This is a genomic window from Streptomyces sp. NPDC006923 (assembly GCF_040635655.1).
Classification (GTDB): domain Bacteria; phylum Actinomycetota; class Actinomycetes; order Streptomycetales; family Streptomycetaceae; genus Streptomyces.
In genome coordinates, this window is record NZ_JBEYIF010000009.1 from 227455 (window position 1) to 285125 (window position 57671).

Sequence of the window (57671 nt, forward strand, 5' to 3'; positions counted from 1 at the left end):
GCTCGGCGCACACGTCGGGGACCTGGTGCTGTTCAAGGCCGGCGAGCGGAACGACGTCGTCCGCGACGACCGGCAGCGCCGTCTCTTCGCGTTCTACCAGCGGTCGCCGTACAACAGCCTGGACACCCTCCTGCCCGCCGAGAAGATCGCGACACACCTCCTTCGAGGCGAGACCCACCACTCATGGGTACGCAACGAACGCCTGGTCACCGAGGTGTGCGAGCGCGTCTCCAAGTCACGCGAGAGAGGCTGACGAGACGTCGGCCAACCGCCCGGAAAGACAGAGACCACGGAGGGCCTCATGCCCGTTCTGATGCCGTCAGCAGACGTTCCCACGATCGACATCTCGCCGTTGTTCGGCGGCGACCCGAACGAGAAGACGCGTGTCGCACAGGAGATCAACAAGGCGTGCCGGGGGTCCGGGTTCTTCTACGCCTCCGGTCACGGCATCGACGTCCAGTTGCTCCAGGACGTGGTCAACGAATTCCACCGGACCATGACCGAGGAGGAGAAGTACGAGCTGGCGATCAACGCGTACAACAAGGACAACCCGCGCCTGCGCAACGGCTATTACATGGCCGTCAAGGGCAAGAAGGCGGTCGAGTCCTGGTGTTACCTGAACCCCTCGTTCAACGAGGACCACCCGATGATCAGGGCGGGAGCCCCGATGCACGAGGTGAACATCTGGCCGGACCAGAGGCGGCACGCGCGGTTCCGGCCCTTCTGCGAGCAGTACTACCGAGACATGTTCCGGCTCTCCAAGGTGCTGATGAGCGGCATCGCACTGGCACTGGGCAAGCCCGAGGACTTCTTCGACGCCGAGCTCTCGGAGGCCGACACGCTGTCCGCGGTGTCGCTGATCCGCTACCCCCGCCTGGAGGACTATCCGCCGGTCAAAACGGGCCCGGACGGCACGAAGCTGAGCTTCGAGGACCATCTCGATGTGTCCATGATCACCGTCCTCTTCCAGACCGAGGTACAGAACCTGCAGGTCGAGACGGTCGACGGCTGGCACGACCTGCCGACGTCCGGGGAGGACTTCCTGGTGAACTGCGGCACCTACATGGGGTACCTGACGAACGACTACTTCCCGGCGCCGAACCACCGCGTGAAGTTCATCAACGCGGAGCGGCTGTCTCTGCCGTTCTTCCTGCACGCCGGGCAGACCAGCGTGATGGAGCCGTTCGCCCCGGAGGCCACCGGCGCGAAGGAGCTGAACCCGCCGATCGAGTACGGCGACTACCTTCAGCGCGGTTTCCACGCCCTGATCGCCAAGAACGGCCAGACCTGAGGGCCGGACGCGGCCGTTCAGGGCGCTCCCGAGGCGGGCGGGCCGACCGTCCGCCTCGGGCTGTGAACAGGCCCTGGGGCGTGTTTCGAATTTCGAAAGTCCCGCCCGGCCTGCGGCGTCCGGCACGCACCAGACGCCGCGAGCCCCGCCCCAGGGGGCGGACGGCGCTACTTTCGCAACACGCCCTGGGCGGACCGGCGGGCGAAGGCCGCGGCCTGCCGGCGTCGCTGGAGGGCGAAGGCGTCGACGGTGCCCGCGCCCTCGTTGCCGGGGCCCTCCCGCCATCCGCGAATCGTGCGGGCCACGCCCGTCACCTTCGGGTGGCCGGGCTGGTACGCGATCTCGAAGTGGGACTCCTTCGGCGTGCCGAAGTCACCGCCCCAGGCGACCGCCCCGTTCAGTTCGGCGAGGATGTCTCTTATGACGACCAGCTCCCGTGGGTACAGACCGCCCTTGACGCCGACGGGGTAGGCATGCGGCCGGATCGCCAGGGCGGTGCCCGACAGGTGGTTGGACTCGTACTCCTGGGCGACCGAGCGGTTCGTGGAGTGGCCCCTGACGTCGCCGGGGCGGAGCGGGTCCAGTTCGTAGTGGAACCGGCGGGCCACATGCAGCAGGATCACGGCCGCGTCACCGTCGGCGAGGCGCACGGACTGGCCGGATCCCTCGATCCGGAACAGCCTCGCCTCCTCCAGCACGGGCCAGCCGTTCGCCGAGTCCCCGCCGGACCACTGGCTGCCCCCGGGCGGGACACTCCCGGCCGCGTACGCGGTGCCGGGTACGGCGGTCAGGGCGGCGGTGGCGCCGAGGGCGGCGCCGGCCGCGAGGAGGGCACGCCGGTCGATCTCGTGTCTCACGCTTCTTCCTTCCGTTGACCGCTGCCGCGACGGCCCCGGCGGCACAGCCGACGAGCCGCACGGCGACAGCGACGAGGTGCGATCACCTGCGGGCGGCGCGGGCCCTGGCGGCCTTCAGGTACTTCTCGTGGTTCGCCTCGTAGGTGGCCCGCAGGCGCCGTTCGCTTCCGGTGCGGGCCAGCAGCACGTCGACGAAGCCCTGCTCGAACGGCTCCAGCTCGTCGTAACCGAGCATGGCGGGGAGCGTCTTGATACCCCCGCGGATCGTCACCAGCCCGACCTGGGCGAGCAGGACCTCTTTGTCGTCGGCGGCGGTCAGAATATTGTGCGCGAGGAATTTGGCGTCCTCGGCGTTGCCGTTGAAGCGTCCGGCCCAGTAGGTGTTGAACCGCCGAAGACCGCCGCCGCCGTTGTACAGATCCCGGACGGCCTGGGCGATGTTCTTGCCGTCGCGGACCGCCTTGGCCAGCAGCCACGCGTCGGTGTCCTCGACGAGGTCGTTGAAGCCGAAGCTGGAGGCGACCCCCACCTTGGCCATCTTCAACTGGACGAAGTCGCGGCCGTCGGGGTACTGGTCCGCCGCACGCCGCCAGTCGACATAGAGGGTGAGCAGGTCGCCGCCCCAGCCCGCGACGTCACCCTCGTCCACCGAACGCGGATTGGACGGCATCCAGTGCGCGAAGTGCCCGTTGGCGGAGGCCATGAGGTGCTCGGCGCCCAGCTCATAAGCGGTGTAGGGGTCCGTGAAGTCGGTCATCACCGACATGCCGTTGCTGTTGGCGTAGCCGACGAACCCTTTGTCGTAGTCACCGATCAGGAAGTCCCAGTCGCCGCCGCCGTACGACCGGTGCCGGATGTACTCCATCACCAGCTGGGACTTGTTCCGGTTGCTGCCGGTGTAGGTGAGCGCGAGGTCGTACAGGCGCTGGACGTAGTTGATGAAGTCATCGGCCGGTCCGGACGGCCTGTTGACGCTGCTCTGACCGGGGTCGGCCCCGGAGACCACGTCGCGGTCGAGGTCGAATGTGTCCGACCCGTTGATGACCTTGAACTCCTTGATCTGGTTGAAGGACCAGTTGGCCGGGATCGGGAAGCCGAGGTTGCCGGAGAAGCCCCACGACATGCCCGAGACGAACGAGTAGCGTGCGCCGGTCTGCCGGCTGACGACCGTGCACACGTTCCGCGACCCGTACACACCGTGCACGTAGCGCTTGCCCCGGTAGGCGAGTCCGGCGGCCACACCGTGGAAGTAGGGCACGATCGCCGCGTCGATCTCTTCGCGGGTGGCGTCGTAGTCCACGGCGAAGTAGAGCACGGTGCCGCGGTTGAAGCCGTAGCCCGAGGCCAGCTCGTGCGCGTTGAGTGCGTGCTGGTAGCCCTGGGCGTAGGTGAAGTCGGCGAGTTCGCGGGCGTTGTCCTGGTAGATCGGGAACACCTTCAGCCCGTTGCTGAAGATGGTCTCCAGCTCGCCCGGCTTGATCTCCTTGTCCAGCGTGGAGCCCGGCGGGTCGTAGAGGTAGCGGCCCACGACCTCGTAGAGGTTGGCGCGCAGCCACCGGGCCCGGGACGCGGTGATCTCGAACCGGGTGTCCGAGCCGCCGGCGGGCCGGTCCGGGTCGCCCGTCGAGACCAGGAGCTGTGCCCAGGTCTGGTAGTCGGAGCGGCCGGTGTCGTTCAGTTTGCTGAACTGCTGGAAGATCTGCACCCATTCCTTGAGCGTGGCGTCGTAGGTGGCGCGCCAGGTGGTGGGCGTACCGGTGTCGCTGGTCCCGGTGGGGACCGGGGAGTTGAACACGCAGGCGGCGGAGAAGAGCTCGACCCAGAGGCCGGACGCACCCTCGCCGAGGTCCTTGGTCCGCAGACCGGCCTGGGTGGCGGGGCCGAAGTTGCCGTTGGGATCGGCGATCCCCAGCTCGTACTGGATGGCGATCATCAGGGCCTTCTGCACGTCACGGGAGTAGATCCCGTCGCAGGGGCCGATGCCGTAGGCGGACCTGGTCCAGTAGCGGCCGTTCAGCCACCGCTGGATCGCGCGCACCTCGTCCGTGCCGCCGGCGACCGTGACGTACGCGTCCATGTTCATGATGCACTTGAAGATCTTCGGTGTGGTGGCACCGCCGGTGGTGCCCGTCCCGCCGTCGGGCAGGCCCATGTCGACGCGGAGTTCCTTGACCGCCTCGGTGGTGACCGCACCGTACTCGCCGTAGCCGTTGGCTCCCCAGTAACCCTTGCAGAACAGTCCGTGCTGGATGATGCGGACGATGTTCGCGTTCTTGTTCCAGCCGAAGCCGATGTCACCGAGGGCCTCCAGCCTGGCCATGGTGGTGGGGCCGAAGCTGGCGACCACCGGGCTGATGCCCAACTCGTGCTGGAGCCCCATCGTCAGAGCGAGCATGGTGGCCCAGCCGGTACTGCCGTTCTCGGGGCAGCGCACATACCCGGAGACATTGCCGTAGGTTGCGTTGACCCACTTCTGGGCGTCGAGGACCTTCTCGTCCAACGTCGATCCCTTCTCGAAAAGTGACACGGCATCAGGCCGGCACGGCGATACCGCGGGGGATCGTGGTCCGCCGACGACCTGATGCCGTGAGGCGTGACGCTACGGCCCGGAAGTCTCCGCTCCGTCTTCCGTCGGTCAGCGGGAGTCCGACGCGGGCTCGGCCCGCAGGGCGGCAAGCGCCCGCTGCCGCTCCGCGAACAGCTCACCGGCGCGCTTGTGGAAGCCGGCCGACTCGTTGATGTGCGGGAACTCCTCGTCGGGCACCGGCACGTCCAGGAAGTCGCAGAGCGGCCCCCACCCCTCGCTCACCTGGAAGACCAGCAGCCGCTCGGCCGGCACGGTGGCCTTCACCTCGGCGATGTGCCGGTTGAAGACCTCGACGGCTTCGTGCTCGTCCAACTCGTTCAACGGCCTGTCACCGCCCACGTCGAGCAGACGCGGCCGCAATTGCCCGGACATGAAACGGCCGAACGCCGCGGCGTCCGGGTCGGTGTCCTGCGGCTGCGGCATGTGCCGGGAGAAAATGGTCTTCCTGGCGCTCGCGTACCACCGGTGCGGGTCCCGCACCGTCAGGACAACCTTGGCCTCGGGCCACGCTTCCATCAGCTCGCGCCAGAAGACGCAGCCGGGAAAGTCCACCGTCGCCCGATACCCCTCGAACACCCGCCGCACATCCACCGGGTCACTGGCGAGGGCCTCCTGCCACAACGGCATCTGCCGTGCGTTCGTTATCACTTCTGTCATGTGATGACAGGGGTCGAACCCGAGCCTCTGAAGCGCCGCCCGCATCGACAGCGTGCCCGTACGGCCATATCCGGCGCCTATCACGTCCATGCTGATTCTCCCCATCCGCACGCGGCCCTTCCCCGTGCATCGCGGGACACTACGCCGGGGAAGACCGAGCTGAGAAGACCGTCCGGCCTTTTCTCCCTGCCCATGCGAAATTTCCGCCAAACACCTTTCCGAGCCTTACCGCTATTTCACGGAGAGCCCCCCGAGAGATCCGGGAGAGAAAGCCAAGAGTAGTGCGGGTTAGCATCGCCAGGTCGAAATGCGGGGCAAACTCAGGGGAGAGCGCATTGAACGACTATTCTCGCGAGAAATTCCTGGATCTGAACGCATTCCGAGGGCTGGGCGACGACCCGGTCTACCGTCCCCCCGTGCTGACGGACCGGCCGCGGGACTGGCCGCTCGACCGCTGGGCGGAAGCGCCGCGCGATCTGGGCTATCCGGACTTCTCCCGCTACCAGTGGCGGGGTCTGCGCCTGCTCAAGGACCCGGAGGCGCAGGCCGCCCTGCACGACCTGCTGTGGGAGTTCCGTCCCCGCACCATCATCGAACTCGGGGTGTACAGCGGTGGTTCCCTGGTCTGGTTCCGCGACCTGACCAGGCTCATGGGCATCGACTGCCAGGTCATCGGGATCGACAAGGACACCTCCCGCTGCCAGATCCCCCCGGCCGAGATGTCGGACATCGCTCTCCACGAAGCGGACTGCACCGATCTGGAGACGCTGGAGAAGCTCCTCGGCGAGGTGGCCCACCCGCTGTTGCTCATCGACGACGCGCACGCCGACACGTTCAACGTCATGCGGTGGGCAGTCGACCATCTGCTCCACGAGGGCGACTACTTCGTCATCGAGGACATGATCCCGTACTGGCACCGGTACAGCCCGGCGCTGCTGGAGAAGTACCTGGCGTCCTTCCACGGCGTGCTCACCATGGACATGGTGTACGCCAACGCCGGCCCGCAGTTGGACCGCGGCGTCTTCCGCCGCTCGGCAGCGAAGGGTTAGCCGCCACCGTGTCCGCCGTATCGACCGTCCTGCACTACGCCGCACCGCTGACGCCCGGCTCCCCGGACGACGACTGGTGCGTCGACGCCCTGTCCCGGCCGCCGGAGGTGATCCTCAACTTCCGTATGGTTCCGCACGAGACCACCGTCGAGGACCTGCGCGACAGCGCCGAGCGGCCCACCCTCGACACCATGGGATTCGAGCGGGTCACGGCTCCCACGACGGCCGACCAGCGCGGCCTGGCGGAGAACTCCGCGCCGGCCCTCGAACGGTACCGGGGGGAGACCGCCGAGCTGCTGACGTCCGTCACCGGCGCCGACGCGGTGGAGTTCTTCGACGCCACCCTGCGACGCCAGGACGCCGCCCCCTCCGGTGCGACGCCCCACCAGGCGCCGCACCTGCGTGTCCACGTCGACCAGAGCCCGAACAGCGCCCGGGAACGCGCCGCCCGGCACGGCGGGAAGGACCGCCGCTTCGGCAGGTTCCAGATCGTCAACATCTGGCGGCCCCTCATGGAACCCGTCCGCAACTACCCCCTGGCCCTGTGCGACTACCGGTCACTGGACCCCTCGTCCGACCTCGTGGCGACCCGGCTCAAGTTCCCGGAGTGGCTCAAGGACCGCGAGAGCTACTCCGTGAAGCACAACCCCCGCCACCGCTGGCACTACTGGCGGTCGCTCTCACCCGACGAGGTCGTCCTCTTCAAGTGCTACGACAGCGCGAGCCGCAGTCTGGCACTCGCCGCGGACGGAGCCGACGGCGCCGGCGGTACGGGGCGTCCGGAGTCGGCCGACGTGGCCGGCCTCTGCCCGCACACGGCGTTCTACGACGCGAAAGGGCCGAGCCTCGGACATTTGCGCACGTCCCTGGAAATGCGCGCCGTACTTTTCTACGACTGATCCGGAAGGAGCGGGCCACCCATGGCAGACACGACGGTGCCCCGAGTGCCCCTTTTCAGCCTCACCGCGCTGAAGCAGGGCCTTGACCAGGAAGAGTTCCGCAGGTGCGTCACCGAGGCAGGTGTCTTCTACCTCACCGACTGCGGAGTACGGGAACAGGACCACAAGCTCGCCACCGACACGGCGATGGACTTCTTCCAGCACGGCACGCCCGAGGAGAAGGCGGCCATGACGACGGACATCCCGACCTTGCGCCGCGGCTACTCCGCGCTGGAGGCCGAGAGCACGGCCCAGGTGACCAAAACGGGCACCTACACGGACTACTCGATGACGTTCTCGATGGGGATTTCCGGCAATCTCTTCCCCTCGCCGCGCTTCGAGGGCGTCTGGACGGACTACTTCGGCGGCCTCCACACCGCCGCCCGGGAAACCGCCCGGGTCGTCCTGGAGGCGACCGGCACGTACGACGGTTCGGACGGGAGGGACATCGACACGCTGCTCGACTGCGACCCCGTGCTGCGGCTGCGCTACTTCCCCGAGGTCCCCGAGCACCGCGCCGCCGAGCACGAACCGCGGCGCATGGCACCGCACTACGACCTGTCCATCATCACCCTGATCCACCAGACCCCGTGCGCCAACGGGTTCGTCAGCCTGCAGGCCGAGATCGGCGGCGAACTGGTGGACCTGCCGCACATCCCGGAGTCCGTGATCGTGCTGTGCGGCGCCATCGCGCCCCTCGTCACCCGGGGCGCCGTCCCCGCACCCCGGCACCACGTCAGGTCCCCGGAGGCCGGCCTGCGCGAGGGCAGCGACCGCACGTCGAGCGTCTTCTTCCTGCGCCCCTCGACCGACTTCTCCTTCTCGGTCCCCAAGGCCCGTACGTACGGTCTCGAAGTCGACACCCTCGACGGCGAGAGCGCGACGTTCGGGGACTGGATCGGGACCAACTACGTCACGATGCACGCGGCCCCCACACCGTAGCCCCGCAGCGGCGACGCGGTCCGGCGCCTCGGGAGCGACCGGAGCAGCCGACCAGCGGTTTCCGCCGACGCACGTGCCGGACACTCCCTCACACGCCGAGAGAAGAAGCCATGGAACACAGGTCCGACGCCGTCTTCAAGAAGCCTTCGATCTTCCGGGAGGGAATCCGGGAGTACGCGGAGCGTTCCTCCACACCCGTCTCGGCCGAACTGCGGCACATCGCCGAGGAAACCGCACGGTCCACTCCCGAATGGGCGGACATCTCGACCGCGCACGTCCAGACGTCCTTCCTCCAGATGCTGATCACCACCGGCGGTATGAGCCGTGTGCTGGAGGTGGGCACCTTCACCGGCCACGGCGCCGTCGCCATGGCCGCGGCCCTGCCGGAGGACGGCGAGGTCGTCACCATCGACAACTATGTCGCGGACAAGAGGGCCCAGGACGTGGCCACGCGGGCCTTCGAGCGCAGTCCGCACGGTCACAAGATCAAGCCCGTGCTGGATGAGGCCCATTCCGTCCTCCAGCACGTCGACGGCGACTTCGACCTCATCTTCCTGGACGCGGACAAGCCGAACTACATCACCTACTTCGAGACCATCCTCGCCCGCGGCCTCCTGAGGCCCCGCGGCCTCCTGGTCGTCGACAACACCATGTGGGGCGGCGAGGTCATCAACCCGCGCTCCCTGCCGCCCGCCGACGAGACATGTACGGGCGAGGAATGGGTGGAGCGGTTGTTCGCCAACTGGGCGCACGACGTGGTCAAGTTCAACAAGCACGTCGTGGAGGACACCCGGGTGCGCGCCGCGCTGCTCACCGTGCATGACGGCATGACCCTCGTCCAACTCGCATCATGACCGTGCAGGGCGGCATCGGGCTCTCGGTGGGCATGCTCCTGCGGCGGGCGGCCACCGTGTCACCCGCCAAGGAGATACGTGAGGTCGACCTCGCGGGGCAGCACCGGGGGACGTCCTGGGCGGCGTGCCAGGAACGCGTCCGACGGCTGACCGACGCCCTCCGGCGTCTCGGCGTCGAACAGGGCGCCGCGGTGGCGACCTTCGCCTGGAACAGCGCACGGCACCTGGAGTGGTTCTTCGGTGTCCCGATGGCGGGCGCCGTCCTGGTTCCGGTCAACGTACGGTTCTCCGACGAGCAGATCGAATGGGTCGTGGCGCACGCGAAGGCCCGGGTGATGGTGGTCGACGCCTCCCTCACCGGGCAACTGGCACGGCTGCTGCCCCGGCTCCGGTCGGTGCGCCGGTTCGTCGTCATCTCCGACGGGGGCGAGGTGGACCCCGCGTTCACCGACGCGCTCTCCTACGAGCGGATGCTGGCAGAAGCCGAGCCGGTCGCCCCGCGTGACGTGGCGGAGAACCGCACCGCCTGCCTGTGCTACACGGGCGGCACCACAGGCCGTCCCAAAGCCGTGGCCCACTCGCACCGCTCCCTCGTCCTCCACTCCCTCGCGATGTGTGCGGCCGACGCCTTCGCGGTCCGCGAACGGGATGTGATCTTCCCGCTGACGCCGCTGTTCCACGCCACCGCCTGGGGGCTGCCGTACGCGGCCGCTCTGGCGGGGGCGGGCCTGGTGTTCACCGGGCCGCATCTGAAACCCGAGTCCATCGCGGAGACCCTGGAGCGGGAGCAGGTCACCCTCTCCGCCGGCGTGCCGACCTTCTGGCTCGCCCTGGACGAGATGGACCCTCCGAAGGAGGTGTTCGCGTCCGTGGAACGCATCGTCTGCGGTGGCTCAGCGATCCCGTCGGGCCTGGTCCACCGGTACGCCGACCGTGGCGTGACCATGCAGCAGGGGCTCGGCATGACGGAGAACATGGCGACGGTCGCCCTGACGAACATCCGCAGCGGCCTCGCGTCCCTGCCTCCGGAGAAGCAGACGGAACTGCACCACACGCAGGGCCTGGCCGTGCCGGGCGTCGAGTTGCGGCTGGTCGACGACTCGGACCGGGTGCTCCCGCACGACGGGGTGACCCAGGGAGAGCTGGAGGTCAGATCGCTCTGGGGAGCGACGCGCTACGAGAATCCGGGCGAAGAAGCCGACACCACCAGGTTCCACGACGGCTGGCTGCGCAGCGGGGACATCGCGACCATCGACCCGGACGGCTATATCCGCATCACGGACCGCAGCAAGGACCTGATCAAGTCGGGCGGCGAGTGGATCAGCTCCATAGCGGTCGAGTCCGCGCTCATGGACCACCCCGGCGTCCTGGAGGCAGCCGTCGTGGCCGTACCGGACGTGCGGTGGCAGGAACGGCCGCTGGCCGTGGTGGTGCCACGTTCCGCCGCCACGGTGACGGCTGACGGACTGCGGGCCTTCCTGCGTGACCGGCTCCCGAAATGGTGGGTGCCGGACCGTTTCGAGTTTGTCCCCGAGATCCCGAAGACGGCCACCAACAAGTTCGACAAGAAGATGCTGCGCAGCCGTTACGCCGACCACTGACCGCGCACACCCCAGGCCCCGTCACGGAGGGAACGCGCATGCGACTGAGGAACACCGGAGCGTGGCAGCCCGGCGACGCCCCGGGGAACCGGCGGTTCGTCACCACCCACTCGGCCGAGGCACCGCTGGCGCTGATCTCCGGACGGTCCCTGGGGCCGGTGACCATGTCGTACGAGGCCTGGGGCACCCCCAACGCCGACCGGAGCAACGCGGTGCTGATTCTGCCGCCGCTGAGCATGACCAGCCACGCGGCGGGACCCGCCGGGCCGGGTCACCGCGCGGACGGCTGGTGGGACACCCTGATAGGGCCCGGCGGACCGGTCGACACCGACCGCTACCACGTGATCGTCGCCAACAATCTCGGCGGCTGCGACGGAAGCACCGGCCCCGCGAGCCTCGACCCGCGGGGAAACCCCTGGGCGTCACGGTTCCCCGCGCTCGATGTGGTCGACCAGGTCAACGCCGAGGCCGCGCTGGCCGACGCGCTGGGCATCGAGCGCTGGCACACCGTCATCGGCATGTCCATAGGCGGAGCGCGGGCTCTGGAATGGGCGGTCTCCCGCCCCGACCGGGTGGGCCGGCTCCTCCTCATCGCCGTGGGGGCGGCCACCCGGGTCGAACAGGCCGGCCACACGCATCTGGAACTGGAGCTGATCCGGCGGGATCCGCATTTCCACGGAGGCGATTTCTACCACCTGCCCGAGGGGTGCGGCCCCCGCACCGGCGTCTCCCTCGCCCGGAGCTTCGCGCACCTCCGCTACGGCACCGAAAGCTACTGGCAGGACCGGTTCGGCGGCCAGACGTGGTACCACGACTCGGACGGCTGTCACGAGAAGTTCCGCGCATACGTGCTGGCGCAGGGCGACAAGGTGTGGGAACGCTTCGACGCGAACTGCTGCCTGGTCCTCTCCGAGACGGCCTCGCGAGCCACCGTGGCGCGGGGCAGGGGAGACATCGACGACGCGCTCGCCCGGATCACCTCCCCCACGGACGTCGTCGGCTTCTCCACCGACCGCGCCTATCCCCCCGAGACACAGCGCGAGCTGGCGGCGGGCATCCGGGGCGCCCGGGTGCACATCATGGAGTCAGAACTCGGCCACTACGGTTTCATGCTCGCGCCCCATCTGCTCGAACACCACCTGCGCCTGGCCCTGCGGCAGGGCTGAACCCGTGCTCGCGATACTGCTCGTGGGCGCCTTCATGCCCACCCTGGACTTCTTCATCGTCAACGTGGCGGTGCCGTCCATCACCGAGGACCTGCGCGCGACCAGCGGCGAGGTCCAACTCGTCGTGGCCGCCTACGCCATCGTGTACGCGTGCCTGCTGGTGCTCGGCGGCAGGCTGGGCGACCACTGGGGCCCCAAGAAGGCGTTCGTGGTCGGGACGGCCCTGTTCACCGCGACGTCGGCGATGTGCGGCTTCGCACCGGACGTGTGGTGGCTGATCTGCGGGCGAGCGCTTCAGGGCGGTGCCTCCGTCGTACTGTTCCCTCAGGTGCTGGCGCTGATCAGGCTCCACTACCCCCCGGCGGAGCGGCCCCGGGTGATGCGCTTCTACGGCCTGGCGACAGGCGGCGCGATGGCCGTGGGACAGCTCCTCGGCGGACTGCTGATCAGTCTGGACTGGCTCGGCCTGTCCTGGCGGTGGGCCTTCCTCGTCAACCTTCCCGTCGGGGTGGTGACGCTGCTCCTCGCCCCACGGCTGCTGCCGGCGACCCGCCGGCTGGGCAGCCTGCGGATCGACCGCACCGGGATCCTGCTGTTCGCCGTGGCCATGGTGCTGCTTGTGGTGCCCCTGACGGTCGGCCGCTCCGCCGGCTGGCCCGGGTGGACCCTGCTCATGCTCGTGGGCGCGTCGGTGTCGCTGCCGGGATTCTGGCTCTGGGAACGCCGGGTCGAGTCCCGGGGGCGCGACCCGCTGCTTCCCCCCAGCCTGCTGCGCGCGGGCACGCTGCGCATGGGGTTGCTGACCGTCTGCACCTTCTACGCTTCGATGTCCTCGTCCCTCTACGTCCTGGCCCTGCTGCTCCAGCAGGGCCGCGGTCTCACCCCGCTCCAGTCCGGGCTGGTGTCCAGCCCGCTGATGATCGGCTTCTGTGCCGCGAGCCTGGCCTCGTCGTCCCTGACCGAACGATGGGGTCCCAGGGCTCTCATGGCCACGATGGGTATCCGGATCATCGGTTTCGCGGGACAGTTCCTGCTGCTGCTCGCCCAGCCCCGCGACGTGAACATCCCCGCGCTGGCCGCACTGCTCGCCGTCAACGGGGCCTGCACCGGAGCCGTGATGGCCCCACTGCTGGGAATCGTCCTGGACGGACTGAAGCCCGCGCAGGCAGGCGCCGCCAGCGGTCTGCTGGCCACGACCCAGCAGGTGGCCGGCTCCGTCGGGCTGGCGGTCATCGGCATCGTGTTCCACGGTGCCGCACGCCGGGCTGCACCGGATCCGGAACAGATCGCCACCGGCTACCGGCACGGCCTCGTCTTCCTGGTCCTGACGTCGGCGGCCGCCCTGGCCGGGCTGTTCCTGCTGACCCGCGTACGGACCGGCCGCGGGACCGCCGGCACATCGGCCGGCGGCGTCCCGCCCGTACCCTCCAAGAGCTGAGGCCCACCCCCTCGTACGGACACGCGTTCCCTGCTTCGGCGTGTCGCCGGACCGGTTGCCGCACAGGTGCGCGAGCCGGTGACACGACTGGCCGGTCGAGTTGGACTCTGCCGACCCGGGCGCGTAGAACAGCGACGAGCCCCCCTCATGCGCCGGCCCGGCACGTACCGTCCGGCTTCCGAAAGCAGGTACCACCGCATGTCCTCAGAGCAGTCCGGCCTGTCCCGCCGTGCCTTACTCACCGCGGCGGCCCTGCTGCCTCTGACGGGGTGCGGACACACACCGGACCGCTCGGCCACCTTGGCGTCCCGGGCATCGGCACGTCCCTCCGGTGCGCCTTCCGCCTCCGCGACACCCCTGGACCCGGCCCCGCTCCGGGCGCTGGAACGCAAGTACGACGCCCGGCTCGGTGTGTACGCCCTGGCCACCGGCACGGGCACGACGCTCGCTCACCGGGCGGACGAGCGCTTCGCGTTCTGCTCCACGTTCAAGCCCCTCGCCGTCGCGGCCGTCCTCCACGGCAACCCGCTCAGCCACCTGGACGAGAAGGTCACCTACACCGGGGACGACATCAACTCCATCTCGCCCGTCACCCAGCGGAACGTCGCCCAGGGCATGACGATCGGTCAGTTGTGCGACGCCGCCATCCGCCACAGTGACGGCACGGCCGCCAACCTCCTGCTGCGCGACCTCGGCGGTCCCGACCGGCTGACCGCCTACATGCGGGGGCTCGGCGACACCGTCAGCCGGCTCGACCACTACGAGCCCGAGCTGAACCGGGCCCGCCCGGGGGACCCGCACGACACGACCACACCCCGGGCGATCGCCGCCGACTACCGCGTGCTCGTCCTGGGAGACGCGCTCGCCGGCCGCCCGCGCGCCCTGCTCACTGACCTGCTCGTACGCAACACCACCGGTGACAAACGCATCCGGGCCGGGCTCCCCAGGGGATGGCGGGTCGCCGACAAGACCGGAACGGCCAACTACGGCCGGGCCAACGACATCGCCGTCGTGTGGCCGCCCCGCTCCGCACCCCTGGTGATGGCCATCATGTCCGAGCGCTCCGAACACGGGGCACGCCCCAGCGAACCCCTGATCGCCGAAGCCGCCGAACACATCGCCGCCGCGCTGACCTGACCCGGGCCGGCCAGCTCCGACACCGACACGGACACGGCGGAAGCCGGGCACGAACGCACAGCTCTCTTACCGCCGGGCCTGGATCAGGGCGTGGGTGCCGCTGGTGCGCCAGGCGTGGCCCGATCGTTCGAGGCCGGTCAGCGTCTGCGGGGAAAGGCCGACGACAACATCGGACTTCAGCGTGCGCAGTGCCGCGACGGGGCCCGGGAAGTGTGCTGTGAGGTCCCCGAACGGCCTTGTCGCGTCCCACCGGCGATCGCCCACCAGGCGGCGGTAGTTGAGGTCGCCCTTGAGGATCGTCAGCCCGGCGGTGGCGAAGTCGGCCCTCAGGTCCTCGGGCATCTCCTCGTACGGGAACGGGGCGCAGAAGAACGGGTGGGCGCGCACCTCCAGCCGGCCGGCTCCCATGGCCGCCCAGAGGCGCTCGCCGGTCCGGCCCGCCGTGCCGGGGGCGCGCAGAAGGCGGCGCAGGCAGTCGACGACATCGGCCGTCGTCGCGTCGGAGACGAAGTAAGGGCCGGGTTTGACGTGGAGGACGACCCGGGCGGCGCGGCCGTGTTCGAGCAGGTGGTCGATGAGGATCAGGTCGGGGATCAGCTCCCGTCCCGCGTTGTCCGCCACCACGGCGACGGTGGCCGGCGTCCCCTCGGGCAGGAGCGACCACAGCGTGGCGCTGTCGTCGGCGACCAGGCCGGGATCGGCGTCACCGAGGTCCGCGTCGCCCGCCGAGACACGGAAGCCGAGGTCGGCACGGTTTCCCCAGAGGGAGGCGTGCAGCAGGGCCGTCGCCCGCTGGCCGGCGGGCAGCTCGGCGAGTGTGTCCAGTGCCCGGAGCTCCTCCTCCACCGCCGTGCCGCTCAGTTCGGCCTGTTTGAAGGGCGCGAAGGGATCGACGCCCCGCCAGGGCCCCGCACCGAAGTATCCGACGGCCCCGAGGAGTTTGCGGTAGAAGTAGCTCTCGGCCCAGAGGAACGGGACGTCGGACCACGGCCGTCCGAAGTGTTCCCGCCCCCAGGCCGACCACTGGTCGTGGTCCTGCTCCGCGGCGTCGAGCGGTTCCACCACGCCGTTGGTGATCTCGTCCAGCAGGATGTCGAGCGCGCGGTGCTGCCGGGGGCCGTAGGGGAAAGCGTCGCGTACCTGCCGGATCAGCGCCGGGTGGCGCTCGTACAGGACGCCCCGGGCGAAGGTGCCTGGCCGTGAACCCGAGATCACCGGTGCGCCGTCGGCCGGGCCCGGGCTCCGGCCTGCCGGGCGGTCCGAGGCGTGGGGGATCTTCGCGTTCATGGTGTCCGAGCCCTTCGCTGGTCGCTGATCTGTCCTGACAAACGGACATCCCCGGGCCGGTCTCCGGAGCCCGGCCCCGCAGGTCCGGTGCCGGGCCGGTGCCGGCCGGCGAATGCCGGTCGCCCCCGCCATCATCCTTGTCTCCTCGCGTCCACTCGCCGGCCCCCTCGAAGGCGTCTGCCGTCCCGATGATGGTCGGCGCCGGGCGGGAGGCTCCGGGGTGTGCCGGCTCCGGTGGCCGGGTTCCCGCCCGCTCCCGGAACTGCCTCCGTGGATGCCGCGGGCGCTGGTTACGATGTGGACCGGCTCACCGCATTGGCCGGCCTTTTGACGAGGAGAGGAATTCCGCATATGCCGACCGAGACCTTCGAGTTTCAGGTGGAAGCACGTCAGCTCTTGCAGATGATGATCCACTCGATCTACTCGAACAAGGATGTATTCCTGCGCGAGCTGATTTCCAACGCCTCTGACGCGTTGGACAAGTTGCGGCTGGAAGTCCTCCGCGACGAAGAGGCACAGGAAGACGTGTCCGATCTCCATATCGAGATCGAGGTCGACAAGAAGCAGCGCACTCTTACCGTACGCGACAACGGCATCGGCATGTCGCACGACGATGTGGTGCAGCTCATCGGGACGATCGCGAATTCCGGCACGGCGAAGTTCCTTCAGGAATTGAAGGAAGCAAAGGACGCGGCGGCCTCCGAGGAGCTCATCGGGCAGTTCGGCGTCGGCTTCTACTCCAGCTTCATGGTGGCCGACGAGGTCACGCTGGTGACCCGGCGGGCCGGAGAGAGCCGGGGCACGCGCTGGGAGTCCAGCGGCGAGGGCACCTATACGGTCGAGCCGGTCGAGGACGCGCCGCGCGGCACCGCGGTCACGCTGCGGCTCAAGCCGGAGGACACCGAGGACCAGCTCTTCGACTACACGTCCGCCTGGAAGATCAAGGAAATCGTCAAGCGGTACTCGGACTTCATCACCTGGCCCATCAGGATGGCCGCCGAGTCCACGTCCGAGGACGACGGCGAGGCCCGCGAAATCGAGACGGTCAACTCGATGAAGGCGCTGTGGGCGCGGTCCAGGAGCGAGGTGACCGACGAGGAGTACAACGAGCTGTACAAGCACGTCAGCCACGACTGGACGGATCCGCTGGAGACCATCCGCATGCAGGCGGAGGGCACCTTCGAATACCAGGCGCTGCTGTTCATCCCGTCCCACGCCCCCCAGGACCTGTTCGCGCAGGGCCACAAGCGCGGCGTGCAGCTCTACGTCAAGCGCGTGTTCATCATGGACGACTGCGAAGCGCTGATGCCGGAATACCTGCGCTTCGTCAAGGGCGTGGTCGACGCGCAGGATCTGTCCCTCAATGTGTCACGGGAGATTCTCCAGCAGGACCGTCAGATCCAGTTGATGCACCGTCGTCTGGTGAAGAAGGTCCTGTCGACATTGAAGGACATGATGTCCGAGAATCCGGACCGCTATGCGACGTTCTGGAGAGAGTTCGGCCGGGTCCTCAAGGAAGGGCTTCTCAGCGACTTCGAGAACCGCGACGCGATCCTTGGTGTGTCCTCCTTCGCCTCGACCCAGGACGCGGAGAAGCCGACCACCCTCCGGGACTATGTGGAACGTATGAAGGAGGGCCAGCAGCACATCTTCTACATGACGGGCGAGTCGCGCTCCGCCATCGAGAGTTCGCCGCATATGGAGGCGCTCAAGGCCAAGGGCTTCGAGGTGCTGCTGCTGACCGACCCCGTGGACGAGGTATGGGTCGAGTCCGTCCCGGAGTTCGACGGCAAGCCCCTCCAGTCGATCGCGAAGGGCGAGGTCGACCTCGACACCGAGGAGGAGAAGAAGGAGGTCGAGGCCGAGCGTGAGAAGCAGCAGCAGGACTTCGCCGGCCTGCTGAGCTGGATGACGACGCGGCTGAGCGAGGACGTGAAGGAGGTACGGCTCTCGTCCCGGCTCACCGTCTCCCCGGCCTGCATCGTCGGTGACACGCACGACGCGACTCCGGCGCTGGCGAACATGTACCGCGCCATGGGCCAGGAGGTGCCTCACATCAAGCGCATCCTCGAACTCAACCCCACGCACCCGCTGGTCACCGGGTTGAAGAAGGCGCATGCCGAGCAGGAGGCCGACACGGGACTGGCCGAGGCCGCGGAGCTCCTCTACGGGATGGCCCTGCTCGCGGACGGCGGCGAGCTGAGCGATCCCGCGCGCTTCATCAGGCTGATGGCGGACCGGCTGGAACGCACCCTGTGAGCCGGTGGGAACACCCCCACGACGCCCCCTGAGCAGGCCGGCCCGCGTCCGGTGAGCGGGCCGGCCCGGGAGGCGGGCCGTCGGTCGGCCCGCCTCCCGGCCCGTGACCCGAGCCACTGTGACGGCCACCACGTCCGTACGGGCCGCCGTCCGGTGCGGCATACCGCGAACCGCGCCGCACCATCCCGCGCCCGGCGGCCAGGGCGTGTTTCGAAAGGAGCGCCGTCCGCCCCCCCCGACGGCCATACCCGGCGAAAGCCCCTTTCCGTAAAGTTGCTACATTGCGCAACTGGACAACCATGGGGTGAGCCGAAGGGTTGAGGGCGCGTATATGGCAGGCAGCAGCCGAGACACGGCATCCGCCGGCGGCCGGCGGCGAGGGCGCGGCCGGCTGCGGCTCACCCTGGCGATAGCCGTGTCCCTTCTCGTCCTCGTCTCGGCGGGCGCCGGCTGGGTCTATCTCAAGCTCAACCGGAACATCGACACCTTCAGCGCCAATGGAATCTCCGAGAGCCGCCCTCCCAGCTCGTCCAAGGGACAGAACGTCCTGGTCATCGGCTCGGACGCGCGGACCGACGGCAACAGCGCGCTGGGCGGTGGCAGCGAGGACGACATCGGCCGCTCCGACACCGCGTTCCTGCTGCACGTCTACGCCGATCACAAGCACTCCGTCGCCGTGTCCGTCCCGCGCGACACCCTTCTCGACATACCGCCCTGCAAGCTGCCCGACGGGCACTGGACCAAGCCGCAGAAGGACACCATGTTCAACTCGGCGTTCTCCGTGGGTGAGACCGCGAAGGGCAATCCGGCCTGCACCCAGAACACCGTCGAGAAACTCACCGGGCTGCGCGTCGACCACACCGTCGTCGTCGACTTCAAGGGCTTCGCGAGACTGACCGAGATCGTCGGCGGTGTGGAGGTGTGCCTGCCGCAGAACATCTATCAGCGGGACCTCGATCCCAACCGGGCCGACCGCGGCAAGCGCCTCTTCGCCAAGGGCGACCAGACCCTCGCGGGCCGGAAGGCGCTGGACTACGTACGGATCCGGCACGGCATCGGCGACGGCTCCGACATCGGCCGCATCAAGCGCCAGCAGGCCTTTGTCGCCGGTCTGATCAAAAAGGTGAAGAGCGACGGGCTCACCCCCACCAAGCTGTTGCCGCTCGCGGACGCCGCGACACAGTCCATGACCGTCGATCCCGGGCTCGGCTCCGCCGACAAACTGCTGAGCTTCGCGATGTCGCTCAAGGACATCGATCTGCACAACACCAAGTTCGTCACCGTGCCCTGGCGTTACGAGGGGTCCCGGGTGGCGGTCGTCGAACCGGACGCGGACGCCCTCTGGGCGGCGCTGAAGGCCGACCGTACGATCGACGGCACCGACGCCAGCGGCAGGAAGGCGACCGGGGGGACGGGCACCGCCTCCCCCACACCCGGCCCGAGCACCGCGCCGCCCGTGTCCGGCGCCGGTGTCTCCGTCGCCGTGTACAACGGCACCACGGTCGGCGGACTGGCCGCCCGCGCGGCCCGCGGTCTCACGGAACACGACTTCACCGTCACGGGCACCGCCAACGCGAGCACCCAGGACCACCGCACCACGGTGATCGAGTACGGCCCGGGAGAGTACGACGGCGGACGCACCGTGGCCCGCCTCTTTCCGGGTGCGCGGCTCCAGTCGGTGTCCGGGGCGGGCATAGCGGTCGTCCTGGGCACCTCGTACGCGGAGGATCCCCCGGCCGGGCCCACTGACGGCCCCTCGGCGGCGCCCACCACGCTGCCGACGGCCATAGCGGCCGGGGCCCGTTCGGCCGACGACGACCCCTGCTCCAACCTCTCCTACGGCTGAGCGGGGCGTTCTCCGCGACGGCCGGACCGGTCAGCGCCAGGGCGACGGCAGCGGCTCAGACACGCCACGCGGTGGCCGGCGCGGTGCGGGCGGTGAGCTGTCCGACCATCAGCCGGACCACGGTCACCACATCGGGATCGTCGACGAAATAGACCTGCCGGCGGCCCTCGCGGCGCGACCGGACAAGACCGGCGAGCTTCAGCTTGGTCAGATGCTGGCTCACGGCGGGCAGTGCGCCGCCGACCCGCTCAGAAAGCCCCGTCACATCGCATTCGCCCTGCGCGAGCACCCATACGATGTGCAGCCGCGCCGACGACGCCAGCAGTCCGAACGCGGCAGCGGCCTCCGCCAGCACCTCGGCGGGAGGATCCTCGGACTCGCCGACGGCTGACGTCACGATCGCTCCCCTCCCGCGCGGGCACCGGACCCGGGCGTCCGGACTCGGACAACCGGCCGCCGGCGGCTCAGTCTAAGGGCCCTGGCCGTCGTCACGAGCCCGCCGGGGATCACGGGACAGCCCTGGGGGCCTCACACCGGCGCCGGGTGCCGTTCCGACAGCGGCCGGCCCGTCACGAGTCGTCCCCGAGCGCCCTTTTGATCGAGCGGTACCGCACCAGCAGCACCGGCCGCGTCCAGCGCGTCACCCGGGGCAGACTGCGCATCAGAAGGTCATGTCCCGGGACCCGGTCCGGATCTTCCATCAGACCGAACACCAGGTGCAGGCCCGAGCGCGAGGCGCCTCGGACGATCGTCTTCCGCAGCCGCACCACCTCCCGGTCCGGCACCTTCGGGAAGAGTTCCCGCAGGACGGGCTCCTCGTCGGTGAAGTGCCTGACCAGGATCTCCTGGACCCGCTGCGCCGCGGGCAGCCCGGACACCGCCGCCTGGCCGACGATCTCCAGAGCACGGGTGCGCTCCACCGTGGACTCGGGCGCGGCGATGGCGTCGACCGCCCTGGCGAGGGCGTGCAGCTCGGCTTCGAGCGCCTGGTGCTCGATGGTGATCTGGTTGAGTTCGCGGACGGCTGCCGGAAAGAGATCCATGAGTACCGGCCAGAAGAGCACGTCCTCACTGGAGTGGTAGCGGTGGACGAACGCGATCAGCCAGCGGGTGGTGCCGACCAGCGCCTTGACGTCGACGGGCGCCCCGCTGACAAGACGCTGATACGACGTACAGACGAGGGCGGCACCTCGGCGCATAACAGCCTGCGCACCGATCATCTCTTCGTACATGCGCACACCTTCGGCACGAAGCGTAGGTGAAGCAGCCATCTCGGTCCCTCAAATTCGGGTAACACCATGAGCAATGAAAACGAGTTTACAGCATCGAATGCTTACCATAAAATGCGAACATGCCCGAACCGCGTCCCTACAACTCGCCCCGCCGCGCACTGACCGCGGCCGCGACCCGGCGCGACATCCTGGACGCGGCCCGGCGGCTGTTCCTGAAGCGCGGATACGCCCAGGTGACCATCGCCGACATCGCCCGCGAGGCCGGGACCGCGGTCAAGACGGTGTACGCCAGCGCGGGCAGCAGGGTCGAGATCCTCCGGGAGACCGTCCACCGCGCGTTCACGAACTCGGACGAGCGGGACATCGTGACCCAGGTGCGGCGCACCACGGACGCCGCCGACGCCATCGCGCTCCTGGCGCACCTCACGCGGCTCAGCAACGAGGAGCACTACGACGCCATCGCCATCCTCTACAGCGCGCTCGCCGTGCACGAAAGCGCCGAGGCCCTCTGGACGGAAGGCACCTCCGCGTACCACTCCGCGCTCCGCGAGATCGCGAAACACCTCGAACACCTCGGCACGCTCAAGCCGGGCATGACCGTCGCCCGGTGCTCCGACGTGCTGTGGTTCTGCTTCGGACTGGGCGCCTGGCGCACCCTGATCGACGAGTGCGGCTGGACCTGGGACCAGGCCGAGGAGGAGCTGGCCTCCGTGGCCACGAGGATGCTGCTGGAATAGCCCCTGCCCGGATATTGGTGACTTATTCCGTTCTGCTGAGATTTGATCGATCCGGCCCGCGAGCTGCCCCGATCACGTTGTCCACAGGCTGTGTCCACAAGCTGAGCGGGACGAGGACGAGATGTCGGGGGCCGGGCGCAGAATAGGGGTCATGACTCAGATCACCGGTTCGACGCCGGAATCAATGCCGGCGTGGGAGAAGCGATTCCGGGCGCCGCGGGTTTCGCTGCCCGACTGGGCGGAGGACGCGCCCGAGCGGGCGCTGTTCGTCTCCAACGCGACGGGGACGTACGAGCTGTACGCGTGGGATCGCGCGACCGGCGCGCAGCGGCAGGCGACGGACCGGCCGAACGGGACGACGGACGGCGTGCTCTCGCTCGACGGCGAGTGGATCTGGTGGTTCTCGGACACCGACGGAGACGAGTTCGGCGTCTGGATGCGGCAGCCCTTCCTCTCCGGCCTCTCCGGTCCGGACAACGGCGGCGACGAACCAGCGACACCCGGGCTCGCTCCCTCCTATCCGGCCGGTCTGGCGCTCGGGCGGGACGGCACGGCGGTCGTCGGCCGGTCGACCGACGAGGACGGATCGACCCTGCATGTCGTACGCCCCGGGCAGGCGCCCGTGGAGATCTACCGCCACCGCGAGTCGGCCGGTGTCGGGGATCTGTCGCACGACGGCGGGCTGATCGCCATGGAGCACACGGAGCACGGGGACGCGATGCACTCCGCGGTGCGGGTGCTGCGGCTGGACGGCTCGGTGGTGGCCGAGCTGGACGACACCGAGGGCGGGACGCGCGAGCTGGGCCTGGAGGTGCTGGGCTTCGCGCCGCTGGCCGGGGACAGCCGGCTGCTCATCGGCCATCAGCGGCGGGGCCGCTGGGAGCCGGTCGTCTGGAATCCGCTGACCGGCGAGGAGACGGGCCTGGCGGTCGACCTGCCCGGAGACCTCAACGCCGAGTGGTATCCGGACGGGTCCGGGCTGCTGCTTTCGCACAGCTTCGAGGCGCGCAGCGAGCTGTGGCGGTACGACTTCGCCAAGGGCGCGCTGATCCCGGTGGAGACCCCGGCGGGGACGGTGTCGGGAGCGACGGCCCGGCCGGACGGAAGCGTGGAGTACCTGTGGTCGTCCGCGGCCCGGCCGCCGGTGGTCCGCTCCACCGCGGGCGGGGTGGTGCTCGATCCGCCGGGGCTGACGGCGCCCGCCTCGGTGCCGGTGGAGGACGCCTGGGTCGAGGGCCCCGGCGGCCGGGTGCACGCGCTGGTGCAGCGGCCGGCCGGGCAGGGCCCCTTCCCGACGGTCTTCGAGATCCACGGCGGTCCGACCTGGCACGACAGCGACGCGTTCGCCGCGGGACCGGCCGCCTGGGTCGACCACGGATACGCCGTCGTACGGGTCAACTACCGCGGCTCCACCGGATACGGACGGGAGTGGACGGACGCGCTCAAGCACCGGGTCGGGCTGATCGAGCTGGAGGACATCGCGGCGGTCCGTGAATGGGCGGTGGCCTCCGGCCTGGCCGACCCCTCGAAGCTGGTCCTGTCGGGCGGCTCCTGGGGCGGCTATCTGACCCTGCTCGGCCTCGGCACCCAGCCGGAGTCCTGGGCGCTGGGGCTCGCGGCGGTGCCGGTCGCCGACTACGTCACGGCGTACCACGACGAGATGGAAGCCCTCAAGGCGATGGACCGCACGCTGCTGGGCGGCACCCCCGAGGAGGTGCCCGAACGTTTCGCCGCGTCGTCTCCCCTGACCTATGTGGACGCGGTGCGGGCGCCGGTCTACATCTCGGCGGGTGTGAACGACCCGCGTTGCCCCATCCGCCAGGTGGAGAACTACGTCGACCGGCTGGCGGCGCGGGGCGCGGTCCACGAGGTGTACAGATACGACGCGGGCCACGGCTCGCTGGTGGTGGAGGAGCGGATCAAGCAGGTCCGGCTGGAGCTGGACTTCGCCGCGCGGCACCTGGGCTGAGCGGTGCCCCGAGGTCCCGGGGCGGCCCGGCCGCCGGCCCGGGACCGGCCCGCCCGGGAGCTCCGGAGCGGGCCCCGGGACCGAGCCGCGGGGCGGCGTTCCGTACGGTGGAGGGGTGTACCGGTTCCTGGTGACTCCGCGCTGGTGGGGGATCAACGTCTTCGTCGTGCTGGCGATCCCTTTCTGTGTCTTCATGGGGACCTGGCAGCTCGGCCGTTTCGAGGACCGTGTCCAGTCGCACCAGGCCGCCGAGGAGCGGCCCGATCCGGCGAAGCGGGCCGCCGTGGCGGTGGACACCCTGCTCCCCGTCGACCAGGAGACATCCGGGCGGCACGTCTCGGCGAGCGGGCGGTACGGCGAGCAGTTCCTGGTGCCGGGCCGGGAGCTGGACGGCAGGACCGGCTCCTATGTGCTGACCATGCTCCGCACCGACGGCGGCAAGGCGCTGCCCGTGGTGCGCGGATGGCTGGCCCAGGGGGCGAAGGCCCCGGCGCCGCCCACCGGCGAGGTCACCGTGACCGGTTCGCTCCAGGCGTCCGAGTCCACCGGGTCGGAGGGCGTACGGACCGGCGGGGCGCTGCCGGCGGGACAGCTCGGCATGATCAGCGCCGCGTCCTTGGTCAACCTCGTCCCGTACGACGTGTACGACGCCTGGATCACCGTCACCCGGGCGTCCGACGGACTGCGGGCCGTGCCCGCGGCCGCGCCGCAGAACACCGGACTGGACCTCAAGGCGTTCCAGAACCTCGGCTACACCGGTGAGTGGTTCGTCTTCGCCGGCTTTGTGCTCTTCATGTGGTTCCGGCTGCTCCGCCGCGAGGCGGAGGCCGCCAAGGACCGGGTGCTGGGGCTGGAGACCGCCGCCTGAGCGCGCCGCACGGCCCACTGGTCGCACGGGGCGCCCTGGTCGCGCTGACGCCACTGCCCCAGCGGTCCGGCGGCCGGCCCGCTGTCCGGCCGGCCCGCTGTCGGGAGTCGCGCACGTCTCGCGCTACGGCGCGTCGAGGACGCCCGTCCGGTAGATCGTGCCGGCGCAGGCGTTGGGGATCGTCGCCTGTGCGACGGGCGCGCCCGGCTCCGCGGTGTGGGACACCGAGACACTGCCGTCCGCCGTGCCGCCGTTCACAAGCTGAGGCTCCGTGTTGGCCCCGTCCGTGCCGGAACCGGCCCCGGCGCCCGCGGTGGATCCGCCGGTCACACCCGAGCCGTCGTCCGAGGGCGTGGGATCGGGTGAGGCACCCGAGGTCGGGCAGGTGTCCGTGGGCACCCAGGCGAACTTGACCTCGTACGCGCTGCTCGGCGCCAGCACCAGCGCCGACACCTCGGCGGACGGATCGGGCAGCCCCGTCGCCGCGTCGCCCGGCGTATGGGCGACGACACTGATCCTGGCCGCGTCGGCCGCGCCCGCGGGCTGGAAGCTGATCGAACCGGCGCCGGTGACCGAGCAGTCGGTACCCGAGACATTGGCGACGCGGAAGACCCCGTACACCTTGCCGTCGGCGCCGGGCGCGCTCGCCTCGGCGGTGGTGACCCCGAGCTGGTTCGCGGCGCACCTGGGCTTGGAAGCGGTGTACTCGTCGTCCGGCTCGGACGGAACACCGGTGCCGCCGTCCGACGAGTTCGACGCCTCGCCGTCCGGCTTGTCCTTCTCGCCGGTGTCGTCCTTGGCCGTGGATTGCGCGCCGGAGGGGACTCCTGCCCCCTTCTCTCCGGCGCCGGTCTCCTTGTCCGCGCCCGTGCCGCCCTGCGCCTGCTCGCCATGACCGGCGTTCACGGGGTGCGTGTCGGACGCGCCGCCGGAGTTGGCGACATGGACGAAGGCGGGGACCGCCGTGCCGAGCAGGATCGCGGCGGCCGCCACACCGACGACGGCCTGCCGCTTTCTGGCCCGCCGGGCCGGTACCGCCTTGCGCAGCCGGTCAAGGGCTCCGTCGGACGGCTCCAGGTCCTCGACGGCGCTCTGGAACAGCCGCCGCAGATCCGGCTCCTCGCCGCCGAGGTCTTCCCCGAGGATCCCGCCGAAGCCCCGCCCGGGGCTCCCGCCCGCACCACTGCCACTGTCGCGGCCGGCACCCGTGTCACCGAGGCCGCCCAGCTCGTTCTCCGGCCCGTTGTTCACAATTCCGTTCCCAGTCAGGTCGTTCAACGGTGCGTCCGGCCCGGCCTGCCCGTCCTCACGGCCGCCTCCAGGGCCGAATCCGCGCCGGTCCTTCCGCCCACTCATGCCGTGGCCTCCATCGCGACGCGCAGCGCCGCGATGCCCCGCGAGCCGTACGCCTTCACCGAGCCCAGCGATATGCCCAGGGTCTCGGCGACCTGCGCCTCGGTCATGTCCGCGAAGTACCGCAGCACCAGCACCTCGCGCTGCCGGCGCTGCAACCCCTTCATCGCCTTGATCAGCGCGTCCCGCTCAAGCTGGTCGTACGCGCCCTCCTCGGCACTCGCCATGTCGGGCATCGGCTTCGAGAGCAGCTTGAGGCCGAGGATGCGCCGGCGCAGCGCGGACCGGGAGAGGTTCACCACAGTCTGCCGCAGATACGCGAGCGTCTTCTCCGGCTCCCGGACGCGGTTGCGTGCCGAGTGCACCCGGATGAACGCCTCCTGCACGACGTCCTCGCAGGAGGCCGTGTCGTCGAGCAGGAGGGCGGCGAGCCCGAGCAGCGACCGGTAGTGCGCGCGATAGGTCTCGGTGAGGTGATCGACAGTGGTGCCTGCTGCCATCGCGCCGTCAGCGCCGTCGCGGGGCGACGCCAGGTGCGTGGGACGCGCGGCGGGCATGGGGGCGATCACCGGCATACCGCCGGGTGTGCGGGGCCGCCGGCGCGGGCGCACCGCCGCGCCGCGAACCGGGACAATCGATGTGATGTCGAGAACCTCTGCCACGCCTGTTGGACACGCTTCCCCCCGTCAGGGTTGTACGCGCGCGTCATCGCATGTGACGCTGCAACAATTACCCTCATGCGTACCTGATCTCCCCCAATGCCCCAATTTTCTGCGGTTCCGCACAGGGGCGACCGCATAGACGCTTCACGGCCGACCGGCGGTTGCAGTGCTCGCGCAGAAGGACGGATACGCATCGTCGAACAAGACCGCGCCCCAGCTCAAGTGGTGCAGACCATCGACTTGCTCACAGGACGTTCACGGATTCTACAAAGATTTAAGAGTCCGTCGCCTCCGCATTTCCGCCGAATGCCGCTGCTCGCGCGGGAGTTGAGGGAGGGCGCGAGACCGGGCGACAACGCCTGAAGGGCGAATGAACGCGATACGACGGCACCCGGCGCGGCGCGCCGGACCGCCGCCCCGCCTCAGCGCTTCGACAGTTCCACGGCGAGGGCCTCGGCGATCTGGACCGTGTTCAGCGCGGCTCCCTTACGGAGGTTGTCGCCGCAGACGAACAGCTCCAGCGCGCGGGGATCGTCCAGCGACCGCCGGACACGCCCCACCCAGGTCGGATCCGTGCCCACCACATCGGCGGGCGTGGGGAAGTCGCCGGTCGCCGGATTGTCGAAGAGCACCACACCGGGCGAGGTCGCCAGGATCTCGTGCGCGCGGTCGACCGTGATCTCCTGCTCGAAGCGCGCGTGCACCGCCAGCGAGTGGGTGGTGATCACGGGAACATGGACACAGGTCGCCGCCACCCGCAGATCGGGCAGGGACAGGATCTTCCGTGTCTCCTCGCGGATCGCCATCTCCTCCGACGACCAGCCGCCCTCCCGGACCGACCCGGCCCAGGGGACGACATTGAGCGCCAGCGGCGCGGAGAAGGGCCCGGCGGCGTCGCCGAGCGCCCGGCGCACATCGCCCGGGTGCGTGCCCAGCTCCGTACCGGCGACCAGGGAGAGCTGATCGCGCAGCGCGCTGATGCCGTCCTGGCCTGCCGCACTGACCGCCTGGTACGAGGAGACCACCAGCTCGCGCACACCGAACTCGGCGTGCAGCGCGCCCACCGCGACGATCATCGACAGGGTGGCGCAGCCCGGGCTCGCGACGATGCCGCGCGGCCGGGACCGCACGGCGTGCGGATTGAGCTCGGGCACGACCAGCGGCACACCGGGATCCATCCGGAAGGCCGCCGAATTGTCCACGACGACCGCGCCCTTGGCCGCGGCGACCGGCGCCCAGCGGAGGGACACCTCGTCCGGCACGAGGAACAGCGCCACGTCGACGCCTTCGAGAGCCTCCTCGGAGAGCCCGAGGACCTCGGTCTCCTGTCCGCGTACGGACAGCTTGCGGCCGTCCGTACGCGGCGAGGCGATCAGCCGGATGTCGCCCCAGACATCGGCGTGCTGCGACAGGATCTGGAGCATCACGGCGCCGACAGCCCCGGTCGCACCCACGACCGCGAGCGTCGGCCCGCCGTTCATCGCGCGGCGCTCCCGCTTCTGTCCCCGGCGCCCGTGTGTGTACGGGTACGGGCGGTGCGGATGCGGATCATCGTCCGGTGCCTCCGTAGACCACGGCCTCGTCCGAGTCGCTGTCGAGACCGAAGGCGCTGTGCACGGCGCGCACGGCCTCGGTGACCTCGTCGGCGCGAGTGACCACCGAGATACGGATCTCGCTGGTCGAGATCAGTTCGATGTTCACGCCCGCGTCCGACAGCGCCTCGAAGAAGCCCGCGGTGACCCCCGGATTGGTCTTCATACCGGCGCCGACGAGGGAGATCTTGGCGATCTGGTCGTCGTAGCGCAGCGACTCGAAGCCGATCGTGGACTTTGTCTTCTCCAGTGCGTCGATGGCCTTGCGGCCCTCGGTCTTCGGCAGCGTGAAGGAGATGTCGGTCAGACCGGTCGACGCCGCGGAGACGTTCTGCACGACCATGTCGATGTTGATCTGGTTGTCCGCGATGGCGCGGAAGATCGTCGCGGCCTCGCCGGGCTTGTCGGGGACGCCGACAACCGTGATCTTCGCCTCGGAGGTGTCGTGGGCGACACCGGAGATGATGGCCTGCTCCACCGTGCGGTCCCCTTGTGGCTCGTTGCTGACCCATGTGCCCTGGAGCCCCGAGAACGAGGAACGGACATGGATCGGGATGTTGTAGCGGCGTGCGTACTCCACACAGCGGTGCAGCAGCACCTTGGAGCCGGAGCTGGCGAGCTCCAGCATGTCCTCGAACGAGATCCAGTCGATCTTCTGGGCCTTCGTCACGACCCTCGGGTCGGCGGTGAAGACACCGTCCACATCGGTGTAGATCTCGCACACCTCGGCGTCCAGCGCCGCCGCCAGTGCGACGGCGGTGGTGTCCGAGCCGCCACGCCCCAGCGTAGTGATGTCCTTCTTGTCCTGGGACACGCCCTGGAAACCGGCGACGATGGCGATGTTGCCCTCGTCCAGCGCCGTACGGATCCGGCCCGGCGTGACATCGATGATCCGCGCTTTGTTGTGGACCGAGTCGGTGATGACGCCCGCCTGGCTGCCGGTGAACGACTGGGCCTCGTGGCCCAGGTTTTTGATCGCCATCGCCAGCAGGGCCATGGAGATCCGCTCTCCGGCGGTCAGCAGCATGTCGAACTCACGTCCGGCAGGGATCGGGGATACCTGCTCGGCGAGATCGATCAACTCGTCCGTCGTGTCGCCCATCGCCGACACCACGACGACCACCTGATGGCCGTTCTTCTTGGCATCGACGATTCGCTTGGCGACCCGCTTGATGCCCTCGGCATCGGCTACGGAGGAGCCTCCGTACTTCTGCACGACAAGGCCCACGTGCGCTCCTCGCTCAGTCCATTACTACTGTCGGCTCAGTTTAGCGAGCGGCAGCACGACACCCCGGCTATATCACATCGTGAGATGTGCTGCCCATCCCATGCTTACCAGGTGCCGGGCGCGGCCGCTCGGTGAGGATGCTGCCCACGACGGCAGGGGACACGCCGAACGTGGGACGCGTCACAGCCCGGAAGTCCCGGACCGGACCGGACCGGCCGGCGCCTGCGCGGCGCCGAACACTGCCTAGTCGACCACGGCGACTTTGGTGCCCACGGTGCCGAATTTCCAGAGGGCACCGCCGTCCGCGGAACGGACGCGTATTCCCCCGGTCTGAAGTCCGGCCGCCGGCTCGGGGGATGCTCCGTCCACGGCATTCGAGAAGGCGATGGATATCCCGGATTCAACGGCGAAGTACACGACATTCTCTATCTGGACCCCGTCGGAACCAGTGCCGTCGGCCTTCCGGAAAGTAACGCCGTAAGAACCCTTCACCGGACTCACCGTCCCGGGCCACACGGTGAATGAGCCGACCGGCTTGTCCGACACGTCGACCAGCCATACCCGCCGCTGCCGGAGTGAATAGACAATGCGCCTGCCCTCACCCGATCCGGCGGGTATCACGGACTCCGGACGCGGCGAAGGCGACGCCTTCGCACTCGGAGAGGCGGACGGCCGCCCCGCTCCGGCCTGTGCGCGGTGCGGGGCGGCGCGGTCGGCCCCCAGGGCGACCGCGCCAACGATGGCGAGCGCTCCGGCGGTCAGAACGGTAAGCCAGGCCCACGAGGGCAGCCGACGGCGTGGCACAGGCGCGGGTCTCCTCAAGTCTTCCACTTAATAGCGGCAATGTAGCCGCTGCCCCGCGCCGCCTTTCCGCCGCCCTCAGGTGACCGTACGCAGGCCCAGCGGGCCGCCGATCTCCTCGGCCATCACCCTGCCGGCCTCTTCGGCCAGCGCGTCCTCGCCCAGGTCCTGGTCCGTGTCGAGGCCGTCCAGCGCCGGCAGCGGCTGGTCCAGACGGACATGCGCGACCAGGGACTGGAGAGCGCGGAGCGTCGCGGACGCGGTGGAACCCCAATTGGAGAAGTACGAGAACTGCCACCACCACAGCGCCTCCGTCGTCCGGCCCGCGCGGTAGTGCGCGAGGCCGTGGCGGAGATCGGCGACCACATTGGCGATGTCGTCGGAGATACGGGACGCCACGGGCGCCTTGCGGGGCTCGTACGGGTCGAAGACCTCGGAGTAGACATCGATCGGCTCAAGGATCACGGCGAAGCGCTCGCGCAGATCGTCGACATCGGGCTCGGGGCCGAGATCGGGCTCGTACCGCTCGTCGGGAAGAATGTCCTCGTGGGCGCCCAGCCGGCCGCCGGCCAGCATGAGCTGGGAGAACTCCAGCAGCAGAAAGGGCACAGCGCTGTCGGGCTCATCACCTTTCGCCACTTCCGTGACGGCGACGATAAAGCTCTCGATCTGGTCGGCGATCTGGACCGCGAAGTCGTTCGGGTCCTGATTGACGGCGTGCAGGGTTGCGTCAGACATCGAGAAGTCGTCTCCCCTCGAAGGCACGCCCCAGCGTGACCTCGTCGGCATATTCCAGGTCGCCCCCCACGGGCAGACCGCTGGCCAGGCGTGTGACTTTCAGGCCCATTGGCTTGATCATGCGAGCGAGGTACGTGGCCGTGGCCTCGCCCTCCAGATTGGGGTCGGTCGCCAGGATCAGTTCGGTGACCGCGCCGTCGGCGAGCCGGGTCAGCAGCTCACGGATCCGCAGATCGTCGGGGCCGACGCCCTCGATGGGGCTGATCGCGCCGCCGAGCACGTGGTACGTGCCCCGGAACTCACGGGTGCGCTCGATGGCGACGACATCCTTCGGCTCCTCCACCACGCAGATCACCGCCGGGTCCCGGCGCGCGTCACGGCAGATCCCGCAGCGCTCCTCCTGGGCGATGTTGCCGCACACCACGCAGAACCGGACCTTGTCCTTGACCTCAAGGAGGGAGTGCGCGAGGCGGCGGACATCGGTCGGCTCCGCCTGGAGGATGTGGAAAGCGATCCGCTGCGCGCTCTTGGGACCGACGCCGGGCAGCCTGCCCAGTTCGTCGATGAGGTCCTGGACCACGCCTTCGTACAACGGATTGCCTTCCTTGCTGCTGCGGTGCCGCCGGTGCTGTGCTGTGCCCTACGGCTGGTACGTACGCTAGTTGCTACCGGGAGGTCTTAGAAGGGCAGGCCCGGCATACCGCCGAGGCCCTGGGCGAGCGGGCCCAGCTTCTCCTGCTGGAGCTGCCGCGCGTTCTCGTTCGCCGCGTGCACGGCGGCGACGACGAGATCCGCGAGGGTCTCGGTGTCGTCCGGGTCGACGGCCTTCGGGTCGATCACCAGGGCGCGCAGCTCGCCGGAGCCGTTGACCGTGGCCTTCACGAGGCCACCGCCCGCCTGACCCTCGACCTCGGTCGACGCCAGCTCCTCCTGCGCCCGGGCGAGATCCTGCTGCATCTGCTGGGCCTGCTGGAGAAGCTGCTGCATATTGGGCTGGCCACCACCGGGAATCACGGTCACTCCAGGCATGTCGACGACGTTCTGTCTGTAAGGCGAGCCTACGTGGTCACCGAGCGGCCCGCCCTGGGGCCTCTCGTTCGGATCTCGCCGGGCTCGTGTGCCCCGGCAGATCCCCACGAAAGACCCTGCCCGGCCGGAACTCTTTCGGGTGAGGGCCTCCCGAGTCCTTTACCTGATCAACGCGCACGCTTGGGGGTAAATACCGGGGTTTCGGACGCAGAGCCCACCATTCGGCGGTAGGAATGCATCCGCGTCACCACGCACGTCCCGCGCACCGGCCTGTCCGTGCGCACCCCGTCCGTCACACGGAGTCACAGCAGATCGCAGAGGAGTACCCCGGTGAGCCAGCCGGACATGCAGTCGGGAGGCCACGCCCGGGAGGAGAGCGCCGTGTCCGGTGCCGCCTACGGCGAGGGAGACAGCGGCCCGCCGCCCGCCGATCTGACCGGAGGGCCGTTCCCGCTCGGGGACTGGGCGGAACCGGCGGAGCGGCTCGACGAGCTGTTCCGCTGGGTCGAGACGGGAGCGCTGCGCACGGTCGACTGGTATCTCTGCGCCCGTCTGCGCAAACGCCGTGTCGCACGCGTCCTGCGGGCCGCCACGGTCCTCGGGGTGACGGCGGGCGCCGCGCTGCCGCTGCTGGACCTCACCGGCGCTCTGGTGGGCGCGGCGGGCTGGGGATATCTCTCGCTGCTGCTGGGTGCGGCGTGCCTCGGCTGCGACCGGCACTTCGGGCTCACCTCGGGGTGGATGCGGGCGGTCGCCACCGCGCAGGCGGTGCAGCGCAGGCTCCAGACGCTCCAGTTCGACTGGGCGTCGGAGTGTGTACGGGAGGTGCTGGGCCCCGCCGAGGGCACGGCGAGCGAGGCGGCGGAGCGCTGTCTGGCGGTGCTGCGGAGATTCGCGGAGGACGTGACGGAGCTGGTGCGGGCGGAGACGGCGGACTGGATGGTCGAGTTCCGCTCGGGGCCCGCGCCGCTGGTGATGCAGTCGCTGCCGATGGGCGGGGCGCGGGACGGCTCCGTACCGGCGCCGGGCCGCTTCCCGCTTCCGCCGGGCGCCCGCCCGAACATGCCGAGGCAGCGGCCGCCGGAACCACGGTGACCTCCGGCGGCCGGGGCCGGCGCGGATCCCCGCCGGCGCCGGCCCCCGGAGACGGACGCGGCCCCCGTACCCGGACAACTGCCACGGCCCCGTACCCGGCCGCTCGCACGGCCGCCGGCCGCCGTCAGCTAAAGATGATCATTGAGCCCTGGGCCAGGCTTCTGGTGGCCGCCGCGTGCAGGCCGAGCCAGACATGGCGTTCGCGGGCGAAGGGACTGTCGTCGTAGGGGGTCGAGGTCGCCGGTTCCTCCAAGGACGTGGGGCGTTCCGGCGGAGTGGGGGCGGGCGGAGGGTTGGCCGCGTCGATGCCGATCGACGCGGCGACGAATTCAAGCTCGCGCAGCAGGCCCTGGGTGGAGCCCAGCGGGCCGCCGCCCGCGAGCAGTTCGTCGTTCGAGAGCGGCCCGGCGAAGTCCACCGGGACATACGCGCCCGCGTGGTCGTAGTGCCAGACCAGATGGGACTGCTGGGCCGTCGACTCGAACATCTCCAGGAGCTGCTCGTAGTCACCGCCCAGCTCACCGACCGGTGTCACCGCGAGGCCGCAGAGCTGGAGCAGATACGCGCGCCGCAGGAAGTGCAGCGCGTCGTAGTCGAAGCCGGCGACCGGGGCGACATCTCCGGAGAGGCCCGGCATATAGGCGAAGACGGGGACGGGCGGCAGCCCGGCGTCGCCGAGCGCCTTGTCGTAGATGGCGATCTCTTCGGCGAAGGGATTGTCGGGGCTGTGGCACAGCACATCGACGAGGGGGACCAACCACAGGTCACAGGCCAAGGGAGGCTCGCTCTCCAACGGGTTCGTACGCGTGCGCGCGATGGTCGGGACAGCGTAGTGCGACAGGCACGTTCAGCGAAGGGTCCCGGTCGGACGGCACCGGCGAGCCCCGGCCGTCCCGTCCGCGCGCGCCCCGGCGGAAGGCACCCGCGCGCCCCGGCGCCCGGCGTCGGCGCGCCCCCTCGGACGGCACCGGCGCGACCCGGCCGGCGGACGGCGCGGGGCAGCGTCCGGGCCTCAGCGGGCCCCGGCCGCCCCGCCGGGCGGCAGGTCCCAGATCCATACGCCTCCGATCCGCTGTCCCGGCCGGCCGAGGAGCTTCTCCAGCGTCTCGTACAGCGCCGCGTCATTGGGCTGCGGCGCGAGCACCACCACACCGGCCCGCCAGAAGGCGAGGTCGTAGCGGGCCTGCGCCTGCCAGTCGGGGCCGATCGCCGGGATCTGGCCGCCGTAGCGGACATCGCGCAGCAGATTCGAGGTGTAGCGGGCCGGCGCGCCGTAGATGCCTCTGCGGTCCTCGCCCCAGGGCCCGTTGAAATAACCGCCGGGCACGGAGAAGCCGAGGCCGGTCGCGGACTGCCAGTGCAGCGCCTCGGCGCTGCCGGGATCGGGCAGCGGCACGGGGACGACGCTCTCACCCGCGGAGACGTACGAGCGGTACGTCCCCCGGGCGATGAACGGCGGCACGTCAGGACGGTCCCGCACCGGCAGCGGCGTCGGCAGGATCGGCAGCAGCGCCGCGGCGATCGCCGCCAGTCCGACGATCCGGTGCGCGCGCGGTGGTACGGCGGAGCCCTCGCGCCGGTCCGTGAGCCGGTCCGCGGCCAGCGCGAGCAGCGCGCCCAGCGCCGGCGCGCAGATCATCGCGACCCGTGACTCGATGACCGACTCGAAGAGCGGCTGATGCGCGAGCACCCGCCAGGGACCCGGCAGCACCACGTCCGTGAACGGGATCCGGAACTTCGGCCCCAGCGACAGGAAGGCCGCCGCGACCGCCGTGAACGCCAGCGCCTTGACCACGGCCGACCGCCACAGCCACACCACGATCCCGAAGGCGAGGGCGATCAGCGGCCAGCCGTAGAAGGCGTTCTGCTCGGTGCGGTTCATCGCGAGGCGGTCGGCCGTCGTCTCGTCGCCGAGCAGCGCCCGTCCCGAGAACTCCAGGAAGGCGAGCGGGCTGTTGCCCGCGTTGTCCCCGTGCAGCACGCTGTGGTAGCTCCCCGGCCCGAAGAACTGCCAGTACAGCGGGAACGCCAGCAGCGGCAGACAGACCTGGGCCGCGAAGCCGAGCCCCCGCAGCAGCGGTCCCAGCGCCGCCCGCGCCACATCGCGGCGCACGACCGCGTACGAGAGCGCGAAGAGCAGCATGCCCATCGCCGCGAGCAGCAGCGGTTCCTCGCCCAGGAAGATCTGGTACGTCGCGAAGAGGCCGAGCAGCACGCCGTCCCGTACGACGCCGGGCCGCTCGCCGCCCTTCGCCGCGCCCGCGCTCCCGCTCTCGCAGAGCCGCAGCGCCCGGTCGATGATCACCGGGATCATGAAGAGCACCAGGAAGTTGGGGTGCGCGTTGGCGTGCGACATCATCGGCGGCGCGAACGCCGCGAGGGCCGCGCCCAGCGCCGCCGCCCAGCGGCTTCGGACAAGCCGGCGCGCGAACAGCCAGTACCAGGCGACGGCCGTCGCCGTCAGACCCAGCGTCAGCACCAGCGCCCAGGTGACCGTCGGCCCGAAGGCGAGGGTGACGGGGGTGAGCGGCACGGAGAGCCCGAGCATGACGGTGTTCGCCATCAGGTTCACGCCGTCGGGGACGTTCTGGAGCGTGGTGAAGAGCGGGTTGCGCAGGTGCGCGACATTGTCGGCGGTGACCTCGAAGAACCACTCCCACTGGTTCTGGTCCGAGCCCGCGTCGGCGAGATACGCGTGGTCGAGATCCGCCCACAGCCCCTTGTAGAGCAGGAAGGAGGCGAGCAGGAAGAGCCCGGCGACGGCGAGATCCGTACGGCGGTCCCCGGGTGGCCGCCGGGTCCGGCCGGCCCGTCCGGTCCTGAGCCGTATCAGCTCCAGCAGGACCCGGCCGTAGTCGAGCGGCCGTACCTTCGAGCCCGGCTGGTGCGACCAGCGCACCGGCATCTCCGTCACCGGCCAGCCCGAGCGCCGGAAGAACCGCAGTATCTCGACGTCGATGCCCCAGCCGTCCAGCCGGGAGTCGGCGAAGGCGGCCCGCGCCTGCTCGCCGTCGAACAGCTTGAAGCCGCACTGGGTGTCACTGACCCCCGGGACGGCGACAAGCTGTATCAGCCGGTTCCCCAGCCGGCCGAGCCACTCGCGCACCGCGAGCTGACGTACCTCGATACGGGCGTCGGGATGGGCGCGGGAGCCGATGACCGCGCCGGTGCCGTCGGCCGTGAGCTGCTTGTCGAGCCGGTCCAGCTCGTCGATCGGGGTCGCGAGATCCGCGTCGGTCACCAGCACGTGCCGGCCGTACGAGGCCAGGACGCCCTGGCGCAGCGCATGGCCCTTGCCGTGGTTGCCGGCGCTCCGCACCACCTGGATGCGCGGCTCGGCGGCGGCGGCCTCGGCGGCGACGCCGGCCGTGCCGTCCGTCGAGCCGTCGTCGACGACGATCAGCTCCCAGGCGCCCCACCGGTCCGGATCCGCCCGCAGATACGCGCAGATGGCGTCCAGGGTGGGGCGCAGCCGCCGCTCCTCGTTGTACGCCGGTACGACGACGCTCAGGTCCACGGCGGACGCGCCGGTGGTCAGTGGGGGGCCCGCCGGTTCCGTGCCCGGGTCCCCATTCGCCGGATCCCTGCTCACCGCTGTGGACTCTCCAGTCGGTCCGCCCACGCGAGCGAATGATCGTCGTACTCGCCGATCACGGCGCGCATCGCCGCCGCGTCACCGAGGGTGAAGGCGTCCACCAGCCGCTCGTGTCCGCTCCACAGCCACTTCTCGCCCTCGGCGTCCTCGCGCAGGAACGGCACGGAGAAGACCCATGCCTGGACGCGCAGCCGGTGCAGGAAGTCCGCGACATAGCGATTGGCGACCAGCGCGCCCAGCTCGCGCCAGAACCGCAGGTCGTAGCCGATCAGAATGTTCAGGTCGCCGGTCCTGGCCGCGCGGGTGGCCTCCTCGGCCCGGCGGCGTACCGACACCAGGGCGGCGCCGTGCGCCCTGGCCGCGACGTGTTCGCCCTCCAGCTTGCGGAAGACACCGTCCACGAGCAGGGAGCGTGCCTCGATCATGCCCCGGAAGTCCTCGACGGAGAACTGGTGGACCCGGAAGCCCCGGTGCTGGTCGGAGTCGAGCAGGTCCTGGGCCGAGAGGTCGACCAGCGCCTCCCTGACGGGGGTCGCGGAGACTCCGTACTGCTCGGCGATCTGCTTGACCGTGAATTCCTGTCCCGGCAGTAAACGCCCTGCCAGCACTTCGTCACGCAGCGCGTCCGCGATCTGCTGGCGCAGGGTATTGCGGGTCACGGCTCCGCTGGCGGGCATGGTTTCCTCCCCTCGTCCGGCTCCGGACACCTTAAGGCAGCGGGTGGGAGGGCCGGGGCCGGCCATTCCGAGCAGGCCGGATCAGGCGGGTGGGCCGGGGTCCCGGCCGGGGCACGGGCACGGCGGGGCGCGGCGGTGGGCCGGTCCCCACCCGCCGTCCGCCGCGCCGGCCCTCCGTCGTCCTACACCGTGTGCTCGTCCGCGACCGCCAGCGCCGCGTCCAGGAGCGCCAGGCCCTCCTTCGCCTCGGCCTCGGTGATGGTGCAGGCCGGGACCGCGTGCGTACGGTTCATGTTCACGAAGGGCCACAGGCCGCTCCTCCTGCAGGCCGCCGCGAAGGCGGCCATCGGCGCGTTCGCCTCGCCGGTCGCGTTGTACGGCACGAGCGGCTCGCGGGTCTCCCGGTCCCGGACGAGGTCGAGGGCCCAGAAGACACCGGTACCGCGGACCTCGCCCACCGAGGGGTGCCGGGTCGCCAGCTCGCGCAGCCCGGGGCCGAGGACCGTCTCGCCGATGTGGGCGGCGTGCTCGACGACCTTCTCGTCCTCCATCACCCGCATCGTGGCGACGGCCGCCGCGCAGGCCAGCGGATGGCCGGAATAGGTGAGTCCGCCCGGGTAGGGGCGGGTGGCGAAGGTGTCCGCGACGGCGGCCGAGATGGCCACACCACCGAGCGGTACATAGCCCGAGTTGACGCCCTTGGCGAAGGTCAGCAGGTCAGGGACGACATCGAAGTGCTCCGCGGCGAACCACTTGCCGGTACGGCCGAAGCCCGCCATCACCTCGTCGAGGACGAAGACGATGCCGTGCCGGTCGCAGATCTCGCGGACCCCCGCGAGATAGCCGGGCGGCGGCGTCATGATGCCGGCCGTGCCCGGGATGGTCTCCAGGATGATCGCGGCGATGGTCGCGGGCCCCTCGAAGGCGATGGTCGCTTCGAGGTGCTCCAGCGCGCGGGCGCACTCCTCCGCCTCCGTCGAGGCGTAGAAGGGCGAGCGGTAGAGGAAGGGCGCCCAGAAGTGGACCACGCCGGAGGAGCCGGTGTCGGACGCCCAGCGGCGCGGGTCACCGGTCAGATTGATCGCGGTGGAGGTGGCGCCGTGGTAGGAGCGGTACGCGGAGAGCACCTTGGGGCGGCCGGTGTGCAGCCGGGCCATCCGGATCGCGTTCTCCACGGCCTCGGCGCCGCCGTTGGTGAAGAAGATCTTGTCGAGGTCGCCGGGGGTGCGCTCGGCGATCAGGCGCGCGGCCTCGGAGCGCACATCGAGGGCGAAGGCGGGGGCGAAGGTGGTGAGGCGGCCCGCCTGCTCCTGGATCGCGGCGACGACGGTGGGGTGCTGATAGCCGATGTTGGTGAAGACGAGGCCACTGGTGAAGTCGAGATAGCGGTTGCCGTCGTAGTCCCAGAAGTACGAGCCCTCGGCGCCGGCGACGGCGAGCGGGTCGATCAGCTCCTGGGCGGACCAGGAGTGGAACACATGCGCGCGGTCCGCGGCCTTCACGGCGGCGCCGGCTCCCGGGTCGGCGGGGGCGGCGGGAGTGGCGGCGGCGGAGTCAGCGGAAGGGGTCATCCGTCCAGGTTAGGGAGGTGCGGGTGGGCGGCGGTATGGCCATCGTGTATGGCCTGGGCCGCATTGATCGGCAGGGTGTCCACGCACCGGCCGGGCACCCCCCGTACGGCTCGGGACACCGGCACCCGCCCTACGGCTCAGCGCGCCGGTGCCGTCGTACGGAACCTCGCCCGGTAGGCCGACGGGGTCACACCGAGCTGCCGCAGGAAGACCCGTCGCAGCGACTCGTCGCTGCCCAGACCGCTGCGCCGTGCCGCGCCCGTGACCGTCTCCCCCGCCTCCAGCAGCGCCCGCGCCGCCTCCAGCCGGACGGATTCGACATACGCCGCCGGGGTGCTGCCGACCTGCTCGCCGAAGAGCCGCGTGAGATGACGCGCGCTCAGCCCGCCGCGCCCGGCCAGCGCGGACAGCGAGTGGTCGGCGCCCGGATCGGCCGCGACCTCCCGCAGCAGGCCGCGCAGCACGTCGTGCTGCGGACTCGGGGTGCGCGCGGCGACGGAGAACTGCGACTGGCCGCCGGGCCTGCGCAGGAACACCACCAGATCGCGGGCCACCTCACGGGCCAGCTCCGCGCCCTCGTCCTCCTCGACCAGCGCGAGCGCGAGATCGATGCCCGCGGTCACTCCGGCCGAGGTGTACAGGGGGCCGTCCCGTACGAAGATCGCGTCCGGGTCGACGTCCACCGCCGGGAAGCGCCGGGCCAGGACGCCCGCGTGCCGCCAGTGCGTGGTCGCCCGCCTGCCGTCCAGCAGCCCGGCCCCGGCCAGCGCGAAGGCACCGGTACAGACGGACGCGATCCGCGCGGAGCGGCCGGCCAGCCCGGTGACCGCGTCCAGCAGCCCCGCGGGCGGCGGCCGGTGCGGCAGTTCGTCGGAGCCGGGGACGACCAGGGTGTGGATCCGGCCCGTCCCGGCGGCCGGCGCGTCGGCGCCCAGCCGGGTACCGGTGGAGGTGGTCACCGGCCCGCCGTCCGCCGAGCGGACCGTCAGCGCGTACGCGCCGCCGAGCCCCGCCGCCGTCCCGAACACCTCCAGCGGCGCGGCGACATCCATCAGCCGAACGCCGTCGTACACGAACACGCTGATGTCCCTGCGCTCTCTGCCCCGCATACGGCCACGGTAGCCCGGACCGATGTCCGGATGTGTGGGATGTCCGTCCCGATGGACATGGCGGGGTCCTGGTGACCGGCGTGAGAGTGGTGACAGGCCCCGTGGGCGGGGCCGCCGCACCGGAGGCCGGTCCGCCGGGCCCCGGTGGCCGCCTCGTGAAAGGAATCCGCCATGTCCGAGCGCATCGCCGGTATCGAGATCCCCGACAGCAGCCTGGCCAGGGAGGCCACCGAGATGGTGCGGGACACCACCGGGCCGCTGCTGTACGACCACTCCCGCCGGGTCTTCCTCTTCGGCTCGCTCCAGGGACAGCGGCGCTCCCTGTCGTACGATCCCGAACTGCTCTACATCGGCGCGATGTTCCACGACCTGGGCCTCACCAGCGGCTACCGGGCCTCCAAGCAGCGCTTCGAGATCGACGGCGCCGACGCGGCCAGGGGTTTCCTGCTGCGCCACGGGCTCTCCCGGGAGAACGCGCGCATCGTCTGGACCGCGATCGCCCTGCACACGACTCCGGAGATCCCGGCCCATATGGAGCCCGAGGTCGCCCTGGTCACGGCAGGGGTCGAGTTCGATGTACTGGGGATGGGGCTGGACGTCGTCCCGGCGGAAGTGCGGGACGAGGTCGTCGCGGCGCATCCCCGGCCGGACTTCAAGCGGCGGATCCTCCAGGCGTTCACGGAGGGCATCGAGCACCGGCCGGACACGGCCTTCGGCAATGTGAAGTCGGATGTCCTCGCGCACTTCTCGCCCGGTTTCGTACGGAAGGACTTCGTCGAGGTGATCGAGAACTCCGGCTGGCCGGAGTGAGAAAGGCGCCCCGGGCGGCCCCGCCGTGCGGCGCGCCCCGTCCCCAGGGCGGTCCGCCGTACCGGCCATGGCCCCGGGCCCGGTAACGTTCGCCCGCGAGCCAGGCGTCCCGGCGCGGCCGGATGCGCCGGATCGCGTTCGTACTGGCCGTACCCGCGTGACGCGGCAACGCAGCGGCCGGCCAGGGCGGCGAGCGGGGCGGACACCGCCGGGCGCGCCGCTTCTGACGGTTTCAGGGGCACTTCGGAGTACGAGGAGAGGCCGCGCGGCCATGGAAAAGCTCGCAGCAGGAGATCCACAACGCATCGGCGACTACCGGCTGCTGGCGCGCCTCGGCGCCGGAGGGATGGGCCAGGTCTATCTGGCCCGCTCCGACCGCGGCCGTACGGTCGCGGTCAAGCTCGTCCGCCAGGAGCTGGCCGAGGAGAAGCGGTTCCGCGACCGGTTCCGGCAGGAGGTGGCCGCCGCGCGGCGGGTCGGCGGCGCGTGGACGGCGCCGGTCCTCGACGCCGACACGGAGGCGGCGACGCCCTGGCTGGCGACGGGTTACATGGCCGGGCCCGCCCTCCAGTCGGTCGTCTCGGGGCCGCACGGCCCGCTGCCGGAACGCTCCGTGCGCATCCTCGCGTCCGGTCTCGCGCACGCGCTCCAGGACATCCACGCGGCCGGTGTCATCCACCGTGACCTCAAACCGTCCAATGTGCTGGTGACGATAGGCGGGCCGCGCGTCATCGACTTCGGCATAGCCCGCGCGCTGGAGACGGCCGGTGACAGCGATCCGACCCGGCCAGGCGCGCCGCTGGGCTCGCCCGGCTTCATGGCGCCGGAGCAGGTGCGCGGGGAGCGGGTGACCGCCGCGTGCGACGTGTTCTGCCTCGGCTCGGTCCTGGCGTACGCGGCGACGGGCCGGTCGCCGTTCGGCGCGGCCGATCCCCGGCAGGACACATCGCCGGCGCTGATGTTCCGTATCGCGCAGGAGGAACCGAATCTGTCGGGACTCCCGCGCTGGCTGGCGGAGTTGGTGGACGCCTGCCTCCAGAAGGACCCGGCCGAGCGGCCGACCACGAAGGACATCCTGGCCCGGGTCGGCGAGTTCTCCGACTCGGGGGTGGGGCCCGGCGGGGAGCCCTGGCTGCCGGTCGGGCTGCTCGCGCAACTGGGCCAGCACGCGGTGCAGTTGCTGGAGCACGAGAACCCGGCGGAGCAGACGCCCTCGTCGTCGGGCGTGGTGGCCCGGGTGGAGCCGCCGCCGTGGGTGGCGCCCGGGGTGAGCGGCATGCCGACGATGATCGTCGCCGCCGCGTCACCGGCCGCGGCACCGGCCGTGTCACCGCCTCCGGCCGGAGGGCCCGTCCAGGCGCCCGCCGAGGGGCTCTCCCCGGCGCCGAACGCGGCCCGGCCGCCCGGCCGCCCGGCGCAGGCGCTGCCACCGGCCGCGCGGACGCCGGCGCTGCCGCCCGGCGGCCAGGCGCCGCCGCTCACACCTGTGCCGCCGCAGGGGCAGCGGCCGTACGGCCATCCGCACCCGGGGCCCGGCGGCCCGGCTCCGACGCCCTACGCACCGCCTCCGCAGTACGGCGGCGCCCCCGGCCCCGCCGCTCCCCACGGTCCCGCTCCGGTGCCCGAGCCCGAACCCCGCAAGCGCGGCGCCTTCACCCTGATCGCCGTGGCGGTGATCGTCGCGCTCGGCGCGGCCGGCTCCGTCTACGCCTTCCTGGGCGGCGACAGTGCGAAGGACGACCGGGCGACCCGGGCCAGTGACTCCCAGGACCCGAAGCCGCCGGCCGGCGACGGGCCGGGCTCCTCCTCCCCTTCGTCCCCGGCGTCCGCCTCGCCCTCGCCGTCCGCCGAGAAGGGCGAGGTGCCGGCGGAGTACCTCGGCACCTGGACCGGCGGGGTCGGCACCGGCTCGGGCTTCAGCCCCCGCCGGCTCGTCATCCGCCAGGGCGACGTGGGCGAAACGGTCCTCTCCCTGACGGCCGACGGCCCGGCCGCGAACGGCGGCACCAGCTACCACTGCGTCTTCGAGGCGCCCCTGGCGTCCGCTCCCGCCTCCGGCGCCCCGCTGAGCATCGGCCCGTCCAAGGTCACCACCGGCGAACCGATGACCGCCTGCACCCCCGGGACGCCGACGGAGCTGACCATCCTGTCGGACGGCAGCCTGCGCCGGGTCACCACGACCGGGGACGCGCTGACCTACAAGAAGGCCGGCTGACCGGCCCCCGGACACCGGAGTGCCCCGGCGGCCTGACGGACGCCGGGGCACGGTACGTGAGCGGACGGGACGTCCGGAACGCCCTACTGGAGGAACGAGTTGATCTCGATCGTCTCCGTACGGCCGGGGCCCACGCCGATCGCCGAGATCGGCGCCCCGGACATCTCCTCCAGCGCCTTCACATATCCCTGCGCGTTCTTCGGCAGGTCGGAGAAGGACTTCGCCTTGGTGATGTCCTCGGACCAGCCGGGCAGGTACTCGTACACCGGCTTCGCGTGGTGGAAGTCCGTCTGGCTGTACGGGAGTTCCTCGACGCGCCTGCCGTCGATCTCGTACGCCACACACACCGGGATCTGCTCCCAGCCGGTCAGCACGTCCAGCTTGGTGAGGAAGAAGTCCGTGAGTCCGTTGACCCGGGTCGCGTAGCGCGCGATCACCGCGTCGAACCAGCCGCAGCGGCGGTCCCGGCCCGTCGTGACGCCCCGCTCCCCGCCGATGCGGCGCAGCGCCTCGCCGTCCGCGTCGAACAGCTCCGTCGGGAACGGACCCGCCCCCACCCGCGTCGTGTACGCCTTGAGGATGCCGATGACCCGGCTGATCTTCGTCGGCCCCACACCCGCGCCCGTACAGGCGCCGCCCGCCGTCGGGTTGGACGAGGTGACAAAGGGATACGTGCCGTGGTCGACGTCGAGCAGCGTGCCCTGACCGCCCTCGAAGAGGACGACCTTGCCCTCGTCGATCGCGTTGTTCAGCACCAGGGTCGTGTCGGAGACATACGGCTTCAACTTCGCCGCGTAGGTGAGCAGTTCCTCGACGATCTTGCCGGACTCTATGGCTCGTCGGTTGTAGAGCTTGGCCAGGACCTGGTTCTTGAAGTCGAGCGCCGCGTCGACCTTCTGGGTCAGGATCGACTCGTCGTACAGGTCCTGGACGCGGATACCGACGCGGTTGATCTTGTCCGCGTAGGTGGGGCCGATGCCACGGCCCGTCGTGCCGATCTTCCTCGAACCGAGGAAACGTTCGGTCACCTTGTCCATGGTGGTGTGGTACGAGGTGATCAGGTGAGCGTTTCCGCTGATCAGGAGCTTGGATGTGTCGACACCGCGCTCGTTGAGCCCGCTCAGCTCGGAGAGCAGGACGGCCGGGTCGACGACCACTCCGTTGCCGATCACCGGGATACATCCCGGTGAGAGGATTCCGGAAGGGAGGAGATGCAGTGCGTACTTCTGGTCGCCCACGACGACCGTGTGGCCGGCGTTGTTGCCACCCTGATAGCGCACGACATAATCCACGGAACCACCGAGCAGGTCGGTGGCCTTTCCCTTGCCTTCGTCACCCCACTGAGCACCGAGCAGCACAAGTGCGGGCACAGGCGTACACCCCTTCCGGGCGGGGCATGTCCAAGGTCGGGGGCGCACAAACGCCTTCCACGCGGCGTGTGTACGCCGTATGAGATCGCACAGCGTTGTACGACACAGCCCGAACCGTCGAACCGGTTGCCCCGGAATAGACGAAGCCCCTGGCGCAATAGCGCAAGGGGCTCTTGCACAAAGATGCTACCCGAGGAAGGACCGAGGTGTCGGCTCCAGAGCCCGCCTATGACGGCGCGCAGCAGCTTCTGGTGGTCATCGACCCGGTCGCCCGCCGGAGCGACGGTGAATCCGTGCGGATCGCGAAGGACGTACTGAGCGCGGGCGCGTCCGTGAAGATCTGCCTTCCGGACGGCCCGGAGGAGTTCGCGCGGGCGCTGGCCCGGCGGGGCGGCCGGCGGCCCGTGGTGATCGGCGACGACCGGGCGCTGCTCCGGGTGGTCGCCCTGCTGCACCGGGAGCGGGAACTGGCCTCCGGGTCGCTCTCGCTGGTGCCGGTGGGGGCCTCCGTGGAGCTGGCGCGTTCGCTGGGCGTGCCGACGGGCGCGGTGGCGGCGGCGCGCGCCGTGCTGGACGGGGCGGTGCGCCGGCTGGATCTGCTGGTCGACGACAGCGACGGGGTGGTCCTCGGCGATCTGCGGATACCGGCTCTGCCCGGCCGGGGCGCGCTCCCGGCCGTCCCGTCCGTCTGGGACACCTGCCGCTCACTGGTCCGCACGCTGGTACGGCCGGCCCCCGGCGCCCCGGCGGCCCGCAGCCACCGGCTGCGGGTGGAGGCGGACGGCGTGCTGCTGAGGGATCTGAACGAGCCGGTCGAGGGCGTGACGGTGCGCTCGCGCGGCGGCCGGGCCGAGGTCGTGATCCGTACCCACGCGGCGGCCGAGCCGCTCCGGGCCAGCGCGCTCTCCGTGACGGTGTCGGGCGCGGACTTCCGCTACCGGGCGGACGCCCGGGTCACCGGTCCGGTACGGACCAGGACCTGGACGCTGCGGCCGGGGGCATGGGGGCTGACGCTGCCGGCGGAGGCGTATTCGGGGCCCGACGCGGCATGAGGGCGGGGCCGGGCGCCCGACCGGTGACGGCCGGCGGCCCGGGGCCGGGCCGGGGCCGTGCGGTGTCCGGGCCCCGCTCACCCGTGTGCCACCGGCCGGGACCGGCGCTATCCCGGTGTGACCAGCCTCGCCTCGTACGCGAACACCGCCGCCTGGGTACGGTCCCGCAGCCCCAGCTTCACCAGGATGCGGCTCACATGCGTCTTGATCGTGGACTCCGCGACAACGAGATGCGCCGCGATCTCCGCGTTCGACAGGCCCTGCGCGATCAGGACGAGCACCTCCGTCTCACGTTCCGTGAGATCGCCCATCCGGGCCATCGCCGGGGCGCGCGGGGTCTCCGCCAGCTTGGCGAACTCCGTGATCAGCCGCCGGGTGACGGTCGGCGCCAGCAGCGCCTCGCCGGACGCGACCACCCGTACCCCGTCGGCGAGCTGCCGGGCCGAGGCGTCCTTCAGCAGAAAGCCCGAGGCCCCGGCCCGCAGCGCCTGGTACACGTACTCGTCGAGATCGAAGGTGGTCAGCACCAGCACTTTCGCGGTGGCGTCCGCCGCGACGATCTCGCGGGTCGCGTCGATCCCGTTCAGTTCCGGCATCCGGATGTCCATCAGCACCACATCGGGGCGCAGCGCGTCGACCTGGCGCACGGCCTCGCGGCCGTTCACCGCCTCGCCGACGACCTCGATGTCCGGCATCGCGTTCAGCAGGACCGAGAAGCCCTCACGGACCATCACCTGGTCGTCGACGATCAGCACCCGGATCGTCATGACGCGTCTCCGTCACGTACGGCGGCCACCGGGATGAACGCCGCGACCTCGTAGCCGCCGTCCTTCAGGAGATCGGCGGTCATCTCGCCGTTCAGCATCGTCACACGCTCCCGCATACCGGTGATGCCGTGCCCGGCGCCGGGCGACGGTTTGACCGGGCCGCGCGGCGGAGTGTTGACCACCCGCAGGCCCAGCCCGCCGAGCACATACGAGATCTCGACCCGCGCGGCCGAGCCCGGCGCGTGCCGCAGCACATTGCTGAGGGCCTCCTGGACGATGCGGTACGCCGACAGTTCGACGCCCTGCGGCAGCTCGCGCACCGCTCCGGTGACGGTCTTCTCCACCGTCAGACCCGCGTCCCTGACATTGCCGAGAAGCCCTTCGAGGTCGGCGAGCGTGGGCTGCGGGGCGTCCGGCGCCTGGTAGTCCTCCGCCCGTACGACGCCGAGGACACGGCGCAGCTCGGTCAGCGCGGCGACGGCGTTCTCCCGGATCGTGGTGAAGGCCTGCTCCAGCTCGGGCGGCGGATTCTCCACCCGGTACGGGGCGGCCTCCGCCTGGATCGCCACCACCGACATGTGGTGCGCGACCACATCGTGCAGCTCGCGGGCGATGGTGGTGCGCTCCTCCAGCAGAGTGCGCCGGTCGCGTTCGACGGCGGTGACGCTCTGCTGCGCGGCGACCTCCTGCTTCGCCTCGCGGCGGATGTGGAACGCGGTCACCGTCAGCAGCACCAGCGCGGTGACAAAGAGCAGCGGCACGGTGTTGGAGCCGTAGTAGCCGCCGTTCAGGAACGCCTCGGCGAACAGCCCGTACGCCGCCGTGAGCAGCCACATCCAGGCCGCCGTGCGCGGCCGGGTGCGGATCGCGGCCACCGTCGTCACCACGAGATACGCGGCGAACGCCCCGGGGGTCCAGGGCCAGCCGTCGAAGCCGTTGCCGGCCACCAGGCTGAGCAGGCCGTTGCCGACCAGGAGGATCCACCAGGCGCCGACCGGCCTGACCAGCGTGAGCAGCACCGGCACCACGGGGAAGAGGTCGAGCACGCCGCCGTTGCCGACGCCGACGAGAAGCACCAGCAGCGCGGCCGCGACGACCAGGGCGTGCGGTGTCCAGGCCGCGTACTCCCGTATCCGGCCCGGCAGCCGGCCGACCAGCGGACCGTCCGTCCGCATGGGGCCCAGCGGACGGTAGGCGAAGGCATCGTGGAAGAGGTCCTGGCGCAGGCCGCCGAGCGCGCCCATGGCCAGGCGGAACTCGGGGCTCCGGGTCTTCCCGGTATCTGTCTCGGTCACGTTGCCACGGTAGGCGGGGACACGGACGGAGTCGTCACCAGCGAAGCGGATCCTCCGCCGTCCGTCCCAGGTACTACACAGTCCCACCAGGCACGGAGCGGATCCGGGTGCGACGCCTCACACCGGCCCGGGACCGCCGGCGCCGGCCGGGCGTTTCACCAGGCGAGCTGGGCGATCTCCTCCGCCACCACCGCGCACGCGTCCGCCGCCGGGTCGACGAGCGGGAAATGGCCGACGTCCTCCAGCAGGGTCAGCCCGACCGTCTCGCCCGCCCTGGCCGCGGCGTCCACAAACGCCTCGGCGACGGCATACGGCACGGTCAGATCCGTACGGCCCTGGACCACGGCCGTCGCGATTCCGGTCGGCAGCAGCGCGGCCGGATCGGCGCTCTCCCTGCGCTGTTTGAACTCCTTCTCGCCGCCGAGCAGTTGCAGGACGGCGCCACCGCACACATCCAGCTCCACGGCGCGTACGAGATCCGCGATCGGCGCGAGCGCCACGACTCCGCGCAGCGGCGGCGGTTCCGGCAGCCACCAGGGCGAGCCCTCGGGCAGCACATGCCTGGCCGCCGCCCACAGCGCGAGCTGACCGCCGGCCGAGTGCCCCGTCACCACCACGCGCCGCGCGTCGGCCCCCGGCAGCGCGTCCGCGACCAGCGCGGGCAGCGCGTCCAGGGCCGCGGCCACATCGTCGAAGGTCTCCGGCCAGCGTCCCGCGACCGGTCCGCCGCCGTCCCCCGGCGCGCTCTCCCGGCCCCGCCGGTACTCCACATTGGCGACGGCGAAGCCCCGGCGGGCCAGGAAGTCCGCGAACGGCGAGAGGTGCGCCCGGTCGTACGGCGCCCGCCACGCCCCGCCGTGCACCACGACGACCAGCGGCGCCCGCTCCTGGCCGCCCCGGGGCGCGTAGAAGTCGATCACCTGGTCGGGATGCTCGCCGTACGCGGCGGTGGCATCCGGCCGGACGGCCGGTCGTGCGAAGACCGATGCGGTCTCGACGGCGTCATGAGCAACGGCGTCGTGCGCGGCGGGGTCCGGCATGTTGCTCCAACCTTTCGGTGCTGGGGCCGAATTGACCTGATCAGCGGGGACGGTATCAGCCTCGAAGGGGAGCGATCACACCCCTCGGTCCCCCTGCTCACCGGCCGGCCGCCCCGGCACCTCCGCCAGCACCTCTCCGAGCACCCGCGCCGCCCGTTCCGCGTCGGCGAAGCCCACATAAAGCGGGGTGAATCCGAAGCGCAGGACGTCCGGCCTGCGAAGGTCGCCGATCACGCCGCGGGAGATCAGTTCCGCCATGACCGCCGGTGCCTCGGCGCAGCGCAGGGCGACCTGGCTGCCGCGTTCGGCATGGGCGGCGGGCGTCATCGAGCTGACCCGCCCGGCCGGGGCGTACGCCGCCACGCACTCCAGGAAGAAGTCCGTGAGCGCCAGGCTCTTCGCCCGCACCGCCTCCACGCGTACTCCCTCCCAGACGTCGAGGGCCGCCTCCAGCGCCAGCATGGAGAGGATGTCCGGGGTGCCGACCCGGCCCCGGACCGCGCCGTCCGCCGCCGCGAAGTCCTGGGCCATCGCGAACGGATCGGTGTGCGAGTTCCAGCCCGGCAGCGGGGAGTCGAAGGCGGCCTGGTGGCGCCCGGCGACATAGAGGAAGGCGGGCGAACCGGGCCCGCCGTTCAGGTACTTGTACGTACAGCCGACCGCCAGGTCCACGCCGTGCTCGTCCAGCCCGACCGGCAGGGCGCCCGCGCTGTGGCACAGGTCCCAGACGACCAGCGCCCCGGCCGCGTGCGCGGCCGCGGTGAGGCCGGGCAGATCGTGCAGGCGGCCGGTGCGGAAGTCGACATGGTTGACCAGCGCCACGGCCGTCCGCGGGCCGAGCGCCCCGGCAAGCTCCGCCGGGTCGACGGGCACGATCCGCCTGCCGGTCATCCGGGCCGCGGACCGCGCGATGTATCCGTCCGTGGGGAAGGTGGTGGCGTCCACCAGGATCTCGTCCCTGGCCGGATCGGCGGCCTCCGCGAGGCGTACGGCCGCCACGACCGCCTTGAAGACATTGACGCTGGTGGAGTCGCCCACCACGATCCGGCCGGGTCCCGCGCCGACCAGCGGCGCGATCCGGTCGCCGATGCGCTCCGGCGCGGTCCACCAGCCGCCCTCGGTCCAGGAGCGGATGCGCAGCTCGCCCCACTGCCTGGTGATGACGTCCTGAAGGCGCTCGGGCACATGGCGGGGCAGCGCGCCCAGCGAGTTGCCGTCGAGATAGACGGTGTTGTCGTCGAGCGTGAACAGCTCGCGCAGGCCGGCCAGCTCGTCCTCGGCGTCCAGCGCCGCGGCGCGACCGGCGAGGGACGGGGACTGCTGCCCGGGGCCGTTCACCGGCACGGACACCGGCCCGGCCTGCGGCTCTTCGGTGGCGAGGGACTCAGACATGGCTGCTTCGGTGGAGAGGGACTCAGACATGGCTGCGCGCCGTCCACAGCTCGGGGAAGACGCTCTTGGTCGCCCGTTTCTCCAGCCAGGCCACGCCCGCGGAGCCGCCCGTACCGGTCTTGGAGCCCATCGCCCGCCGGGTCGCCACCAGGTGGTCGTTGCGCCAGCGCCACACCAGCTCGCCGACGTCCGTCAGCGCCTCACCGAGCCGGACCAGCTCGGTGTGCCGGTCCGGCTCGCCGTAGATCCCGGCCCAGATCTCCTCGATCACGGGCGACGGCTCGTACCGCTGCGAGAGGTCCCGGCCGAGCACCTCCGCCGGGACCGGCAGCCCGCGCCGGGCGAGGAACCGCAGCACCTCGTCGTACAGGCTCGGTTCCTGGAGCGCCTTCTCCAGCTCGGCGTGGACACGCGGCGCGCCCCGGTGCGGGACCAGCATGGACGCGGACTTGTCACCGAGCAGGAACTCCAACCGCCGGTACATCGCCGACTGGAAGCCGGAGCCCTCACCGAGCGCGCCGCGGTACGAGTTGAACTGCGCGGGAGTGAGCTGGCCGAGCGGCTTCCAGGAGGCGTTGAGCGCCTCCAGCTCGCGTACGGACCGCTTGAGCGCGTCGACCGCGACGGCGGGGCGGTCCTCGCGCAGCGCGCGGGAGGCCGTCTCCCACTCGTGCACGATGACGGTGAACCACAGCTCCATGACCTGGGTGGTGACGAGAAAGACCATCTCACCGGGGTCGTCCGAGCGAAGGTGCTGCAAATGGGTGAGGACGTCCGCCTGGACGTAGTCCTCGTAGGGGGTGGTGCCGGCGAAGTCGAGATTCGGGGCGTCCGAACCGGCTCCGGGGGCATCGGGGTGCTGCGACATTTCTGTCTCCTCGACATCGCTACCGGGTAGCGGTCCGCCCCTTCCTTGCCGTTACGGAGCTCCGGTCCCCTGCGGGCATCATAATCGGGCCGCGGACACCCGGCTCCGCCGCCCGTCGGCGCTCCGCCACCCGGCCGCACTCCGCCGGCGGACGGATCTCAGAGCTTCGGACCGGTGATGTATGTCCCGTTCTCGTCGTAGGGCCAGGCATTGGCCCGGCAGCCGTCGAGGCCCTTGATCTGCTGCATCATCACCGGCGCGAGATGGCCGGGACCGGAGCAGCCCAGGTGCTGGCGGATGCCGATCTCATGCCCGACCTCATGGTTGATGATGAGGTGCCGGTAGTCGGCGGCCGGCCCGCCGAACATCGGCGATCCCAGCATCCAGCGGCGCAGATTGACCACGACCCCGTCGACGGTCTCGCAGTTCAGCTCGCCGTGGGTATCGAGCCCCTGGGCGAGGCAGAGCCGGTCGGCGGTGGCCGGGGTGGCTATCCGGATGACGAAGTCGGCGTTCTTCGAGACGAGCTGGAAGGACCCCCGGCCGTGCGCGGCCCAGCTCCGCGGGTGGGCCAGGATCTCCTGTATCTCGGCGGCGGCCTCCGAGGCGGATATGTCGACCCCGTCCTCGACCTGCACCCGGTAGCGGCGCAGCGGCCCCGAGCCGACCCGGTCGCCGTGCGTCCGGGCCGTGGTGAAGGTGCCGGGCCCCGAGGCGGGCACCGTGGGCGGCTTCGGCGAGACGGAGGGGCTCGCCGCGGGCTTCTTGGACGCGCCGGCGCGCGCGGACGGCGAGGGCGGCTGCTTCGGCGGGACCGACGCGGTGGGGGCGGGCCGGGGCGAGACCAGGACCTCCGCGACCTCACCGGCCCCGGACGGGTCCGGCCGGTGCCCGTCTCCCTGCCAGGAGGCGAGCGCGGCGCCACCGCCGACGAGCACGGCGGCCAGGCCGAGTCCCGCCAGGGTTATATGGGTGAGGGAACGACGGCGATTGCTTCCGCTACCGCGTGAATGTCCGCGACGGCGGCCCCGGCGGGCGACGGCACGCTTGACCATGACTGACTTCTCCCTGTGAGACCGGCCCTGGGGATGAGGTGAGTGGGGGGCCTCGCGCCGGGTGCGACTGGTGGTTCCGCCGCGCCTGCGATCGTACAGACCGAAGGCCCGCGCCCTGGGAGATGGGCGGGGCCTCCGAAAGGTTCCACGACGGGACCTTTGATCAAACGGGCTGCTCAGCCGAGGGTGTCCGCCGCGAGCGGCGACGAGTCGCGCAGGAACGTCGAGCAGCGCTCGTACTCGCCCTGCTCACCGATGGCCTGCGCGGCGCGGGCGAGCGCGTGCAGAGCGCGCAGGAAACCGCGGTTCGGCTCGTGCTCCCACGGCACCGGGCCGTGCCCCTTCCACCCGCTGCGCCGCAGCGCGTCGAGCCCGCGGTGGTAACCGGTCCTGGCGTACGCGTACGACTCGACGACCCGGCCGTTCTCAAACGCGACGTCGGCGAGCTGCGCCCAGGCCAGAGAGGAGGTCGGATACTTCGCCGCGACATCGGCGGGCGCCGTCCCGTTCGCGAGCAGCTCACGCGGCTCGGGATCGTCGGGCAGATGTGTGGGGGGCGGTCCCCCGAGAAGGTTTTCATGGATGGACATACGTACAGTCTGCCCTGCCCGCTCCCGGGCCTCGCGCCGGCGGCCGGGGCGGCCGGGCCCTACGGCTGGGGCGCCGGGCGGTCCCCGGGTCCTTCCGCTTTCAACGGTTCCAGCGGCGGCGCCGTCAGGGCGCAGTTGACCCTGCACTCGGGCAGTTCGGCCGGCTCCCGGGGCTTGCGGACCAGCCAGAAGGCGATCACCGCGCCCAGCACCATCACTCCCGCGACCATCGGCATCGCGCGGTGGAACGCCGCGTCGAACTGCGTCGGCGAGCGGTACGCCTCCTGGCCCATGCCCGCCAGCAGCGGCAGCGCGGCCACCGCGAGCAGACCGGCGGCGCGGGCCACCGCGTTGTTGACGCCGCTGGCCAGTCCGGCCCTGGCGGTGTCCACCGAGCCGAGGACCGTCGCGGTCAGCGGTGCGACCAGGGTCACCAGACCCAGCCCCATCAGCAGCAGCGCGGGCAGCACATCCGCCAGATAGGAGGAGCCCCGGCCCACCCGCAGCATCAGCAGCAGTCCGCCCGCGCACAGCAGCGGCCCCACCGTGAGCGGGATACGGGGACCGATCGTCTGTCCCAGCGCTCCCGACCGCGCCGAGAGCAGCAGCGACAGGATGGTGGTGGGCAGCAGGGCCGCGCCCGCTCCCAGCGCCGAATAACCCACGACGACCTGAAGCTGGAGCGGAATGAGGAAGAAGAATCCGCCGATCGCCGCGTACACGCACAGCGTCACCAGGTTCACCGAGCTGAACTGCCGGGACGCGAAGATCGACGGCGGCAGCATCGGGTCGGGCCGCCGCCGTTCGACCAGGACGAAGACCACGGCGACCAGCACACCCGCGACGCCCTCCCAGAGCGCCTCGGCGATCAGCGCGTAGGTCACCAGCGCCAGCGCCGCCGCCGCGAGCACCGCGCCCAGCACATCGAACCGGCCGTGCTCCGCCGGGTCCTTCGACTCCGGCACATGCCGCAGCGCCACCGGCACACAGATCGCGGCCAGCGGCACATTGAGGAAGAACACCCAGCGCCAGCCGGCCCCGTCCACCAGCCAGCCGCCGACGAACGGCCCGATGGCCGCGCCGACCCCGCCGAAGCCCGACCAGAGCCCGACGGCCCGCGCGCGGTCGTCGGGATGGAAGGTCGCCTGGATGATCGCGAGCGATCCCGGCACCAGCAGCGCACCGCCCACACCCTGGAACGCCCGCGCGATGATCAGCACTTCGACATTGGGCGCGATCCCGCACACCAGGGAGCCGATCGCGAACCACACCACACCGAGGACGAAAACACTCCGCCGTCCGTACCGGTCACCGAGCGAACCGCCGAGCAGGATCAGCCCGGCGAGCGTGAGCATATAGGCGTTGACGGTCCACTGAAGGTCCGCCAGATCCGCGTTGAGACTGTCCCCGATATGAGGCAGGGCGACATTGACGACGGTGGAGTCCAGCATGGCCATGCTGGAGCCGAGCACCGTCGTCAGAATGACCCACCGGCCCCTGGCCGAGGACAGTCGGATGTCCATATCCGGATCATCCCTGGCCGGGGACTAGGACGCTAGCCGGCCGAGGGCACGGATCAGGGCGTCGGTGCCCTGTTCCGCCTTCGCCCTGGGACAGCCCACGTTGAGCCGCACAAAGCCCGCGCCGCCGTAGGTGGTACCCGGCATGATCGCGACTTTCTCACGCTCGATCAGCTCGCGCTGGAGCGCCTCGTCGTCGACACCGAGCGGCCGGAGGTCGATCCAGGCCAGATAGCCGGCCTCCGGCGGCCGCCACCCCAGCGCCGGAAAGGCCGAGTTCAGCCGGTCGGCGACCATCCGCAGGTTTCCCGCCACATACGCCGTGAGCGCGTCCAGCCAGGGGCCGCCCTCGCGGTACGCGGCGACATGGGCGGTCAGCGTCAGGACGGCGGGCGAGGCGAGACCCTCCGCCGTCTCCATCCGCCGCAGAAAGGCCGCGTGGTCCCCGGGGTCGCCGATGATTCCGTACGAGCCGCTCAGCGCGGGAAAGTTGAATGCCTTGGAGCCGGAGGTGATGAGGGCCCAGCGGCCGGTGCCGAACCGCGTCCAGGGCAGGTGCCGGTAGCCGTCGGGTACGGACTCGGCGTGGACGAAGTCGGCGTGGATCTCGTCACTGATGACGGCGACGCCGTAGGTCCTGGCCAGCCGGGCGAACTCCGTCAGCTCGGCCTCGGTCCACACCCTGCCGGTGGGGTTGTGCGGCGAGCAGAGCAGCAGCACCTTGCTGCCGGGCCGGGCGAGCTGTCGCTCCAGGGCGGCGGTGTCGCCGACCGGGGCGCCGCGCAGTTCCCGGCCCAGACCGGATATCGCCTTGAGGAAGCCGTCATAGGTGGGGGTGTGGACAACGATGCCGTCCCCGGGCTCGGTCCACATCCGGAGCAGTTGCGAGAGCTGGTTGAGCACGGACGGCGCGTACACCACCCGGTCGGTGTCGATGTCCGTGGCGTACCGCGTCGCGAACCAGTGGCGGATCGCGGACAGGAACTCGTCATTGCGCCAGTCGCTGTACCCGAGCACCCCATGGGCGAGGCGCCGCTGAAGGGCGTCGAGCACCTCGGGCGGCGAGGCGAAGTCCATGTCCGAGATGGTGAAGGGGAGCAGCCCGTCGACGCCGAAGCGGTCCGAGACGCCGTCCCACTGCACGCACCAGGTGCCCGTGCGGTCGATGGCGGTGTCGAAGTCGTAGCCCATGGTGATTCCCCTCCGGGCACAGCGCGGGCCCGGCATCGTCCGGGATGCCGGGCCCGACGTACGGAACGTCTTACGTGGGCCTACTTGAGCTTGGTGCCCGTCGAGCGCAGCGCGGCGCACGCCTCGGTGACACGCCCGGCCATGCCGGCCTCCGCCACCTTGCCCCAGGTACGCGGGTCATACGCCTTCTTGGAGCCGACCTCGCCGTCGACCTTCAGCACCCCGTCGTAGTTGCGCAGCATGTGGTCGACCACGGGCCGCGTGAAGGCGTACTGGGTGTCGGTGTCGAGGTTCATCTTCACGACGCCGTTCTCCAGCGCGGTGGCGATCTCCTCGGCCGTGGAGCCGGAGCCGCCGTGGAAGACGAAGTCGAAGGGCTGGCTGCCGGCGGGCTTGCCGTACTTGGCGCTGACACCCTCCTGGAGGTCCTTGAGCAGCTCCGGGCGGAGCACGACATTGCCCGGCTTGTAGACGCCGTGGACATTGCCGAAGGACGCGGCCAGCAGGTAGCGGCCCCGCTCGCCCAGGCCGAGGGCCTCGGCGGTACGCAGCGCGTCGTCGACGGTGGTGTACAGCTCGTCGTTGATCTCGTGGGTGACGCCGTCCTCCTCGCCACCGGTCGGAGTGATCTCGACCTCAAGAATGATCTTGGCGGCGGCGGCCTTGGCGAGCAGCTCCTCGGCGATGGCCAGGTTGTCCGCGAGGGTCTCGGCGGAGCCGTCCCACATATGCGACTGGAAGAGCGGGTTACGGCCGGCCTTGACGCGCTCGGCGGAGATGTCGAGCAGCGGACGCACATAGCCGTCCAGCTTGTCCTTGGGACAGTGGTCGGTGTGCAGCGCGACGGTGATGTCGTACTTGGCGGCGACGACATGGGCGAACTCGGCGAGCGCGACGGCGCCGGTCACCATGTCCTTGTTGTACTGACCGCCGAGAAATTCGGCACCACCGGTGGACATCTGGATGATGCCGTCGCTCTCGGCCTCCGCGAAGCCGCGCAGCGCCGCGTGCAGGGTCTGGGACGAGGTCACATTGATGGCCGGGTAGGCGAACTTGCCTGCCTTCGCCCGGTCGAGCATCTCGGCGTAGACCTCGGGGGTTGCGATGGGCATCGGGCCGCTCCTTGTGATGTGCGGGTGTGAGGTGCTTGTCCCTGACCTGGGGGCGACGTCATCGTCAGCCCCATCTTTCCAGACTCTTGTACGGGGTCCACCTGGAGCACCGCCTCTACGGCGACGCGGGCTGGACTGTTTCACGTGAAACAGTCCAGCCCGCGTCGGAAGTGCAGGTCAGGCCCGGTCAGGAGGCGGAAAGGATCAGCCGAGGCCGAGCTCGTCCAGCGAGTAGACATTGATGTACGGCAGCCCGGCCTCCGCGATGGCCGGCGCGGCGCCCCGCTCCACGACGACCGCGACGGCGACGACCTCGCCGCCCGCCTCGCGGACCGCCTCGACGGCGGTCAGCGGCGAACCACCGGTGGTCGAGGTGTCCTCGACCACCAGACAGCGGCGGCCCTTGACCTCCGTGCCCTCGATGCGGCGCTGCATGCCGTGCGCCTTCTGCGCCTTCCGTACGACAAACGCGTCGAGCCGCTGCCCGCGCGCGGCGGAGGCGTGCAGCATCGACGTCGCCACCGGGTCGGCGCCCAGGGTCAGCCCGCCCACGCAGTCGTAGTCCAGCTCGGCGGTGGCATCGAGCATGACCTGACCGACCAGCGGCGCGGCATGACCGTCCAGTGTGATCCGGCGCAGGTCGATGTACCAGTCGGCCTCCAGCCCCGAGGAGAGGGTCACTCTGCCGTGCACCACGGCCTTGTCCTTGATCAGTTGGAGCAGCTCAGCCCGTACATCACTCATGGCCCTGAGCTTAGGCCCTGCCCGGTCGGACGGGTTTTTGGAGGAGCCCGCACCCCGGCCGGACCACGCTCCTCCGGTCCTCTCAGTCCTGGAGCCGGCGCCAGCTCCAGGTCGCCGCGATCTCCAGCGGCTCCAGCGGGGTGACCAGCTCCGGCAGGGTGTTGAGCCCGTTCGGCGGACCGGACTGCGGCTCCACACAGACCGCCTCGGCCTGCTCGTCGTAGACCACGACCCACTCGGCACGGCTGGCGACCTTGAGCTCCAGCAGGCCGGGCCAGGTGAGGGTGACATCAACGCCGTCCGGCATGCCGAAGCAGTCGTCCCAGGGACCGGGGAGCGGCGGGATACGGCGGCCGGTGGGCAGATGGTCCTCGCCCCGCTCCTCCTGCCACGCCGGGGTGAAGTCGATCCGGGCGCCGCCGTTCTCGCCGGCGCCGGCGGGATCGCGCAGGAACCAGGGGTGCCAGCCGGCCTGCGCGGGAAAC

51 protein-coding genes (2 of these 51 only partly in view) are annotated in these 57671 nt (G+C 70.7%); 19 read left to right on the top strand and 32 right to left on the bottom strand.

From position 1 onward, the window contains the following. Positions 1 to 253, top strand: the 3' portion of a protein-coding gene (locus ABZ707_RS20415; RefSeq protein WP_360176553.1) for an amino acid adenylation domain-containing protein. 10934 nt of this gene lie to the left of the window's left edge; the window shows 253 of its 11187 coding nt (coding positions 10935–11187); the start codon falls outside the window, past its left edge; it ends in the stop codon at positions 251 to 253. Between the two features lie 48 nt (positions 254 to 301). After that, positions 302 to 1291 (top strand): 2OG-Fe(II) oxygenase family protein, encoded by a 990-nt coding sequence (locus ABZ707_RS20420; RefSeq protein WP_360176556.1) that lies wholly within the window; start codon positions 302 to 304, stop codon positions 1289 to 1291. 167 nt (positions 1292 to 1458) lie between these two features. Here ABZ707_RS20420 and ABZ707_RS20425 read toward each other — a convergent pair whose 3' ends face one another. From ABZ707_RS20425 to ABZ707_RS20435, 3 genes are all read right to left on the bottom strand, one after another. Beyond that, complete coding sequence (locus ABZ707_RS20425; protein ID WP_360176559.1) at positions 1459 to 2148, bottom strand: M15 family metallopeptidase; 690 nt, start codon at positions 2146 to 2148, stop codon at positions 1459 to 1461. 82 nt (positions 2149 to 2230) lie between these two features. Further along, on the bottom strand, positions 2231 to 4648 hold the full coding sequence (locus tag ABZ707_RS20430; protein WP_360176562.1) for a glycoside hydrolase domain-containing protein: 2418 nt from the start codon (positions 4646 to 4648) through the stop codon (positions 2231 to 2233). A gap of 135 nt (positions 4649 to 4783) precedes the next feature. Continuing rightward, positions 4784 to 5497 (bottom strand): sulfotransferase family protein, encoded by a 714-nt coding sequence (locus tag ABZ707_RS20435; protein ID WP_360176565.1) that lies wholly within the window; start codon positions 5495 to 5497, stop codon positions 4784 to 4786. Positions 5498 to 5727: 230 nt separating this feature from the next. On the opposite strand from ABZ707_RS20435, the gene ABZ707_RS20440 reads away from it, so the two are divergent. From ABZ707_RS20440 to bla, 8 genes are all read left to right on the top strand, one after another. Further along, positions 5728 to 6441 carry a CmcI family methyltransferase gene (locus tag ABZ707_RS20440; protein ID WP_360176568.1) on the top strand — a complete coding sequence of 238 codons (714 nt, stop codon included), beginning with the start codon at positions 5728 to 5730 and terminating at the stop codon, positions 6439 to 6441. 8 nt (positions 6442 to 6449) lie between these two features. Beyond that, on the top strand, positions 6450 to 7340 hold the full coding sequence (locus ABZ707_RS20445) for a CmcJ/NvfI family oxidoreductase (protein ID WP_360176571.1): 891 nt from the start codon (positions 6450 to 6452) through the stop codon (positions 7338 to 7340). Positions 7341 to 7361: 21 nt separating this feature from the next. Continuing rightward, positions 7362 to 8321, top strand: a complete 960-nt coding sequence (locus ABZ707_RS20450; protein ID WP_360176574.1) for a 2OG-Fe(II) oxygenase family protein — start codon at positions 7362 to 7364, stop codon at positions 8319 to 8321. 110 nt (positions 8322 to 8431) lie between these two features. Beyond that, entirely contained in the window at positions 8432 to 9175 is a 744-nt protein-coding gene (locus ABZ707_RS20455) for a class I SAM-dependent methyltransferase (protein WP_360176577.1), read from the top strand. Then, positions 9172 to 10776 (top strand): long-chain-fatty-acid--CoA ligase, encoded by a 1605-nt coding sequence (locus ABZ707_RS20460; RefSeq protein ID WP_360176580.1) that lies wholly within the window; start codon positions 9172 to 9174, stop codon positions 10774 to 10776. Before ABZ707_RS20455 ends, ABZ707_RS20460 begins: the two co-directional genes overlap by 4 nt. A gap of 38 nt (positions 10777 to 10814) precedes the next feature. Next, entirely contained in the window at positions 10815 to 11942 is a 1128-nt protein-coding gene (locus ABZ707_RS20465) for a homoserine O-acetyltransferase (protein ID WP_360176583.1), read from the top strand. Positions 11943 to 11946: 4 nt separating this feature from the next. Then, positions 11947 to 13380 carry an MFS transporter gene (locus tag ABZ707_RS20470; RefSeq protein ID WP_360176586.1) on the top strand — a complete coding sequence of 478 codons (1434 nt, stop codon included), beginning with the start codon at positions 11947 to 11949 and terminating at the stop codon, positions 13378 to 13380. A 198-nt stretch (positions 13381 to 13578) separates the two neighbouring features. After that, positions 13579 to 14517, top strand: a complete 939-nt coding sequence (gene bla, locus ABZ707_RS20475) for a class A beta-lactamase (RefSeq protein WP_360176589.1) — start codon at positions 13579 to 13581, stop codon at positions 14515 to 14517. Between the two features lie 66 nt (positions 14518 to 14583). On the opposite strand, the gene ABZ707_RS20480 is transcribed toward bla, so the two are convergent. Continuing rightward, complete coding sequence (locus ABZ707_RS20480; protein WP_360176592.1) at positions 14584 to 15804, bottom strand: damage-control phosphatase ARMT1 family protein; 1221 nt, start codon at positions 15802 to 15804, stop codon at positions 14584 to 14586. A 351-nt stretch (positions 15805 to 16155) separates the two neighbouring features. On the opposite strand from ABZ707_RS20480, the gene htpG reads away from it, so the two are divergent. Both htpG and ABZ707_RS20490 read left to right on the top strand, forming a co-directional pair. Further along, complete coding sequence (gene htpG / locus ABZ707_RS20485) at positions 16156 to 18063, top strand: molecular chaperone HtpG (protein ID WP_360176595.1); 1908 nt, start codon at positions 16156 to 16158, stop codon at positions 18061 to 18063. A 331-nt stretch (positions 18064 to 18394) separates the two neighbouring features. Continuing rightward, positions 18395 to 19909, top strand: coding sequence for an LCP family protein (locus ABZ707_RS20490; protein WP_360176598.1), 1515 nt, complete (start codon positions 18395 to 18397; stop codon positions 19907 to 19909). Between the two features lie 55 nt (positions 19910 to 19964). On the opposite strand, the gene ABZ707_RS20495 is transcribed toward ABZ707_RS20490, so the two are convergent. Both ABZ707_RS20495 and ABZ707_RS20500 read right to left on the bottom strand, forming a co-directional pair. Continuing rightward, positions 19965 to 20306, bottom strand: coding sequence for a metalloregulator ArsR/SmtB family transcription factor (locus tag ABZ707_RS20495; RefSeq protein WP_360176601.1), 342 nt, complete (start codon positions 20304 to 20306; stop codon positions 19965 to 19967). A gap of 172 nt (positions 20307 to 20478) precedes the next feature. Then, positions 20479 to 21141, bottom strand: a complete 663-nt coding sequence (locus ABZ707_RS20500; RefSeq protein ID WP_360176604.1) for a hemerythrin domain-containing protein — start codon at positions 21139 to 21141, stop codon at positions 20479 to 20481. A gap of 119 nt (positions 21142 to 21260) precedes the next feature. Between ABZ707_RS20500 and ABZ707_RS20505 the strand changes: the two genes are divergently transcribed. From ABZ707_RS20505 to ABZ707_RS20515, 3 genes are all read left to right on the top strand, one after another. Then, positions 21261 to 21878: a helix-turn-helix domain-containing protein gene (locus tag ABZ707_RS20505; RefSeq protein WP_360176607.1), complete on the top strand. Its 618-nt coding sequence runs from the start codon at positions 21261 to 21263 to the stop codon at positions 21876 to 21878. Positions 21879 to 22029: 151 nt separating this feature from the next. Next, the gene (locus ABZ707_RS20510; protein WP_360176610.1) at positions 22030 to 23847 is read left to right on the top strand and encodes a prolyl oligopeptidase family serine peptidase; all 1818 of its coding nucleotides are present in this window, start codon (positions 22030 to 22032) and stop codon (positions 23845 to 23847) included. A gap of 115 nt (positions 23848 to 23962) precedes the next feature. Beyond that, positions 23963 to 24715, top strand: coding sequence for an SURF1 family protein (locus tag ABZ707_RS20515; protein ID WP_360176613.1), 753 nt, complete (start codon positions 23963 to 23965; stop codon positions 24713 to 24715). Between the two features lie 123 nt (positions 24716 to 24838). Here the strand turns inward: ABZ707_RS20515 and ABZ707_RS20520 are convergent, their stop codons facing one another. The 8 genes from ABZ707_RS20520 to ABZ707_RS20555 form a co-directional block, all read right to left on the bottom strand. Next, positions 24839 to 25966: a hypothetical protein gene (locus ABZ707_RS20520; protein WP_360176616.1), complete on the bottom strand. Its 1128-nt coding sequence runs from the start codon at positions 25964 to 25966 to the stop codon at positions 24839 to 24841. 101 nt (positions 25967 to 26067) lie between these two features. After that, the gene (locus ABZ707_RS20525; RefSeq protein WP_360176619.1) at positions 26068 to 26730 is read right to left on the bottom strand and encodes a SigE family RNA polymerase sigma factor; all 663 of its coding nucleotides are present in this window, start codon (positions 26728 to 26730) and stop codon (positions 26068 to 26070) included. A 422-nt stretch (positions 26731 to 27152) separates the two neighbouring features. Beyond that, positions 27153 to 28211 carry an aspartate-semialdehyde dehydrogenase gene (locus tag ABZ707_RS20530; protein ID WP_360176622.1) on the bottom strand — a complete coding sequence of 353 codons (1059 nt, stop codon included), beginning with the start codon at positions 28209 to 28211 and terminating at the stop codon, positions 27153 to 27155. A 67-nt stretch (positions 28212 to 28278) separates the two neighbouring features. Then, a complete protein-coding gene (locus tag ABZ707_RS20535) occupies positions 28279 to 29550 on the bottom strand; it encodes an aspartate kinase (RefSeq protein WP_360176625.1) in 1272 nt (423 codons plus the stop codon). A gap of 243 nt (positions 29551 to 29793) precedes the next feature. Further along, on the bottom strand, positions 29794 to 30339 hold the full coding sequence (locus ABZ707_RS20540; protein WP_360176792.1) for a hypothetical protein: 546 nt from the start codon (positions 30337 to 30339) through the stop codon (positions 29794 to 29796). Positions 30340 to 30429: 90 nt separating this feature from the next. Continuing rightward, entirely contained in the window at positions 30430 to 31089 is a 660-nt protein-coding gene (locus ABZ707_RS20545) for a DUF5063 domain-containing protein (RefSeq protein ID WP_360176628.1), read from the bottom strand. Continuing rightward, positions 31082 to 31681 (bottom strand): recombination mediator RecR, encoded by a 600-nt coding sequence (recR, locus tag ABZ707_RS20550; RefSeq protein ID WP_360176631.1) that lies wholly within the window; start codon positions 31679 to 31681, stop codon positions 31082 to 31084. Before recR ends, ABZ707_RS20545 begins: the two co-directional genes overlap by 8 nt. A gap of 86 nt (positions 31682 to 31767) precedes the next feature. Continuing rightward, positions 31768 to 32103: a YbaB/EbfC family nucleoid-associated protein gene (locus tag ABZ707_RS20555; protein WP_360176795.1), complete on the bottom strand. Its 336-nt coding sequence runs from the start codon at positions 32101 to 32103 to the stop codon at positions 31768 to 31770. 345 nt (positions 32104 to 32448) lie between these two features. Between ABZ707_RS20555 and ABZ707_RS20560 the strand changes: the two genes are divergently transcribed. After that, the gene (locus ABZ707_RS20560) at positions 32449 to 33213 is read left to right on the top strand and encodes an SLATT domain-containing protein (RefSeq protein WP_360176634.1); all 765 of its coding nucleotides are present in this window, start codon (positions 32449 to 32451) and stop codon (positions 33211 to 33213) included. A gap of 124 nt (positions 33214 to 33337) precedes the next feature. On the opposite strand, the gene ABZ707_RS20565 is transcribed toward ABZ707_RS20560, so the two are convergent. The 5 genes from ABZ707_RS20565 to ABZ707_RS20585 form a co-directional block, all read right to left on the bottom strand. After that, positions 33338 to 33988 carry a hypothetical protein gene (locus ABZ707_RS20565; protein WP_360176637.1) on the bottom strand — a complete coding sequence of 217 codons (651 nt, stop codon included), beginning with the start codon at positions 33986 to 33988 and terminating at the stop codon, positions 33338 to 33340. 237 nt (positions 33989 to 34225) lie between these two features. Further along, positions 34226 to 36751, bottom strand: a complete 2526-nt coding sequence (locus tag ABZ707_RS20570) for a dolichyl-phosphate beta-glucosyltransferase (RefSeq protein ID WP_360176798.1) — start codon at positions 36749 to 36751, stop codon at positions 34226 to 34228. Between the two features lie 50 nt (positions 36752 to 36801). Then, positions 36802 to 37485 (bottom strand): GntR family transcriptional regulator, encoded by a 684-nt coding sequence (locus ABZ707_RS20575; protein ID WP_360176640.1) that lies wholly within the window; start codon positions 37483 to 37485, stop codon positions 36802 to 36804. Positions 37486 to 37667: 182 nt separating this feature from the next. Then, positions 37668 to 39056: an aspartate aminotransferase family protein gene (locus tag ABZ707_RS20580; RefSeq protein WP_360176643.1), complete on the bottom strand. Its 1389-nt coding sequence runs from the start codon at positions 39054 to 39056 to the stop codon at positions 37668 to 37670. A gap of 137 nt (positions 39057 to 39193) precedes the next feature. Next, positions 39194 to 40165, bottom strand: coding sequence for a GlxA family transcriptional regulator (locus ABZ707_RS20585; RefSeq protein WP_360176646.1), 972 nt, complete (start codon positions 40163 to 40165; stop codon positions 39194 to 39196). Positions 40166 to 40336: 171 nt separating this feature from the next. Here ABZ707_RS20585 and ABZ707_RS20590 point away from each other — a divergent pair, with 171 nt between their 5' ends. Together ABZ707_RS20590 and ABZ707_RS20595 are read left to right on the top strand one after the other, a co-directional pair. Next, positions 40337 to 40975: an HD domain-containing protein gene (locus ABZ707_RS20590; protein ID WP_360176648.1), complete on the top strand. Its 639-nt coding sequence runs from the start codon at positions 40337 to 40339 to the stop codon at positions 40973 to 40975. A gap of 271 nt (positions 40976 to 41246) precedes the next feature. Then, positions 41247 to 43190, top strand: a complete 1944-nt coding sequence (locus ABZ707_RS20595; protein WP_360176651.1) for a protein kinase — start codon at positions 41247 to 41249, stop codon at positions 43188 to 43190. A gap of 83 nt (positions 43191 to 43273) precedes the next feature. On the opposite strand, the gene ABZ707_RS20600 is transcribed toward ABZ707_RS20595, so the two are convergent. Beyond that, positions 43274 to 44560, bottom strand: a complete 1287-nt coding sequence (locus ABZ707_RS20600; protein WP_360176654.1) for an adenylosuccinate synthase — start codon at positions 44558 to 44560, stop codon at positions 43274 to 43276. 206 nt (positions 44561 to 44766) lie between these two features. On the opposite strand from ABZ707_RS20600, the gene ABZ707_RS20605 reads away from it, so the two are divergent. Then, the gene (locus ABZ707_RS20605; RefSeq protein WP_360176657.1) at positions 44767 to 45612 is read left to right on the top strand and encodes a diacylglycerol kinase; all 846 of its coding nucleotides are present in this window, start codon (positions 44767 to 44769) and stop codon (positions 45610 to 45612) included. Between the two features lie 107 nt (positions 45613 to 45719). Here ABZ707_RS20605 and ABZ707_RS20610 read toward each other — a convergent pair whose 3' ends face one another. The 12 genes from ABZ707_RS20610 to ABZ707_RS20665 all read right to left on the bottom strand — a co-directional run. Continuing rightward, positions 45720 to 46379 carry a response regulator transcription factor gene (locus tag ABZ707_RS20610; protein WP_360176660.1) on the bottom strand — a complete coding sequence of 220 codons (660 nt, stop codon included), beginning with the start codon at positions 46377 to 46379 and terminating at the stop codon, positions 45720 to 45722. Then, the gene (locus tag ABZ707_RS20615; RefSeq protein ID WP_360176801.1) at positions 46376 to 47623 is read right to left on the bottom strand and encodes a histidine kinase; all 1248 of its coding nucleotides are present in this window, start codon (positions 47621 to 47623) and stop codon (positions 46376 to 46378) included. The genes ABZ707_RS20610 and ABZ707_RS20615 overlap by 4 nt, the downstream gene beginning before the upstream one ends. Positions 47624 to 47829: 206 nt before the next feature. Further along, positions 47830 to 48714: an alpha/beta hydrolase gene (locus ABZ707_RS20620; RefSeq protein ID WP_360176663.1), complete on the bottom strand. Its 885-nt coding sequence runs from the start codon at positions 48712 to 48714 to the stop codon at positions 47830 to 47832. Positions 48715 to 48789: 75 nt separating this feature from the next. Next, positions 48790 to 50106 carry a kynureninase gene (kynU, locus tag ABZ707_RS20625; protein ID WP_360176666.1) on the bottom strand — a complete coding sequence of 439 codons (1317 nt, stop codon included), beginning with the start codon at positions 50104 to 50106 and terminating at the stop codon, positions 48790 to 48792. 22 nt (positions 50107 to 50128) lie between these two features. Further along, on the bottom strand, positions 50129 to 50974 hold the full coding sequence (locus ABZ707_RS20630) for a tryptophan 2,3-dioxygenase family protein (protein WP_360176669.1): 846 nt from the start codon (positions 50972 to 50974) through the stop codon (positions 50129 to 50131). A gap of 158 nt (positions 50975 to 51132) precedes the next feature. Further along, positions 51133 to 52029 (bottom strand): DUF3152 domain-containing protein, encoded by an 897-nt coding sequence (locus ABZ707_RS20635; RefSeq protein WP_360176672.1) that lies wholly within the window; start codon positions 52027 to 52029, stop codon positions 51133 to 51135. 176 nt (positions 52030 to 52205) lie between these two features. Beyond that, positions 52206 to 52619 (bottom strand): DUF3151 domain-containing protein, encoded by a 414-nt coding sequence (locus ABZ707_RS20640; protein WP_360176675.1) that lies wholly within the window; start codon positions 52617 to 52619, stop codon positions 52206 to 52208. A 59-nt stretch (positions 52620 to 52678) separates the two neighbouring features. Continuing rightward, positions 52679 to 54142 (bottom strand): MFS transporter, encoded by a 1464-nt coding sequence (locus tag ABZ707_RS20645; RefSeq protein WP_360176678.1) that lies wholly within the window; start codon positions 54140 to 54142, stop codon positions 52679 to 52681. 24 nt (positions 54143 to 54166) lie between these two features. After that, a complete protein-coding gene (locus ABZ707_RS20650; RefSeq protein WP_360176682.1) occupies positions 54167 to 55330 on the bottom strand; it encodes a MalY/PatB family protein in 1164 nt (387 codons plus the stop codon). Between the two features lie 80 nt (positions 55331 to 55410). Continuing rightward, positions 55411 to 56442, bottom strand: a complete 1032-nt coding sequence (gene fbaA, locus ABZ707_RS20655; RefSeq protein WP_360176685.1) for a class II fructose-bisphosphate aldolase — start codon at positions 56440 to 56442, stop codon at positions 55411 to 55413. Between the two features lie 204 nt (positions 56443 to 56646). After that, on the bottom strand, positions 56647 to 57186 hold the full coding sequence (gene pyrE / locus ABZ707_RS20660; protein ID WP_360176688.1) for an orotate phosphoribosyltransferase: 540 nt from the start codon (positions 57184 to 57186) through the stop codon (positions 56647 to 56649). A gap of 82 nt (positions 57187 to 57268) precedes the next feature. Then, positions 57269 to 57671, bottom strand: partial view of an aldose 1-epimerase gene (locus tag ABZ707_RS20665; RefSeq protein WP_360176691.1) — the 3' portion only. Its footprint extends 410 nt past the window's final position; 403 of the gene's 813 nt are visible here — the last part of the coding sequence; the start codon falls outside the window, past its right edge — the gene reads right to left on this strand; its stop codon occupies positions 57269 to 57271.

Coding starts and splice junctions, on each gene's coding strand:
- ABZ707_RS20640 (WP_360176675.1), bottom strand. CDS start 52,619: ATGTCCATCCATGAAAACCTTCTCGGGGGACCGCCCCCCACACATCTG.
- ABZ707_RS20545 (WP_360176628.1), bottom strand. CDS start 31,089: ATGTCTGACGCAACCCTGCACGCCGTCAATCAGGACCCGAACGACTTC.
- ABZ707_RS20490 (WP_360176598.1), top strand. CDS start 18,395: ATGGCAGGCAGCAGCCGAGACACGGCATCCGCCGGCGGCCGGCGGCGA.
- ABZ707_RS20595 (WP_360176651.1), top strand. CDS start 41,247: ATGGAAAAGCTCGCAGCAGGAGATCCACAACGCATCGGCGACTACCGG.
- ABZ707_RS20505 (WP_360176607.1), top strand. CDS start 21,261: ATGCCCGAACCGCGTCCCTACAACTCGCCCCGCCGCGCACTGACCGCG.
- fbaA (WP_360176685.1), bottom strand. CDS start 56,442: ATGCCCATCGCAACCCCCGAGGTCTACGCCGAGATGCTCGACCGGGCG.
- ABZ707_RS20460 (WP_360176580.1), top strand. CDS start 9,172: ATGACCGTGCAGGGCGGCATCGGGCTCTCGGTGGGCATGCTCCTGCGG.
- ABZ707_RS20610 (WP_360176660.1), bottom strand. CDS start 46,379: ATGACGATCCGGGTGCTGATCGTCGACGACCAGGTGATGGTCCGTGAG.
- ABZ707_RS20510 (WP_360176610.1), top strand. CDS start 22,030: ATGACTCAGATCACCGGTTCGACGCCGGAATCAATGCCGGCGTGGGAG.
- ABZ707_RS20500 (WP_360176604.1), bottom strand. CDS start 21,141: ATGTACGAAGAGATGATCGGTGCGCAGGCTGTTATGCGCCGAGGTGCC.
- ABZ707_RS20615 (WP_360176801.1), bottom strand. CDS start 47,623: ATGGGCGCGCTCGGCGGCCTGCGCCAGGACCTCTTCCACGATGCCTTC.
- ABZ707_RS20650 (WP_360176682.1), bottom strand. CDS start 55,330: ATGGGCTACGACTTCGACACCGCCATCGACCGCACGGGCACCTGGTGC.
- ABZ707_RS20630 (WP_360176669.1), bottom strand. CDS start 50,974: ATGTCGCAGCACCCCGATGCCCCCGGAGCCGGTTCGGACGCCCCGAAT.
- ABZ707_RS20575 (WP_360176640.1), bottom strand. CDS start 37,485: ATGCCCGCCAGCGGAGCCGTGACCCGCAATACCCTGCGCCAGCAGATC.
- ABZ707_RS20585 (WP_360176646.1), bottom strand. CDS start 40,165: ATGCGGGGCAGAGAGCGCAGGGACATCAGCGTGTTCGTGTACGACGGC.
- ABZ707_RS20480 (WP_360176592.1), bottom strand. CDS start 15,804: ATGAACGCGAAGATCCCCCACGCCTCGGACCGCCCGGCAGGCCGGAGC.
- pyrE (WP_360176688.1), bottom strand. CDS start 57,186: ATGAGTGATGTACGGGCTGAGCTGCTCCAACTGATCAAGGACAAGGCC.
- ABZ707_RS20635 (WP_360176672.1), bottom strand. CDS start 52,029: ATGGTCAAGCGTGCCGTCGCCCGCCGGGGCCGCCGTCGCGGACATTCA.
- ABZ707_RS20590 (WP_360176648.1), top strand. CDS start 40,337: ATGTCCGAGCGCATCGCCGGTATCGAGATCCCCGACAGCAGCCTGGCC.
- htpG (WP_360176595.1), top strand. CDS start 16,156: ATGCCGACCGAGACCTTCGAGTTTCAGGTGGAAGCACGTCAGCTCTTG.
- ABZ707_RS20435 (WP_360176565.1), bottom strand. CDS start 5,497: ATGGGGAGAATCAGCATGGACGTGATAGGCGCCGGATATGGCCGTACG.
- kynU (WP_360176666.1), bottom strand. CDS start 50,106: ATGTCTGAGTCCCTCGCCACCGAAGAGCCGCAGGCCGGGCCGGTGTCC.
- bla (WP_360176589.1), top strand. CDS start 13,579: ATGTCCTCAGAGCAGTCCGGCCTGTCCCGCCGTGCCTTACTCACCGCG.
- ABZ707_RS20530 (WP_360176622.1), bottom strand. CDS start 28,211: ATGAACGGCGGGCCGACGCTCGCGGTCGTGGGTGCGACCGGGGCTGTC.
- ABZ707_RS20420 (WP_360176556.1), top strand. CDS start 302: ATGCCCGTTCTGATGCCGTCAGCAGACGTTCCCACGATCGACATCTCG.
- ABZ707_RS20580 (WP_360176643.1), bottom strand. CDS start 39,056: ATGACCCCTTCCGCTGACTCCGCCGCCGCCACTCCCGCCGCCCCCGCC.
- ABZ707_RS20645 (WP_360176678.1), bottom strand. CDS start 54,142: ATGGACATCCGACTGTCCTCGGCCAGGGGCCGGTGGGTCATTCTGACG.
- ABZ707_RS20620 (WP_360176663.1), bottom strand. CDS start 48,714: ATGCCGGACCCCGCCGCGCACGACGCCGTTGCTCATGACGCCGTCGAG.
- ABZ707_RS20450 (WP_360176574.1), top strand. CDS start 7,362: ATGGCAGACACGACGGTGCCCCGAGTGCCCCTTTTCAGCCTCACCGCG.
- ABZ707_RS20455 (WP_360176577.1), top strand. CDS start 8,432: ATGGAACACAGGTCCGACGCCGTCTTCAAGAAGCCTTCGATCTTCCGG.
- ABZ707_RS20465 (WP_360176583.1), top strand. CDS start 10,815: ATGCGACTGAGGAACACCGGAGCGTGGCAGCCCGGCGACGCCCCGGGG.